This window comes from Pseudomonas sp. GW821-FHT02H09, from assembly GCF_059421425.1.
The window spans coordinates 57672-112553 of sequence record NZ_JBWKVA010000016.1; the positions used below are offsets into that span (position 1 = coordinate 57672).

Annotated in this window: 53 protein-coding genes, 1 tRNA gene and 9 pseudogenes (1 of these 63 cut by a window edge); 34 read left to right on the forward strand and 29 right to left on the reverse strand. The window is 58.8% G+C overall.

The annotated features are described in order from the left end of the window. The first annotated feature begins 197 nt into the window (after positions 1-197). Positions 198-470, forward strand: coding sequence for a DUF2790 domain-containing protein (locus AC07VR_RS20740; RefSeq protein ID WP_495012395.1), 273 nt, complete (start codon positions 198-200; stop codon positions 468-470). A gap of 63 nt (positions 471-533) precedes the next feature. On the opposite strand, the gene AC07VR_RS20745 is transcribed toward AC07VR_RS20740, so the two are convergent. The 5 genes from AC07VR_RS20745 to AC07VR_RS20765 all read right to left on the reverse strand — a co-directional run bounded on the left by AC07VR_RS20745 (position 534) and on the right by AC07VR_RS20765 (position 6815). Continuing rightward, positions 534-1472 carry a LysR family transcriptional regulator gene (locus AC07VR_RS20745; protein WP_495012396.1) on the reverse strand — a complete coding sequence of 313 codons (939 nt, stop codon included), beginning with the start codon at positions 1470-1472 and terminating at the stop codon, positions 534-536. Positions 1473-1598: 126 nt separating this feature from the next. Further along, complete coding sequence (locus tag AC07VR_RS20750; RefSeq protein ID WP_495012397.1) at positions 1599-2549, reverse strand: aldo/keto reductase; 951 nt, start codon at positions 2547-2549, stop codon at positions 1599-1601. A 144-nt stretch (positions 2550-2693) separates the two neighbouring features. Continuing rightward, positions 2694-4160, reverse strand: a complete 1467-nt coding sequence (locus AC07VR_RS20755; RefSeq protein WP_495012398.1) for an efflux transporter outer membrane subunit — start codon at positions 4158-4160, stop codon at positions 2694-2696. A 19-nt stretch (positions 4161-4179) separates the two neighbouring features. Beyond that, on the reverse strand, positions 4180-5679 hold the full coding sequence (locus AC07VR_RS20760; RefSeq protein WP_495012399.1) for a DHA2 family efflux MFS transporter permease subunit: 1500 nt from the start codon (positions 5677-5679) through the stop codon (positions 4180-4182). After that, a complete protein-coding gene (locus AC07VR_RS20765) occupies positions 5679-6815 on the reverse strand; it encodes an HlyD family secretion protein (RefSeq protein ID WP_495012400.1) in 1137 nt (378 codons plus the stop codon). The genes AC07VR_RS20760 and AC07VR_RS20765 overlap by 1 nt, the downstream gene beginning before the upstream one ends. Positions 6816-7068: 253 nt before the next feature. Here AC07VR_RS20765 and AC07VR_RS20770 point away from each other — a divergent pair, with 253 nt between their 5' ends. Then, complete coding sequence (locus AC07VR_RS20770) at positions 7069-7692, forward strand: TetR/AcrR family transcriptional regulator (protein ID WP_495012401.1); 624 nt, start codon at positions 7069-7071, stop codon at positions 7690-7692. A 12-nt stretch (positions 7693-7704) separates the two neighbouring features. Then, on the forward strand, positions 7705-8232 hold the full coding sequence (mug, locus tag AC07VR_RS20775; protein ID WP_495012462.1) for a G/U mismatch-specific DNA glycosylase: 528 nt from the start codon (positions 7705-7707) through the stop codon (positions 8230-8232). Between the two features lie 144 nt (positions 8233-8376). Here the strand turns inward: mug and AC07VR_RS20780 are convergent. Together AC07VR_RS20780 and AC07VR_RS20785 are read right to left on the reverse strand one after the other, a co-directional pair. Next, positions 8377-8451: transfer RNA gene (locus AC07VR_RS20780), tRNA-Gln, on the reverse strand. Next, a pseudogene (locus AC07VR_RS20785) lies at positions 8431-8613 on the reverse strand (hypothetical protein); the annotation flags it as partial. The gene AC07VR_RS20780 and the pseudogene AC07VR_RS20785, both read right to left, overlap by 21 nt. 444 nt (positions 8614-9057) lie before the next feature. Here AC07VR_RS20785 and AC07VR_RS20790 point away from each other — a divergent pair. Continuing rightward, positions 9058-9492: a DUF1801 domain-containing protein gene (locus tag AC07VR_RS20790; RefSeq protein ID WP_494993097.1), complete on the forward strand. Its 435-nt coding sequence runs from the start codon at positions 9058-9060 to the stop codon at positions 9490-9492. Positions 9493-9631: 139 nt separating this feature from the next. On the opposite strand, the gene AC07VR_RS20795 is transcribed toward AC07VR_RS20790, so the two are convergent. Together AC07VR_RS20795 and AC07VR_RS20800 are read right to left on the reverse strand one after the other, a co-directional pair. Then, positions 9632-10987, reverse strand: coding sequence for a dicarboxylate/amino acid:cation symporter (locus AC07VR_RS20795; protein WP_495012402.1), 1356 nt, complete (start codon positions 10985-10987; stop codon positions 9632-9634). 106 nt (positions 10988-11093) lie between these two features. Continuing rightward, the gene (locus AC07VR_RS20800) at positions 11094-12149 is read right to left on the reverse strand and encodes a tartrate dehydrogenase (protein WP_494993029.1); all 1056 of its coding nucleotides are present in this window, start codon (positions 12147-12149) and stop codon (positions 11094-11096) included. A gap of 138 nt (positions 12150-12287) precedes the next feature. Between AC07VR_RS20800 and AC07VR_RS20805 the strand changes: the two genes are divergently transcribed. After that, complete coding sequence (locus AC07VR_RS20805; RefSeq protein WP_495012403.1) at positions 12288-13211, forward strand: LysR family transcriptional regulator; 924 nt, start codon at positions 12288-12290, stop codon at positions 13209-13211. Between the two features lie 101 nt (positions 13212-13312). Here AC07VR_RS20805 and AC07VR_RS20810 read toward each other — a convergent pair whose 3' ends face one another. Next, positions 13313-14194, reverse strand: a complete 882-nt coding sequence (locus AC07VR_RS20810; RefSeq protein ID WP_494993027.1) for a LysR family transcriptional regulator — start codon at positions 14192-14194, stop codon at positions 13313-13315. Between the two features lie 102 nt (positions 14195-14296). Between AC07VR_RS20810 and AC07VR_RS20815 the strand changes: the two genes are divergently transcribed. From AC07VR_RS20815 to AC07VR_RS20825, 3 genes are all read left to right on the forward strand, one after another. Further along, the gene (locus tag AC07VR_RS20815; protein ID WP_495012404.1) at positions 14297-15367 is read left to right on the forward strand and encodes an alkene reductase; all 1071 of its coding nucleotides are present in this window, start codon (positions 14297-14299) and stop codon (positions 15365-15367) included. A gap of 10 nt (positions 15368-15377) precedes the next feature. Next, positions 15378-16214, forward strand: a complete 837-nt coding sequence (locus AC07VR_RS20820) for a pirin family protein (RefSeq protein WP_495012405.1) — start codon at positions 15378-15380, stop codon at positions 16212-16214. Between the two features lie 63 nt (positions 16215-16277). After that, complete coding sequence (locus AC07VR_RS20825) at positions 16278-16862, forward strand: isochorismatase family protein (protein ID WP_494993024.1); 585 nt, start codon at positions 16278-16280, stop codon at positions 16860-16862. A gap of 14 nt (positions 16863-16876) precedes the next feature. Here AC07VR_RS20825 and AC07VR_RS20830 read toward each other — a convergent pair. Continuing rightward, positions 16877-16972: pseudogene (locus tag AC07VR_RS20830) on the reverse strand (LysR family transcriptional regulator); the annotation flags it as partial. On the opposite strand from AC07VR_RS20830, the pseudogene AC07VR_RS20835 reads away from it, so the two are divergent. Beyond that, a pseudogene (locus tag AC07VR_RS20835) lies at positions 16962-17126 on the forward strand (tautomerase family protein); the annotation flags it as partial. The pseudogenes AC07VR_RS20830 and AC07VR_RS20835 overlap by 11 nt on opposite strands. Before the next feature lie 30 nt (positions 17127-17156). Here the strand turns inward: AC07VR_RS20835 and AC07VR_RS20840 are convergent. Further along, the gene (locus AC07VR_RS20840) at positions 17157-18032 is read right to left on the reverse strand and encodes a LysR family transcriptional regulator (RefSeq protein WP_495012406.1); all 876 of its coding nucleotides are present in this window, start codon (positions 18030-18032) and stop codon (positions 17157-17159) included. Positions 18033-18219: 187 nt separating this feature from the next. Between AC07VR_RS20840 and AC07VR_RS20845 the strand changes: the two genes are divergently transcribed. Next, positions 18220-18645, forward strand: coding sequence for a VOC family protein (locus tag AC07VR_RS20845; RefSeq protein ID WP_494993022.1), 426 nt, complete (start codon positions 18220-18222; stop codon positions 18643-18645). A gap of 113 nt (positions 18646-18758) precedes the next feature. Then, positions 18759-20018, forward strand: coding sequence for a cation:dicarboxylate symporter family transporter (locus tag AC07VR_RS20850; protein WP_495012407.1), 1260 nt, complete (start codon positions 18759-18761; stop codon positions 20016-20018). A gap of 178 nt (positions 20019-20196) precedes the next feature. Here the strand turns inward: AC07VR_RS20850 and AC07VR_RS20855 are convergent, their stop codons facing one another. The 4 genes from AC07VR_RS20855 to AC07VR_RS20870 form a co-directional block, all read right to left on the reverse strand. Then, the gene (locus AC07VR_RS20855) at positions 20197-20598 is read right to left on the reverse strand and encodes a DUF488 domain-containing protein (protein WP_495012408.1); all 402 of its coding nucleotides are present in this window, start codon (positions 20596-20598) and stop codon (positions 20197-20199) included. 10 nt (positions 20599-20608) lie between these two features. Continuing rightward, positions 20609-21328 carry a phosphatidylcholine synthase gene (gene pcsA, locus AC07VR_RS20860; protein ID WP_494993019.1) on the reverse strand — a complete coding sequence of 240 codons (720 nt, stop codon included), beginning with the start codon at positions 21326-21328 and terminating at the stop codon, positions 20609-20611. A 443-nt stretch (positions 21329-21771) separates the two neighbouring features. After that, entirely contained in the window at positions 21772-22053 is a 282-nt protein-coding gene (locus AC07VR_RS20865) for a DUF3303 domain-containing protein (RefSeq protein ID WP_494993018.1), read from the reverse strand. A 259-nt stretch (positions 22054-22312) separates the two neighbouring features. Continuing rightward, positions 22313-23140 carry an MBL fold metallo-hydrolase gene (locus AC07VR_RS20870; protein WP_495012409.1) on the reverse strand — a complete coding sequence of 276 codons (828 nt, stop codon included), beginning with the start codon at positions 23138-23140 and terminating at the stop codon, positions 22313-22315. 53 nt (positions 23141-23193) lie between these two features. On the opposite strand from AC07VR_RS20870, the gene AC07VR_RS20875 reads away from it, so the two are divergent. From AC07VR_RS20875 to AC07VR_RS20885, 3 genes are all read left to right on the forward strand, one after another. Continuing rightward, a complete protein-coding gene (locus tag AC07VR_RS20875) occupies positions 23194-24198 on the forward strand; it encodes a GlxA family transcriptional regulator (protein ID WP_495012410.1) in 1005 nt (334 codons plus the stop codon). Positions 24199-24349: 151 nt separating this feature from the next. After that, entirely contained in the window at positions 24350-24883 is a 534-nt protein-coding gene (locus AC07VR_RS20880; RefSeq protein WP_495012411.1) for a DUF3087 domain-containing protein, read from the forward strand. A gap of 250 nt (positions 24884-25133) precedes the next feature. Further along, positions 25134-25919 (forward strand): sulfite exporter TauE/SafE family protein, encoded by a 786-nt coding sequence (locus tag AC07VR_RS20885; RefSeq protein ID WP_494993014.1) that lies wholly within the window; start codon positions 25134-25136, stop codon positions 25917-25919. A gap of 307 nt (positions 25920-26226) precedes the next feature. Here the strand turns inward: AC07VR_RS20885 and AC07VR_RS20890 are convergent, their stop codons facing one another. Next, positions 26227-26508, reverse strand: a complete 282-nt coding sequence (locus AC07VR_RS20890) for a DUF3761 domain-containing protein (RefSeq protein ID WP_495012412.1) — start codon at positions 26506-26508, stop codon at positions 26227-26229. 153 nt (positions 26509-26661) lie between these two features. On the opposite strand from AC07VR_RS20890, the pseudogene AC07VR_RS20895 reads away from it, so the two are divergent. Further along, positions 26662-26964: pseudogene (locus AC07VR_RS20895) on the forward strand (PhzF family phenazine biosynthesis protein); the annotation flags it as partial. A gap of 31 nt (positions 26965-26995) precedes the next feature. Here the strand turns inward: AC07VR_RS20895 and AC07VR_RS20900 are convergent. The 4 genes from AC07VR_RS20900 to AC07VR_RS20915 all read right to left on the reverse strand — a co-directional run bounded on the left by AC07VR_RS20900 (position 26996) and on the right by AC07VR_RS20915 (position 30052). After that, the gene (locus AC07VR_RS20900; RefSeq protein WP_495012413.1) at positions 26996-27379 is read right to left on the reverse strand and encodes a VOC family protein; all 384 of its coding nucleotides are present in this window, start codon (positions 27377-27379) and stop codon (positions 26996-26998) included. Between the two features lie 135 nt (positions 27380-27514). Beyond that, entirely contained in the window at positions 27515-28420 is a 906-nt protein-coding gene (locus AC07VR_RS20905; RefSeq protein WP_495012414.1) for an NmrA/HSCARG family protein, read from the reverse strand. A 41-nt stretch (positions 28421-28461) separates the two neighbouring features. Beyond that, entirely contained in the window at positions 28462-29316 is an 855-nt protein-coding gene (locus tag AC07VR_RS20910) for an SDR family oxidoreductase (protein ID WP_495012415.1), read from the reverse strand. A gap of 121 nt (positions 29317-29437) precedes the next feature. Continuing rightward, positions 29438-30052, reverse strand: coding sequence for an NADPH-dependent FMN reductase (locus AC07VR_RS20915; RefSeq protein WP_495012416.1), 615 nt, complete (start codon positions 30050-30052; stop codon positions 29438-29440). A gap of 143 nt (positions 30053-30195) precedes the next feature. Between AC07VR_RS20915 and AC07VR_RS20920 the strand changes: the two genes are divergently transcribed. Then, entirely contained in the window at positions 30196-31122 is a 927-nt protein-coding gene (locus tag AC07VR_RS20920) for a LysR family transcriptional regulator (RefSeq protein WP_495012417.1), read from the forward strand. Between the two features lie 115 nt (positions 31123-31237). Here the strand turns inward: AC07VR_RS20920 and AC07VR_RS20925 are convergent. Together AC07VR_RS20925 and AC07VR_RS20930 are read right to left on the reverse strand one after the other, a co-directional pair. Next, a pseudogene (locus tag AC07VR_RS20925) lies at positions 31238-31387 on the reverse strand (transposase); the annotation flags it as partial. Positions 31388-31478: 91 nt separating this feature from the next. After that, complete coding sequence (locus AC07VR_RS20930; protein WP_495012418.1) at positions 31479-31640, reverse strand: DUF2986 domain-containing protein; 162 nt, start codon at positions 31638-31640, stop codon at positions 31479-31481. Positions 31641-31949: 309 nt separating this feature from the next. On the opposite strand from AC07VR_RS20930, the gene AC07VR_RS20935 reads away from it, so the two are divergent. The 3 genes from AC07VR_RS20935 to AC07VR_RS20945 are packed head-to-tail and all read left to right on the forward strand — an operon-like array spanning position 31950 to position 35352. Next, positions 31950-33044: an alpha/beta hydrolase gene (locus tag AC07VR_RS20935; protein ID WP_495012419.1), complete on the forward strand. Its 1095-nt coding sequence runs from the start codon at positions 31950-31952 to the stop codon at positions 33042-33044. A 60-nt stretch (positions 33045-33104) separates the two neighbouring features. Next, the gene (locus AC07VR_RS20940) at positions 33105-34160 is read left to right on the forward strand and encodes an alpha/beta hydrolase (protein ID WP_494993012.1); all 1056 of its coding nucleotides are present in this window, start codon (positions 33105-33107) and stop codon (positions 34158-34160) included. 19 nt (positions 34161-34179) lie between these two features. Then, complete coding sequence (locus tag AC07VR_RS20945) at positions 34180-35352, forward strand: (R)-mandelonitrile lyase (RefSeq protein WP_495012420.1); 1173 nt, start codon at positions 34180-34182, stop codon at positions 35350-35352. On the opposite strand, the gene AC07VR_RS20950 is transcribed toward AC07VR_RS20945, so the two are convergent. Beyond that, positions 35340-36233 carry a LysR family transcriptional regulator gene (locus tag AC07VR_RS20950; RefSeq protein WP_494993010.1) on the reverse strand — a complete coding sequence of 298 codons (894 nt, stop codon included), beginning with the start codon at positions 36231-36233 and terminating at the stop codon, positions 35340-35342. The two genes, AC07VR_RS20945 and AC07VR_RS20950, sit on opposite strands and share 13 nt — an antisense overlap. Before the next feature lie 174 nt (positions 36234-36407). Between AC07VR_RS20950 and AC07VR_RS20955 the strand changes: the two are divergent. Beyond that, a pseudogene (locus AC07VR_RS20955) lies at positions 36408-36661 on the forward strand (IS30 family transposase); the annotation flags it as partial. A 1-nt stretch (position 36662) separates the two neighbouring features. Further along, positions 36663-36794 (forward strand): annotated as a pseudogene (locus AC07VR_RS20960) (3-methyl-2-oxobutanoate hydroxymethyltransferase); the annotation flags it as partial. A 52-nt stretch (positions 36795-36846) separates the two neighbouring features. Here the strand turns inward: AC07VR_RS20960 and amrS are convergent. The 3 genes and pseudogenes from amrS to AC07VR_RS20975 all read right to left on the reverse strand — a co-directional run bounded on the left by amrS (position 36847) and on the right by AC07VR_RS20975 (position 39096). Beyond that, positions 36847-37935, reverse strand: coding sequence for an AmmeMemoRadiSam system radical SAM enzyme (gene amrS / locus AC07VR_RS20965; RefSeq protein ID WP_495012421.1), 1089 nt, complete (start codon positions 37933-37935; stop codon positions 36847-36849). A 211-nt stretch (positions 37936-38146) separates the two neighbouring features. Next, a complete protein-coding gene (locus AC07VR_RS20970; RefSeq protein WP_494993008.1) occupies positions 38147-38437 on the reverse strand; it encodes a hypothetical protein in 291 nt (96 codons plus the stop codon). A gap of 185 nt (positions 38438-38622) precedes the next feature. Then, positions 38623-39096: pseudogene (locus AC07VR_RS20975) on the reverse strand (MaoC family dehydratase). Positions 39097-39481: 385 nt separating this feature from the next. Here AC07VR_RS20975 and sorA point away from each other — a divergent pair. From sorA to AC07VR_RS20990, 3 genes and pseudogenes are all read left to right on the forward strand, one after another. Continuing rightward, positions 39482-40723 carry a SorA family sulfite dehydrogenase catalytic subunit gene (sorA, locus tag AC07VR_RS20980; protein ID WP_495012422.1) on the forward strand — a complete coding sequence of 414 codons (1242 nt, stop codon included), beginning with the start codon at positions 39482-39484 and terminating at the stop codon, positions 40721-40723. Positions 40724-40734: 11 nt separating this feature from the next. Further along, positions 40735-41373 carry a SorB family sulfite dehydrogenase c-type cytochrome subunit gene (gene sorB, locus AC07VR_RS20985; RefSeq protein WP_495012423.1) on the forward strand — a complete coding sequence of 213 codons (639 nt, stop codon included), beginning with the start codon at positions 40735-40737 and terminating at the stop codon, positions 41371-41373. A gap of 76 nt (positions 41374-41449) precedes the next feature. Beyond that, positions 41450-41581: pseudogene (locus AC07VR_RS20990) on the forward strand (AMP-binding enzyme); the annotation flags it as partial. 24 nt (positions 41582-41605) lie between these two features. Here AC07VR_RS20990 and AC07VR_RS20995 read toward each other — a convergent pair. Beyond that, complete coding sequence (locus AC07VR_RS20995) at positions 41606-42319, reverse strand: cupin domain-containing protein (RefSeq protein WP_495012424.1); 714 nt, start codon at positions 42317-42319, stop codon at positions 41606-41608. A 69-nt stretch (positions 42320-42388) separates the two neighbouring features. Beyond that, positions 42389-43246: a GNAT family N-acetyltransferase gene (locus AC07VR_RS21000; RefSeq protein ID WP_495012425.1), complete on the reverse strand. Its 858-nt coding sequence runs from the start codon at positions 43244-43246 to the stop codon at positions 42389-42391. Between the two features lie 240 nt (positions 43247-43486). On the opposite strand from AC07VR_RS21000, the gene AC07VR_RS21005 reads away from it, so the two are divergent. From AC07VR_RS21005 to AC07VR_RS21050, 10 genes are all read left to right on the forward strand, one after another. Then, positions 43487-44959 carry an aldehyde dehydrogenase family protein gene (locus AC07VR_RS21005; protein WP_495012426.1) on the forward strand — a complete coding sequence of 491 codons (1473 nt, stop codon included), beginning with the start codon at positions 43487-43489 and terminating at the stop codon, positions 44957-44959. Positions 44960-45495: 536 nt separating this feature from the next. Continuing rightward, positions 45496-46164: a haloacid dehalogenase type II gene (locus AC07VR_RS21010; RefSeq protein WP_494993002.1), complete on the forward strand. Its 669-nt coding sequence runs from the start codon at positions 45496-45498 to the stop codon at positions 46162-46164. 56 nt (positions 46165-46220) lie between these two features. After that, on the forward strand, positions 46221-47495 hold the full coding sequence (locus AC07VR_RS21015; RefSeq protein WP_495012427.1) for an NAD(P)/FAD-dependent oxidoreductase: 1275 nt from the start codon (positions 46221-46223) through the stop codon (positions 47493-47495). A gap of 94 nt (positions 47496-47589) precedes the next feature. Further along, positions 47590-49227, forward strand: a complete 1638-nt coding sequence (locus AC07VR_RS21020) for an ABC transporter substrate-binding protein (protein ID WP_494993000.1) — start codon at positions 47590-47592, stop codon at positions 49225-49227. Positions 49228-49260: 33 nt separating this feature from the next. Continuing rightward, complete coding sequence (locus AC07VR_RS21025) at positions 49261-50217, forward strand: ABC transporter permease (protein WP_494992999.1); 957 nt, start codon at positions 49261-49263, stop codon at positions 50215-50217. Beyond that, on the forward strand, positions 50214-51089 hold the full coding sequence (locus AC07VR_RS21030) for an ABC transporter permease (RefSeq protein WP_495012428.1): 876 nt from the start codon (positions 50214-50216) through the stop codon (positions 51087-51089). Before AC07VR_RS21025 ends, AC07VR_RS21030 begins: the two co-directional genes overlap by 4 nt. A gap of 1 nt (position 51090) precedes the next feature. Further along, positions 51091-52932: an ABC transporter ATP-binding protein gene (locus tag AC07VR_RS21035; protein WP_495012429.1), complete on the forward strand. Its 1842-nt coding sequence runs from the start codon at positions 51091-51093 to the stop codon at positions 52930-52932. After that, on the forward strand, positions 52929-53237 hold the full coding sequence (locus AC07VR_RS21040) for a (2Fe-2S)-binding protein (RefSeq protein ID WP_494992996.1): 309 nt from the start codon (positions 52929-52931) through the stop codon (positions 53235-53237). Before AC07VR_RS21035 ends, AC07VR_RS21040 begins: the two co-directional genes overlap by 4 nt. Then, complete coding sequence (locus tag AC07VR_RS21045; RefSeq protein ID WP_495012430.1) at positions 53219-54610, forward strand: FAD/NAD(P)-dependent oxidoreductase; 1392 nt, start codon at positions 53219-53221, stop codon at positions 54608-54610. Before AC07VR_RS21040 ends, AC07VR_RS21045 begins: the two co-directional genes overlap by 19 nt. Then, positions 54607-54882: the beginning of an NAD(P)/FAD-dependent oxidoreductase gene (locus tag AC07VR_RS21050; RefSeq protein ID WP_495012431.1), read on the forward strand. 879 nt of this gene lie beyond the right edge of the window; the window shows 276 of its 1155 coding nt (coding positions 1-276); it begins with the start codon at positions 54607-54609; its stop codon lies beyond the right edge, outside the window. The genes AC07VR_RS21045 and AC07VR_RS21050 overlap by 4 nt, the downstream gene beginning before the upstream one ends.

Sequence of the window (54882 nt, forward strand, 5' to 3'; positions counted from 1 at the left end):
ATTCATGCGGAATCTGTCAACAGTGTTTGTCCAGTGGGCCGCTATATGGGGAAGGGATAAACACTTAGCATCGTCTCTACCCAGTGAGCAAATGGAGTAAGTATTAACCCGCTCGCGAGGTGAAAACCAGGAAGTTCAATGTGAGCTTTACGATCATCTCGGTCGCAAAGTAACCCTGAGACGATACGGTGAATATAATGAAATTTTCAAAAGTTGCGATTTTTCTTGCTCTTGGCTTTGTAGGAGTAAACGCATTTGCAGACGAGAGCCATTCAACTACCGCGGCCAGCAAGGCACCTGTTGAAATTTACACTTACGCAACAAAACTTGACATAAAAAAAGTCATTACACTTACAGATATTCCGGACCAGTGCGGGGCGGTCCCGGCGCAAATGACGTATGAAGACTCTCACGGTCAACAACATGTCCTTCAGTATCTAGTAATGGGAACTGGCTGTTCAAACGGTTGAATACTGTGCGGACGATGGAGGGTCGACACTCCATGCCTGCAGCACTAGCGAATTCAAAAGCTGTTATCGTTTTTTTGATGAGCCTACGATTTTTTCATCGGCTGCCAACAAGCCCGGAATGTAAACCTTAAGAAACTCTACCCATGTCCTTATTTTTGCATCCACGAACTTTCGTGATGGGTATATTGCAAATAAATTAAACTCTTCAAAATGATAGTCTGGCAGTACGCGCACTAACGTGCCCGCCCTGAGGCCGGCGACTGCAGAAGCAATAGGCTGAACACCGATACCCATCCCATTTGTTATAGCGACGGTCATGCCATCGGCGGTGTTGATGTGCAAGGGAGACAATGGGATGTTGACTGTCTCTACGCCTTCGGGCCCCTCAAATGCCCAGTTTTCAACCGGCATTATCGTATTAACAATTCTCAAACAATCATGTGAGCAAAGGGAGCCCGGAGAATCGGGGATCCCGCGTTTCTTCAGGTATGCTGGCGAGGCGCAGAGAATACTGTAAGTGATGCCGAGCCGCTGAGCTACAAACCCTGAATCGGGTAGATCCCGCGCCAAAACAATCGATATGTCATATCCTTCCTCCAGCAAGTCAGGTAGCCGATTAGTCAGTGTCAAATCAAACATTACCGAGGGATGAGTCTCTCTATACTTGGCAATGGCGTCGATTACATAATGATTACCAATGGCTCCCATAGCGTGAATCTTGAGCCTGCCAACCGGCATGACGTGAGCGGTACCCGCTTCCTCATCGGCTTCACGTACCTCGTCAAGAATTTTCTCGCATCGTTGCAAATAGCGCGCACCTGCTTCGGTCAACGCCAGGCGTCGGGTCGTGCGGTTGATCAGGCGTGTTTGAAGCCTGGCCTCCAGACTGGAGACAGCTTTGGAAACGTTGGTTGTGGTGGTGTCCAATACCTCAGCCGCCGCCGTAAAGCTGCCGCTCTGAGCGACAGCAATGAAACAACGCATGGTTTGGAGAATATCCATCGTTTCCACCTCAGGTGGGTCAGTAAAAAAATATCAGCATGCTCTCTGAGCATGTCTCGCATGAAGACTTATTCGCATTGGATAAAAAAGGGCGGCCCTGCAGCAGACCGCCCCTCTTGTCGAGCGTTACTTTTTCCGTGGAATAAATCCAGGCACACCGGTTTCCACTACCGAGTTAAACCGTACCCTGGTCGTAATATCTTCCTGAATTTCACGCATGGCTCTATGAGGCAGGGTAGAAATATCAAAGTTTTCCTTGATATGGCTCGGGTTTGCAGAAGTGGTCAGGAAAGCGACTCCGCGCTGTACAGACCAGGCCAATGCAACTTGAGCCGGGGTCTTCTGCAAGCGCCGAGCGATCCCTGTAATCACGGAATCTTCCAGTACGTTCGGTTCCATGCCATGTCCGAGTGGCGCAAAGGCAAGGACGATGATTCCATGCTGCTGACAAAATTCAAGGAGCTCCCACTCAGGCAGATAAGGATGGGATTCGACCTGCACGACGGCGGGCATTATCCGGGCCACTGCGACAATCTCTTGTAAAGCCTCCAACGTGATATCAGACAGGCCGATGGACTTGCACCGGCCTTCATCCATGAGGCGCTCAAGTGCTCTCCAGGTCTCTATCAACGTCACGCCTGAGTCGTAGATGACTTGACCCTGTTCGTCTCTTGGGTCCTGGTTCTCACCGGGTTGAAAGGCAAAGGGCGTGTGGATGAGATAGCAATCGATATAGTCAACTTGAAGTCGTCGGCAGCTTGCTTCAAAAGCCGGTAAAACCCGCTCGGGGCGATGGTTGGTGTTCCACAGTTTCGTGGTAATAAACACGTCCTCTCGCCGGACCTTACCCGCCCCCAGAACTTCCTGTATAGCAACGCCGACCATCTCCTCGTTTCGATAGCGTTCTGCACAATCGAAATGACGAAATCCTGTTTCCAGCGCGTGCTTGACTGCTTGGGTTGTAACGGTCAGATCCCGGAATAGCGTGCCAAATCCAACGGCCGGCATCTCACCCGATCCGTGTCTAAGAGGAAATCTTGTATCGCGAAGTGCATCGTGAAACGCTTCGTATGACATGTCTTTACTCCGATGTCTGGGGCCACAGCCGCAATGGCGGTAGTGGCCTCTCGTAAAACGCAGGTGGACAGATAAAAAACCAGTGAACGGCGCTAGACAGGTTTTGAAAAAACGCCGCCGTTATTGATAGGAGGTTTTGCGCTCTCAGCGACTGGCAACTCGTTGCTCAAAAACACCGACGCTATTACCGCCGAGCGCCACAAACAGCCGCACCGTGTCGAGATACTGCGCGGTCTTCACTTTGATTCGACCCAGTAACGCCTGCTCATAGGCACGTTCGGCCTCCAGCACCTGGAGAATGCTGTTCTCGCCTTGCGCGTAGGCTTGTTGGTTCAACCGAAAACTCGTTTCGGCCGCTCGTAACGCGTCCTCCTGCGCCTGGTTTTCCTCGGCGTCATGGTTTATTGCCTGCAGTGTGTCTGCGACCTGACCGAACGATGTAATGACGGTCTGTTGGTAGCCGGCAAGAGTCGCCTTGTAGCCGTCGACTGCAGCCTGACGTTCAGCTTTGAGTGTTCCACCATCGAAGATCGGACCCGCCAGCCCCGCAGCCAAGCCCCAGAGTGCGGCGCCGCCATTGCCTGAAGCGGCCTGGACAAGCGACGCGGACAGCGTTACATGGGGATAGAGGTTCGCTGTCGCGACGCCAACTGCAGCGCTGGCCATGTGCAGCTCAGCCTCTGCTTGCAGTACATCGGGCCGGTCGTGGGCCATTTCCGAGGGCAAGCTGACTGGCACGTTTGACGGCAAGGCAAACTCGGCAAGATTGAAGTCAGGCGCGATCCAGTCCCCAGGGCCCTTTCCCGTCAGAATCGACAGAGCGTGTCGGGCCGAATCACGTTGCTGGGCGAGGGGCGGCAACAGCGTGCGGTCCTGAGCGAGCCGCGTCTCGGCCAGCGAAACATCGATCTGCGTGGTGGTGCCATTGATGTGCGCCATGCGCACGAGTTCGAGGTTCTTTGTGTCATTGGCGAGCAGCTTCTCGACGGCTTCCATCTGCGCGTTTGCAGAGGCAACCAACAACGCCTGGCTCGCGACATCGCCAGTCAGGGTCAGGTACGCCGCTTCGTATCGATGCTTCTGCAGATCGGTAAACGCTTCCTGCTGCTCGACCCGCCGCTTGTTACCGCCGAACGCGTCAAGGTCAAAGCCGACCCGGGGCCCAATCGCATAGAAATTGGAGATGGAAGGCTCTTTCGCGTTGTGTACCCGTTGCCGGCCAGCCTGAGCGCCAAAATCGACCTGCGGATAAAGTGCACCTTCCGCCGCGGCGACGGAGGAGGCCGCTTGCCGGATCGTCGCGTCTGCAGCCACGAGCTCAAGATTGCCGTCGATTGCCCGACGTACAATCTTGTCCAGCTTCTGCGAATGAAAGGCAGACCACCAGTCACCGCTGACCTTTTTCCCAAGCTCAATGTGCTGTTCAGCGGGCTTGTTGCCGCTCTGGCCAAGACGCTGCTCGGCCTGTTGATCATAGTGCTGCGACAGGCTCTGCGCAGGCGTTTTATAGTCAGGGCCGACGGTACAGGCGGACAGCAACATAAGAGCTAACACCGCACCGACCTTCGTTTGGAACAGATGTCTGTTGATTACCAGCGCATTAGATTTCATTTGGTAGACTCCACGAAAACTAGTTGGTCGGAACGGGTTTGCGAAGAAAGATAACCAGCGGGCTCACCACCAGCATCGCCAACATCAAAATCTTGAACTGGTCGTTAATGGCGATAAAAGCCGCCTGGCCGGTAATCATTTCGTTGAGCCCCGCCAGCGCCGGCAAGTGCGTCGAGGCTGTCACGGAATGTGCAGCGGCGCGATAGGGCGTCAGATTGCTTGCAAGCGCCATGTGCATCGCTTGCGTATTGTTGAAGAAGAGCGTTTGCACGACCGCAACGCCGATGGTGCTTCCGTAAACACGGGCCAGGTTGAAAAAACCGGTACCTTCCGGGCGGAACTTGGGATCGAGCGTGCTGAACGCCACCTTGCTGATCGCCGGCATCAAGACACCGAGGCCGACACCCTGGAGTGCACCCGCCACCGCCACGGGCCACCAGTCCATCAACGGCGAATAGCCGACCATCAGCCAGTTGGCATAAGCCACCACCGCTACGCCCGCCGCAACGAAGAGTCGCGAGTCGACACGAGCGGGAACACGGCCCATCAGGATGAATGCACCTACGAGCCCCACACCTCGCGGTATCGTCATGCAGCCTGTGGTGACAGGCGGGTACCCGAGCAGTTCATCCAGCATCGGGGAAGTCAGTGCCATAGTCGGCAACAGCACGAAACCGAGTGCGAAAAAGATGACCGTCGACAGTACGAAGTTACGGTCTTTGAACAAACGCTTGTTGAGGAAATGCACCTTCGCGGTCAGCACATGTACAAGGAACAGGTAGAGCCCCAGCGCACATGCCAGCGCTTCGATCCAGATCTCGGGCGATGCAAACCAGTCCAGGCGCTCACCGCGGTCGAGCAGCATTTGCAGGCCGATCATGCCCAGCGTGAAGGTGCCGACGCCGAAGAAGTCAAAAGGCGGACTTTTCTCGGCCTTTTTCTCGGCAAGCAAAAACGCCACCACGAGGAAGATAAACGCCGACAGCGGAAGGCTGATGTAGAAGATCGAGCGCCATCCGTAATACTCGCTGACCCAACCACCGATACTCGGGGCGCTGGCGATGCCCAAGAGCACGATGGCCGTGAACACCGCGCCAAATTTCGCACGCCGCGCAGGTGGCAATGTCTCCATTGCGATCGCCATCGAGAGCGGTGCCAGCACGCCACTCGCGGCGCCTTGAATAATACGCGCGCCGACAAATTCCAGTGGGGTCGTTGCAACCGTAGCGAGCAGCAAGCCAAGGACGAAGATGGCTATCGCGGCTTGATACACAACCTTCAAGCCAAAGCGTGCGGTGAGCCACTGCGCAATCGGCATGGTGATGGCGCTCGCAGCGAGGTATGACGTGAATACCCAGCCAGCCTCGTCGTCGGTCATTGACAAGGTGCCCTGAATAAACCTGAGTGCCGCATTCGGCACAGGCAGGTTCGCAGACTGCATATAGGTCGCGAGCAGAACGGCGAACCGCAGCGTGCGCGCACCATCTCCCCCCGGGGTCCCGATAGCGTTGGCGTTCATCAGAAGTTACCTGCGGTTAACAGCGCTTTGAGCGGGTGCCACCAGGGCGTGCGATACCCGGTATCGACCTTGACCGTGGCGCTGATGCCAGAGAAAAGGGGCAGGGCAGGATCCACCTCATCGAGTTCCAGTCGAACCGGTACCCGCTGGACAACCTTGACCCAGTTTCCGGTCGCATTTTCGGCCGGCAGCAGTGCGAAGTCCGATCCGGCACCCGGGCTCATGCTGGTAACGTGGGCTTTGAATACGTGATCAGGATAAGTATCGATACTGATAGTTGCTTCCTGGCCTGGACGCATATGGGTCACCTCCGTTTCGCGGAAGTTGGCCTCAACCCAAATCTGGCGATCAGAGAGCAGAGCAAAGGCTGGCGCACCGCTGTTTACATAGTTGCCAACCTGTAAATCGTCGACCTTGGCGACGATGCCATCATCCGGCGCATACACCGTCGCATAAGAGAGGTAAAGCTGGGCCTCGTCGAGCTGAGCCTTGGCCTCACGAACCGTCGGGTGGCTATCGGCTTCGATGTCTGGATTGCCGTTCAGTGCAACGACGGTACTTGCGATCTGCTGTTCGATAGACGCTATTCGTTGCCGTGCAACTTTAAGGTCTGTGTCTGCGCGCTCGTAAATGGCGCGCGAGACGAACTCGGTAGCGACCAGCGCCTTCTTGCGGGCGAACTCCCTTTGGTCGAAATCGGCCGACTCTTTGGCCGATTGCAGTTCGGCCTGCTGCTGCCGGTAGCTGGCCTTGAGCCCATCGATGCGAAGCCGCGCGACGCTCAGCTGTGCTTGTGCACGGTTAACCGCGATCTGGAACGGCTCCTGGTTAATCCGAAACAGAACCTGGCCCTTGCGAACAGGCTGATTGTCCTCGACGGCGATTTCGACGACTTGTCCGGAAATGCGAGCGTTGATCGATGCCTTCGCCACCCGGGCGTAAGCGTTATCGGTCGAAACAAAGGGCTCACCCGCCACATAGTGTGCGTACCCAACCGCAGCGAAGAGGACAGGGAAACCCACCATAAGCAGTGGTCGTAATTTCTCTTTGAGCGGTTTCTTGATGAGCGTGTCAGTCGGGTTCGGCCCTGGGTGCTCAAAGGTCTGCGAAGCTGGGATGTCGAACTGTTTAGTCATGATCGAGTACACCTATAACCGGGAAGTCGTGCCTGCAGAAGTCGCCTGCGGCCCTGATGTCAATAATTGCTGTGAGAAAGCAAACCCGTGCGCGGTCAGGAGGATCGCCCCGCCGCACCTGTTTCGTCGCCGCAACACCCGGTTCGAGCTCCGCTACAACAAACCTGAAATTTAGGAACTTCTGGTTCCTTGATTTTGTGCGATTATGTAAGAATATCGACTGGCTAACCTTCATTCAAGGATTTTGTACAACATGGCACAAAAAAAGATTGCAGAGGGGAAAGGCCGAGGCCGCCCCCGCGCGTATGACCCGCAGACAGCGCTGCAGCAAGCGCTGGGTGTGTTCTGGAGCACCGGATATTCCGGCGCTTCTCTGGATAGCATCGCCACTGCGGCCGGAATGAATCGCCCAAGCCTCTATGCGGCATTCGGTGACAAGCACGCGCTCTATATCAAGGCGCTGGAGCAGTATTGGGAATTTGCCGCTGCTGCCATGCATGAGGCGCTGACGGACAGCGATCTGACATTGCGCCAGGCGTTGATGCGTTTCTATGAGGGGCAGTTGTCGATCTACTTTTCAGGTGACGGCCAAGCGCGTGGCTGCTTTGCGATCGGCACGGCGACGACCGAGGCTGTCGAGGATTCTGAAATACGAGAGGTTCTTTCGGATCGGCTCAGCAGGCTCGATGCCGATCTCGAAACGCGTCTACGAGCAGCAATCGATGCCGGCGAGTTGAAAGGCGATGTCGACCCTGCGGCCCTTGCCATACTCGCGTCATCCCTGCTGCACAGCATTTCGATACGTGCACGGGCGGGCAAATCTCGCGCAGAACTGACGGAGCTTGCACGCAATGCGGTCGGCGTGATCTGCGGATGAGAGGCTTTTATGGTGGGTGAAAGACTCGAAGATATTCTTGACGAGCATCTTGCAGTGATTTTTTGTGGCATTAATCCCGGAGTGGCTGCCGCAGCCCTTGGGCATCATTTTGCGGGCAGAGGCAATCGCTTCTGGCGCACACTCCATCTCGCCGGCTTTACGCCGCAGGAAATACGCCCGGAAAACGATCGGACGATCTTGCAGTATCAGTGTGGATTAACGGCAGTGGTTGAACGGCCTACGGCGCGAGCGGATCAGCTGTCTTTACATGAATTTATCGCTGCCGCTGCCGATTTTGAACAAAAGATCGCGCGCTATGCGCCACGCTTTGTGGCTTTTCTCGGTAAAGCTGCGTATTGCGCGTTATCCGGCCAACGAGAAATTACCTGGGGGCTGCAGTCAAAGACCTTTGGTAATGCCTCGGTATGGGTCCTGCCCAATCCTAGTGGACGAAATCGTGCGTTCACGCTTGATCAACTGGTTGGCGCGTACCGCCAACTCTGTTTAGCAGCAGGCGAGAGTCGCTTTCCCCGGCTCTGAGAGGTGGGGGGGGGCGGCTAGATGATTCTAAGATGACATAAGAACGCCGGGCCGGATCGGCTTTGGCGTTCCCTGTAAAGACGATCATCCTGGACTCGCGCAATACCTGCCGGCTGAGTTACACCTGGATGACTATAAGGAAAATGGCAGGGGCGGCTGGATTCGAACCAACGCATGGCAGGATCAAAACCTGCTGCCTTACCGCTTGGCGACGCCCCTGTATCTGTTGCTACGAGTGGCCAGCACTCTCTTCCTGACTTTGCGGCTCGCGAGCAACATCGAGATGTTGCTTCCTTTCGCGACAAGCCCTGTAAGGGCCTCTGCAGGAGTGCGCGGAAATTTATCAACTTTCGCTTCGTCTGGGAAGACCCAAAACACACAAATTGGTTTGAAAACAGCCACTTATTGTTGATCGAGGTCAGGCGCGATCCTCTCGGGGGCTTTTGAGCTTTCCAGTGGGAGCTGGAACGTCATCAGGAATCACGAAGGTTTCAAGGCGCTCTTGCCTGCATGAGAGTCCTGCTGATCAGGCTCAACGCTATGCTGCACGATGGAACAGAATGGAAAACACCGTGAGCCGATCAAGACCGCTGCGATGGATAGTCAGAAGTAATCCCCTGTGCTGCCAGCCATGGCGCTATGCGTCGGGGCAGTCTGCGAGGAGTTTCACGTGTTCGGTTTCACACGGATGTTCTTGCAGATATTTAACGTCTAGATAGAAATGTGCCTGGCTCCTGGACTGAATCGCTCCTGGTTTCATAGGCACTTCGGACTGTCCGCAAAGGGTCGAGGACGACAACCATCATGAAGAAGGCGGCAACCACCATGAAGACGCAGAAGATCGGCTCAAAGGAAGGAGAGGGGGAAGGCTCTGCCTCTCAGCTGATAGATGCGAGAATCGAGGAGCTGCGTGATTGGCGGGGCGAGACGCTTGCCCGGGTCCGAACGCTCATCCGGCAGGCCGACCCCGATGTGGTCGAGGAATGGAAGTGGAGGGGGGTTCCGGTGTGGTCGCACGGTGGAATCATCTGCACCGGTGAGACCTACAAGAATGTCGTGAAGATGACCTTCGCCAAGGGCGCCTCGCTGGAGGATCCTTCAGGTCTCTTCAACTCCAGCCTCGAAGGCAACACCCGACGTGCCATTGATGTCCATGAGGGCGACAGGATTGATGAAGACGCGTTGAAGGCGCTCATTCGCGCCGCCGTGGCGCTCAACACGTCGGTGCGAGCGGCCGCTCGCACCAGACCGGCTGAATGAGCTGCCCAGCGAAACCCTGATTCGGTCTCGCCGACATACTATTCCTTTAGAAGTGAGCTCAGGGACTGGTCCTCTTGAGTATCAACAAAAATCGAATATCCCGGGTGGTGATCGCTACAACTACACACCACCCGACGTCTTATGCCTGAGAGGCGCTTTTAAGGCCAGGCAACAAGGCGCTGGCTGCCGTCGATGAAGGCGCGGCGATGATGTCTGCCTGTACCGTCTCGGGCTTGTCCTCTTCTACCTCCCGATTCAGCGCCTTGTTCATCTTCACCGTGTCCAGCGCTCCGACCCATTTGGCGATGGCCATGGTGCCGACGCCATTGCCGATGGTGTTGGTGATTGCTCGCGCTTCCGACATGAACCGGTCGACGCCCAACAGTAGCACCATACCCGCCACCGGAATGGTACCGAGCGACGCTAACGTGGCTGCAAGAATGATGAACCCCGAACCGGTTACACCCGCAGAGCCTTTGGAGGTGAACATCAGCACAGCCAGTACGATCAATTGATCAGTGAGAGTGAGCGGTGTATTCGTCGCCTGGGCAATGAAGATTGCTGCGATGGTGTAGTAGATCGCCTGACCGTCCGGGTTGAAGGTCAAGCCGGAGGGAATGATCATCCCGGCCACAGGCTTGGAAACACCGGCCTTTTCCATCTTGGAAATCATCTGCGGCAGCACCGACTCCGAGGAGCTGGTGCCCAGTACGGTGAGCAGCTCTTCCTTGATGAATCGCAGAAACTTCCACAGGCTGAAACCGCTGTAGCGGCAGATCGGGCCCAGCACGAAGATCACGAACACCGCGCAGGTCAGGTACACGCAGGCCATCAGCTTGCCGAGGGAGAACAGCGAGCCGAAGCCGTATTTGCCAATGGTGAAGGCAATCGCTCCGAATGCGCCGATAGGTGCCAGGCGCATGACCATGTTGACGATGCGGAACATGCCCTGCATCAGGCTATCCAGCGCATCAACGAAAACCTTTCCGCGTGGCCCCACCTGTGCCAGGGCAATGCCGAGCAGGATGGAAAACAGCAAAATTTGCAGCACATTGCCTTTGGCGAACGCGTCCACGATGGTGTCGGGGACGATGTTCATCACAAAGTCCATGAACGAGGTGTGTTTCGCTGCCGTGGTGTAGGTCGCCAGACTTGAGGTGTCCAGCGTGGCGGCATCGATGTTCATGCCTGCGCCGGGCTTGAACACATCGACGACGACAAGACCGACGACCAGTGCCAGTGTGGATACCACTTCGAAGTAGAGCAGCGCGCGAATACCGACACGGCCCAGTTCCTTCATGCTTTCCATGCGTGCAATGCCCGTGACCACGGTCAGGAAAATCACCGGAGCGAGGAGCATCTTGATCAATTTGATGAACGCGTCGCCGAGGGGTTTGAGCGCTGTCCCGGTTTCGGGAACGAGCACCCCGACGATTGCGCCGAGGATGACGGCGATGAGGACTTGTACGTACAGTTTGCCAAAAATTCTTTTCATGACAGGGCCCTGATTTTTTATTGTTGTCAGGAAATGCCAAGGGGTCGGATCGGTGATCGGCCCCCTGGCGTTGTGCCGCAGTACTACTTTGAATCCGCGAACAACATCAGCGGTCGATCAACTCGATCACCGCATCGGTGATCTGCCGGGTAGTGGCTTTGCCGCCCAGATCAGGGGTATGCAGACCGCTTTCGGTCACGGCCTCGATGGCAGACATCAATTGTTTCGCCGCTGCCGCTTCGCCGAGGTGTTCGAGCATCATTGCCGCCGTCCAGAACGTTGCGATCGGGTTGGCGACGCCTTTGCCGGTGATGTCGAAGGCCGAGCCATGGATCGGTTCGAACATCGAGGGGAATTTGCGCGATGGGTTCAGGTTGGCGGTCGGCGCGATGCCCAGGCTGCCGGACAGGGCTGCGGCCAGATCGGACAGGATGTCGGCGTGCAGATTGGTGGCGACGATGACGTCCAGCGTCGACGGTTTGAGTACCATGCGCGTGGTAACGGCGTCGACCAGCTCCTTATCGATCTTCACGTCCGGAAAATCCTTGGCGACTTCGTAGAAGATCTCGTCCCACAACACCATGCCGTGACGCTGGGCGTTGGACTTGGTGACCATGGTCAGGTGCTTGCGTGGACGGCTTTGCGCCAGTTCGAAGGCAAAACGGTGAATGCGCTCAACCCCGGCACGGGTGAACACGGACACCTCGGTGGCGACTTCTTCGGGCAGGCCTCTGTGGACGCGACCGCCGTTGCCGGAGTATTCGCCCTCGGAGTTTTCACGCACCACCACCCAGTCGATCTGGTCACCGTTGTGCAGCGGGCTTTTTACCCCAGGCAGCACCCGAGCCGGGCGCACGTTGGCGTACTGGTCGAAGCCCTGGCAGATTGGCAGGCGCAGGCCCCAGAGCGAAATGTGATCCGGTACGTTGAGGGCGCCGACCGCGCCGAAGAAGATGGCGTCGAAGGTTTTCAGTTCTTCCAGGCCACCTTCGGGGATGTAGTAACCGTTTTTCAGGTAGTTATCGGAGTTCCAGTCGAAGTGTTTGAAGTCCAGTTCGAAACCGGATTTTTTCGACAGGGCTTGCAGCACCTCAACGCCTGCGGCGATCACTTCCACACCAATGCCATCACCGGGAACCGCAGCAATTTTGTATACGCTCATCAATCAACTCCACTCTCGTTACGTTCTTGTTGTGCCTGTCGAACCGGTCTGTCCAAGCAGGGTGTGAAGGGAGTATATGTAGTGAGCAAAGAGGTGTGAGTTACTCAAAATCACTACATACATAACTTTGAGTTACGAATGAATCAGTCATTGGATTTGTCTTTTTTCTACCTGCTGGCCAACCAGGGCAGCCTGGCTGCGACCGCTCGAGAGCTGGGTGTTACGCCGCCGGCGGTGAGCAAACGCCTGACGGCGCTGGAAGCCCGGCTGGGGATACGCTTGGTCAACCGCACCACACGTTCGATGAGCCTGACCTCGGAAGGTGAGCTGTATTTCTCACATGCCGCTCGCATCCTGACGCAGATCGATGAGGTCGAGCAGCTGATCAGCAGCAGTCGGGCAACCCCCAAGGGCCTGATTCGCGTCAACGCATCGCTAGGGTTTGGTCGTCGCTACATCGGCCCGGCATTGGCCGCGTTCTTCGCGCTCTACCCCGAGGTGGAAATACAGCTGGAAATCAGCGATCACCCGCTGGACCTGGCGACTCACGGGTTTGATCTGGGCATTCGTTTCGGCACGCTGCCGGATGCCGCCTTCCACGCCCGAAAGATCGCGTCCAATCGCCGTTTGTTATGCGCCTCGCCGCTGTACCTGGAAAAGCACGGCGTACCTCAACGCCTGGCGGATTTGCAGCAACACAACTGCATATTCCTGCGGCAAAACGAAACACCGTACGGTGTGTGGAGTTTTACCAACGGTGGGCGCACGCAAAACATCAAGGTGCGTGGCGCCTTAGGCTGCAACGACGGTGAAGTGGCATTGAATTGGGCGCTGGAAGGCTACGGCATTCTGCTTCGGGCCGAATGGGACATTGCTCGTTATGTGCGTAGTGGTCGCCTGCGTCTGGTGCTGGAGGATCAGACACCGACCCGCGCGGATGTCTATGCGGTTTATCCGCAACAGTTGCACCTGTCCGCGCGGGTGCGCTGCCTGATTGATTTCCTGGTCGAACGCTTCAAGCACATCGACCACCTGGATGAGTCGGAATCGACACTCGACTGAAATACAAAACGCCCGATGCAGTGCATCGGGCGTTTGAGTGAAACAGGCAAACCTGTTTCAGGACTAGACATAGCGGCCTCGTTCTTTGCAAAAGGTTAGCGCTATGCATTGTCGAGTCGTTCGCGCAGAAACTCGATAAATCGCTGGGTTTTCGCCGGCAACAGCCGCGTCTCGGTGAGGGCATAAACCGAGATAGGTGTGGCTTGCCACTGCGGCAAGACTTTGCGCAGTGTTCCATTGGCAAGGTCTTGCGCAGCGATACCTTCCGCTAGTAACGCGATACCCAGATCAAGCGTCGCCAAACGTCGAATCATTCCCACACTGTTGAGTTCGAATCGCCCACCAATCTCAACTTCCACAGCCCCTTCATTGTTTGACAGCGTCCAGCGGTCAGCATGCGTCCCGCGCAACCGCAGGCATTCGTGGTTGGTCAGATCCGAGGGATGAGCAGGCTCACCGGACAGTTCCAGATAGTGGGGCGAGGCGTAAAGACAGCGCCGAAAACTGGCGAGCTTACGGGCGATCAGGTTCGAACTCGCAGGCTCTCCCATGCGAATGACCACATCGACCGGCTCACTCACCAGATCGACCTGACGCGGGGTCAGATCGAACTCGAAGCTGATACCGGGATAAAGCCGGGCAAACTCGGCAATCAGCGGCGCCAGGTAGATATTGGCGAAATCCACCGGGAGCGAGGCACGCAGTACGCCACTGGGTCGGGCAAGCATTTCCCCCAGCTGTTCATGGGCCAGCCTGGCTTCGTCGACGATGCGTTTGCATCGATCAAAGTACAGCTGACCCGCCTCGGTCAGTTCGATCTTGCGCGTTGTGCGGTGCAGTAGCCGTAATCCAATGGCCTTTTCCAGGCCACTTATTCGACGAGACAGCGTCGAGTTCGGCATCCCCATCGCCTCCGCGGCTCGGCGGAAGCTGCGAGCTTTCACGACCTCGACGAACAGAGCCATATCGTTCAGAAATTCCAATGCTATTGCTCCATCAGTGGATCAGTCATTTCAATTTTACCCGGTTTATCCCGGATTCAGATTGATCAATGATAGCCACATCGTTTACAGAGGAGCACCGCAATGAATTCGCTTTTTTCTCAAGTCCGTGTGGGTCGCTATAGCTTGTCCAATCGTATGGTCATGGCCCCGATGACGCGCTCGCGTGCCGACGATGCCGGCGTACCAGGCGAACTGGTTGCGACTTATTACGCACAACGCGCCAGCGCCGGCCTGATCATCAGTGAAGGCGTGTTCCCCGTTGCGCTTGGCCAGGGCTATGTCCGTACCCCAGGCATCGAAACCGCCGAGCAGGTCGCCGCGTGGAAGCAGATCACCGAGGCCGTGCATGCTCGCGATGGCCGGATCTTCATGCAACTGATGCACTGCGGACGCATTTCGCACCCTTCGCTGTTACCTGATGGCGCCCAGCCACAGGCACCCTCCGCGATCAAACCCGCCGGCCAGACCTGGACCGCGACCGGCCTTCAGGACTTCGTCATCCCCCATGCGCTGAGCGTGGTGGAGATTGCCGCGGTCATCGAGGGCTACCGGCAGGCGGCGCGCCTGGCCATCGAGGCCGGTTTTGACGGTGTCGAGTTGCATGCCGCTTCCGGGTATCTGCCTGAACAGTTTCTCTCGACTGGCAGCAATCAGCGCACGGATGAGTACGGCGGATCGGTTGAAAACCGTGTTCGCTTTGTACTGGACGTGCTGGCCGCGGTATCGACGGAGATTGGTAGTGATCGGGTGGGCCTCAAGATCTCGCCTGAAATGAACTTCAACGACATCCTTGATGCCAAGCCGCAAGAAACCTACACCCATCTGGTCGAGCAACTTCGTGGGCTCAATCTCGCCTATCTGCACGTCGCATTGTTCGGGGCCAGCGTCGACTACCACGCGTTGTTGCGCCCACTGTTCGACGGCAGCTACCTGATCGGTGGCGGACTTGACCACCGCTCCGCCGAATCCCTGATCGTTGAGGGACGGGCCGATGCGACAGTTTTTGGCAGCGCATTCCTCGCCAACCCCGATCTGCCCGAGCGCTTTCGTGCAGGCGCCGAGCTTAATGTTCCGGACAAAGACACGTTCTACGCACCGGGCGCGCAGGGGTATATCGATTACCCGGCCATGAGCCCGGCACAAAGCGCCTGAGGAAACAGCCATGACGACCGTCGCACGACTACAGCGTATGAATCACGGCAACCACTTCCGTGCTTTCACGCTGCGGGGAGGTCAGTCCGCCGAGCCCATCGACCCCTTCCTCGCGGTCGACCATGGCTGGATCAGCGGGCCAACTTTTCCACCACACCCGCATGCGGGGTTTTCAGCAGTGTCGTATCTGTTTCTCGATTCCGAGACCGGGATTGATAACCGGGACTCTCTGGGCAATCGCAACCTGATTCAGCCTGGAGGGCTGCATTGGACGGCGGCGGGTAAAGGTGTGGTGCATGAGGAAGTGCCCGCCGAGCCGGGCAAGACGGTACACATGCTGCAAATCTTCATCAACTTGCCGCAGGAGCGCCAAGCGGACGCACCGTTTGCGCTCAGTCTCGAAGCCCAGGATGTGCCCGTGGTGCGGTTGCCAGGGGTCAAGGTGCGCGTGCCACTGGGCAGCTTCGCCCAAGTGTCATCGCCCATGTCGGTGCCCACCGAAGTGAGCGTGCTGGACATCTCTCTCGAGAACGGCGCTGAAGTCAGCGTGCCGATCCCCGAAGGCCATGTGGCGTTCGTGATGCCGATTGACGGCGAAGTGTGGGTCGATGGCGACCCCTTCAGCCTCATCGAACCCGCGCTGCCGGTGAAACTCCCGCAGCGTGACGATCGCGTGGTCAGGTTGAGCGCACCCAAGGGCAACGCCAAGGCCGTGCTGTTTTCCGGTGTCCCGCTGAATCAACCAGTGTATTGGCAAGGGCCGCTGGCGCTTGCCTCTTCAGAGGCGCTGGCCGAAGCCATTGACGGCTACCAGCGTGGCGCGTTCGGAAAGCTGCAACCTCGTTGAATGATCGAAACAGTCCCAAACCCGGGGCGCTAGAGCCCCAACCTTACTGCCAGGAGAATCATCATGCCGTACGAAAAATTCAGTGCCGACAATGCCGCCCTGCTGTTGATCGACCACCAGGTGGGGACCATGGGCTGGGTGAAATCCATTCCCTTCGAAGAGCTCAAACGCAACGCGCTGATGCTCGCCAAGGCGGCCAGCATTCTGAAACTTCCGGTGGTCCTGACCTCCAGCATGGAGGAGTACGCTCAGGGACCGCTGCTCAGTGAACTGGAGCAGATCCTGCCCGCCGAGTTCGCTTCCCGCGTCAAACGCCTGGGTATCGTCAACGCCATGGACGATGAAAACTTCGCCGCCGCCGTCAAGGCTACGGGTCGTAAAAAACTCATCATTGCCGGTGTCACCAATGACGTCTGCACGGTCTATCCGGCCCTGAGCCTGGTGCGCGACGGCTATGAAGTTCAGGTGGTGGCCGATGGTGGTGGCTCACCGACCGTAATGGCCGATGACATCGCCCTGCGTCGGATGGATAAAGGCGGCGTGACGCTGACCACGACCAACCAGCTGATTGCGGAACTCGCCGGAAGCTGGGCGACGCCAGAAGGCGGACAATTGGTGCAGGTACTGATGGAGGCGCTTCAAGGCTAAAAACGTGCCTGGATGTGTCCGGTTTCCCAGGCCAGGTCCAGGCCGCCACCATCAATCATTGCAAGCAATTTGGTATTGCGCGTGATCCTTACCTCAAGACTTACCGCCGGCCGCCCCCGCGATAACACGACGAAACAGCGCTTCTTTCATCATCTGGTCGAGAAGTTGAACCAGGCGCCAGGCCTTGATCCAGAGGCCGTTGTGGTGGTTATTAGCACGACCGCGGCGGATGAATGGTCCTTCGCCGGTGGGCGGGGCAATTAGTCCTGGGGACGGATATCGGGCAGGTTTGGCTCAGGGCCTGTTCTGAACCTGCTCACCAATAAGCTGGGCCAGTATCCTGACTGGCTCGGTGAAGCTTTGCCGAGACCGATGCACGAGACCGATATCACGATGGAAGGTGTGCTGACCCAGATCAAGGGCGCGCACCCCGGTGGGCCAGTCTTGATGAGTCGCGGTCTGAGGCACCAGGGCTACGCCGACACCATTGGCGACCAGTTTGACGATGGCCTCCAGTTCATCCAGCTCGCATACCTCACGCAAGGTGAAATGCGTTTGTCGCAGGAAGCGGTCGACTTGCCGGCCGCCGAATGATGATCGGTCATAGCGAATGAACGGCTGGCTGGAAAGCAGTTCCGACCAATCCTCTCCAGGAACATCGCACGGAACGATCAGCCGATAGGGTTCGAGTGTCAACGTCGTCCAGCGCAGATCGCTTTGAAGCGAGAAAGGGGGGCGAATGATCGCCGCCATGTCGATTTCGCCCGCATCCACCAGGTTGACCAATTCCATTGATAGACCCGGGATCACACGGGTTCGGCATTGGGGGCATTGTTGGTGAAATTTGGCCAGCGCGTCCGGTAAAAAAGAGCGCTGCACGGAAGCGATTGCGCCGATGTTCACCAGGACACTGGCGGGGAGCCCGACCGTGGTGGAGCCCAGGCTGTCATAAAGTCGAAGCAACTCCTGCGCCTGCAGGAGTATTTGATGGCCCATCCGGTTGAGGTGGGCGGAGCGTCCCTTGCGGTCGAAAATCTCGAAGCCGAGCTCGGCTTCCAGGCGTTGCATCTGGGCGCTCACTGCGGCCTGGGTAAGACCAATCTTGTTCCCGGCAGCGGCAAAGGTGCCTTCCCGCGCGACGGCTATAAGTGTTTTCAGTTCTTTGATCATTCACAAATATTAATTGTGTTTCTAAGAAAAATATATTGATTTTTTTGCTTGGTCTGTACCTCTAGGATGACCCCATCCACTCCGTTCAAAACCCCGAAGTTTTTGGACGGTGCTCAAAACCGTCGGACGGCCTTAATTCGCTGTTCCGATTTTATAAACCTATAAAAACACCGCAATTGGAGTTCTGATGAGCCTCTCTCCCTTTCACCTGGCAATTCCTGTTTATGACCTCGCGGCAACCCGCACCTTTTACGGTGAGGTGTTCGGACTGGAGGAGGGTCGTTCCAGCACGCAATGGGTCGACTTCAACTTCTATGGCCACCAACTGGTCATTCACGAACACCCCAAGACGGCTTCCCAAGAGAGCGTCCATAGCAATCCGGTAGACGGGCATGACGTTCCTGTTCCGCACTTCGGCATTATTCTGGGCTGGGAACAATGGGAAGCGTTGGCCGAGCGCCTGAAGTCCTTTGGTACCGAATTTGTGATCGAACCCTACATTCGTTTCAAAGGGCAGGTTGGCGAGCAAGCCACCATGTTTTTGTTCGACCCGTGCGGTAATGCCCTGGAATTCAAGGCCTTCAAGGATATGAGCCAGCTCTTCGCCAAATAACAAAAGTAATGGCACAACAGCGTTGTGCCATTTGATCTCAAGTGAGCTGGAAGCTCATGAATCTAGCTACTGCCTCGTAACGCAGAACGTTCATTCCAACAAGAAGGCTAGACATGAAACGTATCCCTTTGGTTTGGCAAATAATTGCCGGGCTTTTGCTTGGCGTGCTCGTCGGTTGGTACTTCAATACACATCCGCAGTATCAATTGTGGGTCAGTACTGAAATCCTCAAACCGCTTGGCGATATCTTCATCAAAATGATGAAGATGGTCGTTGTTCCAATCGTGTTCTGTTGCATGATTCTGGGCATCGCAGGAGGCGGTGATAACAAGTCCTTTGGTCGTATGGGCCTGAAATCGCTGGGTTACTTCTTTGCGGTTACCGGTCTGGCCATTGTAATGGGCTTGTGCTTCGCGAATATTTTCGAGCCTGGAACAGGCACTGACATTTCGGGAATCTCGCACAGCAGCGCCTCGATGAACCTGGAGCCTTCCAAGGGCGCCCTTGTTATCTTGCAGAACATCGTCCCCGATAACGTTTTTGTAGCGATGTCGGAAGCGAAGCTGTTGTCGGTGCTGTTCTTCGCGGTGCTGTTTGGCCTGGCATTGAACTCGCTCCCCAGAGAGAAAAGTGCGCCGGTGGTTGCGGTGATTCAAGGTATCTCTGATGCAATGTTCAAGGTCGTCTCAATCGTCATGGCTTATGCGCCGATCGGTGTATTTGGAATGATCGGTGCTACCGTTGCGACCTTTGGCTTTGCCTCGCTGTTGCCTTTGCTCAAGTTGATCGGTGTGGTTTACCTGGCACTGATTCTCTTTGCTCTGGTGGTGCTCGGCGGTGTCTGCTACCTGATTGGCGAGAATATTTTCAAGCTGATCAAGTACTTCAGGAATGAGCTGATTCTGGCTTTTTCGAGTGCAGCATCGGCGGCCGTAATGCCGCAGTTAATGAGCAAGCTGGAGAACTATGGCGTTCCACGTCGCATCGTCAGTTTTGTGGTGCCTGTAGGGTATGCATTCAACCTGGATGGCGCGTCTATCTTCCTCGGCGTGGCGACCATTTTTGTCGCACAACTCTATGGTGTCGACCTGTCGCTGTCTCAGCAGATTCTGCTGGTGGTCACGATGGTGCTGACGTCCAAAGGTGCTGCCGGGGTGCCGGGGTTTGCCATCATCATCCTTTCCGCCACATTGGCGTCTGCCGGTCTTCCATTGGAGGGGGTAGCACTTATCGCGGGTATCTTCAGGATTATCGATAGCGGCACCACCACGCTGAACGTGCTGGGCAATGCGATTGCACCCTTGGTCATTGCCAAATGGGAAAGAGCAACGCTTGAGCCTTCAAGAGTCGAGCGAGTAGCGCAGAAAGCATAGCTGCCCGTGAAGAGCCATCGGCCATCAAACGCCCATGGCTCTTCTTGTATTCGTAGGCCGACAATAAATCTTTATGCCTTTTCTCTTTGCCGGGCTCTGAGCTATGCAGTCGGATTTTCAGAAGCTGATTTCGTGCTTCAAATACCCGAAGGACTTGACCCGGCGGGTGCCGCTCCGACTACGAGGCTTCAGGCGGCACAACCTGTGCTCCACGAGCGCTCAGCAGTTCGCGTAGCACCGAGCGATGGCAGTGGCGCTCATCCTCGCAGTAGCAGCCGATGGCCAGCGATGTCTGATGGGACAAGGCGCTCAACAGATCAAGCAGTTGGCTGGGGGCCGAGTGGTTCATCTCGGCCTTGAACTTGCGCCGAAAGGTTTCCCAGGCTTTTTCGTCTGCTGCGGCTTTAGCTTGCGCTATCAGTTCTGCGCTGGGGGACAGGAGGGGGAGCCAGGTGTCGTAAAAGTCGCGGCTGGCGAATTCGCCCTTCGGTACGCCACGCGGTGGCCGGCGTACTGTACCCAGGCGCAGACCTTCATGAGGTGTTCGGGGTGAACCGAGTCGCACGATATGGATAGGCATGAACGCTCCTTTACTCACGGGATCCGTCGAACCCGTCCAGGGCCGTGCGCCAGATGCAGACCCCCAGAAAGTAAGCCGACATTGCGAGCCACAGCCCCATCACCAACGGGTTGATGGCGGGATGGTTGAGCACCAGTGACAGGCTGCACAGCATCCAGATGGACGTCACGGCAATGTTGATCGGCATGAACCGGCGCACGCGGAACGGGTGAAGGAACTTCATTCGGGTCACCGTCAACAGCGCCAGGCCGATGATGGTGAGCAGCGTCAGCCAGGAAGGTGGGGCAACGATGTAGAGGCACAGGGCGACGACGTTCCATGTGGCGGGGAACCCCTGGAAGTAATTGTCGTTGCTCTTCATGTTGACGTTGCAGAAGCAAAAGAGCGACGAGACCAGGATCACTGAAGTGCTCGGCAACGGGGTGTAGGCGGGCAAGTCGATGTAACGGTAGATGAACAGGGCCGGGATGAACACGTAGGTCAGGTAGTCGATGACCAGATCCAGCACGGATCCGTCGAAATGCGGCAGTACCGTCTGGACATTGACCTTGCGCGCCAGCCAGCCGTCCACACCATCGACGATCAGGGCTACGCCCAGCCACAGCAGGCAGGCTGTGGGCTGATTATCGAACAAGGCGAGAGTCGCCAGGAAAGCGATCACCACTCCGGTGGCGGTAAAGCCGTGGGCACCCCAGGCTTTGAGCCTGGCCACACGTCGCGTCGATATCAAGGGGCGTTCTCCAGCGAATGAAACAGGCCGGTTACCACCACCGACGGGGTCACCGGCAAATCTGGATGGGGTGCGGCTATCGACCGGGTATCCGGCGACAAGGTTTACCTGCGCTCAAACGACCCGAAGTCGACACTCAGTAAACATAGCCTACCTTTTGCCACCCTCTGATCCATCGGGCATCACATTAATCGCTCGCCCACTGCACGCCTGGGATTCGGCATGGCGGGTCCTTCTCGCCTGCATCAAATCCTGCGCTGGAATACGCCCAGCGCCAATGGCAGCGACCTACGGTGCAGGAGTGGGTCAAACTGCAACGTCCTGCGATGTAGTCGGGATACGCGTCGTTTGAAGCTACCTTCAATGGGAAACGGGTGCGCCCATTAGCCGGTCTCAAGTGCTAATGGGTGCCCCTTTTTGGTCAGCGCCTTTTCAGCCGCAGATTATTGCTTGCCGATTGCTGCTGCCAGTAGCGGAGCTGCCTGCTCATCGGTCAGTGCCGGGAGAATCTCCATACTGATGAGGTCACTCCACTCCAGTACCCATTTCTGTATCAGCGCAACATCACTGGCCTCTGCGACGCCAAAACCAGTCATGCGTCCTACGGCATGCCAGCGTCCCAGCATGGTTACGCCTGCGGGTGGAGCTCCACCTGTTTTGAGAAAACGCTCGATTGCGCTATTGCGACGTTCGGGACTGATCGACCAACTGACGATGTATAGCATCTGCCACCTCCGGATAGGGATTGGCACCTGTTCTTCTTTTCGCGTACCGGGCGGGCGCCGCGACCACGGCCACGCGTCTGTTCCCGGCCCGCACCCTGGCCAGCCTGAAATGACTTCTCCCATGGGAAGGAATAGCAGCCTCCGCAACCCCGCGTATGACCGCTGATCCTCTTTCCTTTCATCTGAAACAAATCCCGAGCGCACCCATCACGCTTCAGTGCTCCATAGCCGTTCGCTGTACTGTGCCCATCGGTAGGGGCTACGAAGCCCGCAGCGATTCAGGATGAGGCCGCTGCGTCTCACGGTCGGGAAGGGTGACGTTCAATCTCTCGCCATCTGCCGGAATGCGTAAGCGTGATTCAACCCCCGCGTGTCGTGCCGCATCGGCTAACGTCTTGCGGGTCACGGGGCAATGGCTGAGTGCTTCCAGATGGTTGGCGATGACGAGGCCCGGCACCAGTCTGGTGAATTCGAGAGCTTCATCGAGGCCCATGATGATGTCGCCTCCCAGATCGAATCGGGCACCGCCGGCGGGAATGACGCTAATGTGCGGCTGATGCCGCGCCACGAACTCCCTGACAGTAGCGGTCAATAATGTATCTCCACTGAGGTAGAGACTGGGTTCGTCCGGTACTTCGATCAAATACCCGACACCATGCTCCATCAGTTTGCCGACCAGCCCACTTCCATGGGTGCAACGGACGGTTCGGATCTGGCCGCCGAGAAATGGATTCGGTTGCTCATGATCTTTCGGCAAGGATTGGACGTTCAATCCGCGATCGCTCAGATAACCGGCATCGTGCGGCGTACAGATCACCGGGATTCGTTTCTCTCGTAACCACTTTTCCGCTGCTCGATCGAGATGGTCGAAGTGGCCTTTCTGGCAGTGGGTAATCAAGCAATGGGTCACCGATTCAAGCGCTGGCGCTGCCGATTCCGGCAACTCGACCATGGGGTTGCGTTGCCTCGCGCCGAATAGACGCAAGGGTGGCAGTCCATTTTTGGGGGCGAGCATCGGATCGATCAGAATTCGATGGGGGCCCAATTCCACAATGATTGTCGCGTTGCGAAGTTGATGGATATGCATGGCGTGGCCTCTTGGAAGAGGCTTGATTGTGTCTATACGTTTAACGGCGGAGAATGGCGCGCCAAGACATAATCAGTTCATTTTATGCCATGACCAAAATATATCGAATCGGCTTGCTGCTTTTCCCGCGCTGCATGCCAGCAGGGTTGTTTGCATTTTCAGACTTGCTTAACGCCGCCAATCGCCTGGTAGGTCACACGCTTTTTGAAACTCGCTTTGTCGCGTTGCAGACAGGGTTGGTCGAGTGCGCTCAAGGCGTCTCGTTGCAGGTGAACGAAACGCTCGGGCAGGCTGATCTGGACGCGATTCTGGTGCCCGGTTTCTGGGCTGAATCGGCATCGCAGGTAGACGCGATGATCGGCGAAAGCGGGGCCCTGATATCGGCATTGGCGACTCGCGCGAACACCTTGATGCTCTGGAGTTATTGCAGTGGCGTAAGCCTCTTGGCGGCGAGCGGTGGGCTCAACGGGCAGTCTGCAACTGTGACGTGGTGGCTGGCAGAGTCGATGGCCCAGCGTTATAAAAAGGTGAAGTGGCAGACTGAGCAGAACTGCATTGTGAACGACCGTACCGCCACGGCATCTGGCGTGAATGGCTACCAGCCAATCGCACAGGCATTGGTAGAGCGCTATGTCAGTCCGGACGCGTTGCATCATCTGATCAAGTTAATGGTGCTCCCACGCCCCGTGCAGACCCATGGCATCTTTCAAGCCATGAGCATGATCGAGCAGTCCTCGGTGTTGTTGCGCAAGTTGCATGGTCTGGTCGAGCAGTTGCCCGCGCAAGAGATTACGGTGCAGCGGCTGGCTGAGCGACTCGGTATGGCTCAACGCACCCTCGCGCGCAAGGTGATGGGCAAAACCGGGGTTCCGATTGCAACCTATGCGCGCCGTATCAAATTGAATCAAGCCAGCGAACGTCTCATTCTCACCTCATCGTCGGTCAGCGCTATCTGCGCCGAGCTGGGATTCAGCAGCGATTCGAACCTGCGGCGCATGTTCAAGGAGCTTACGAAGCTGACGCCCCTGGAGTACAGGCAGCGGTTCGGGCGCTTATGACCCGGGTTGTGGCAACTGGTTTTTGACCACGTTGACCCCAAGGCAACGTCCAGGAAAGGTGGGCCGATTCATTAAACGTGTCAGTGCCCATCGCTACAGGCAATAATGCCGCGCAATTTTAAATTCAACTCAACGGAGTCCTGCAGCAGTGATGTTCGAGATCAAGCAGATGAGTCCTGAGACCTATCGACGGCAAACGCGCCGCAGCACACTGATCATTGCCCTGATCTTCGTGCTGCTGGCGATGGTGCTGTCCAGCGTTGCCGTGATGCTGGCAGGCGAACCCGGTGGCGATAATTTCCGTTTGAATCTGGGCGGGGTTGTTGCCGCGCTGGTGCTGAGCGTGGCGCTGATTCGGATCAAGTTCTGGTCGCAGCCATGGATGGCACCGGCCGTTTACGGCTGGCAGCTCAAGCGTAGTCTGATGAGCATTACCAACGCCATGCATCAGGTCACCGACGGCGTGCTGGCCGGTGATCCGACGGCGATGAAACTGCTTCGCTTTTATCATCTGGGGTTAACGCAGATGCACCAGCTGGATGGCAACTCCAGCGCCCTCAGCCAGATGGTGCGAGAGATCGACCAACACAAGGTGTGCATGGAGGCTCTGGCAATCGATACCGAACAGTACCAATTGAACCCCGCCTGGCTCGCGGCGGTGAGGAAGGCCGGTGCGGTGAAGTAAACGCCGCGATCAGCGCCTGCACGCCTGCAAGGCCGATGCGACCCGAAGCGGGCGCGTGGATGTGGGCTGCAGCTATGGCGATGCAATTGTCTTGAGCGTATCGAGGTCTGGCGCAGAGCTTGGCGGAGTATCGGGTGCGATAGAGAAAAGGTTATAAAGTAAGATCGTATCGGTATAAATGATTATAAGAAAAATCGCTATGCTGCTGGCTAGATTTTTTGTAGTCGCGCTTGATTTGTAGGTCGTGATAATGGAATTCAGTAATATTGGTTTTGTGGTTGCAGGCTTGGTTGTCGGGTTTGTTGTCGGCATGACCGGTGTGGGTGGCGGCTCTTTAATGACGCCCATTCTTTTATGGTTTGGCATTAACCCGGCAACCGCAGTCGGGACGGATTTGCTTTACGCTGCAATCACTAAATCCGGTGGCGTACTGGTTCATAAAAAGAACAAAAATATTGACTGGACTATTACCGGCTGGCTGACGCTTGGCAGTGTGCCGGCGGTAATGCTTACCCTGTGGTTTTTGAAGAATTTACATACTGACCCCCAAGCGATGAATGCAATCATCAAGCAGGCATTGGGCTTTGTCTTGTTGCTGACCGCGCTGGCCATTTTCTTCAAGAAGCAGTTACTGGCATTGGCCCATAAGCATGCCGGCGATCGCTATCACCTCAGCGGCTCGAGCTTGAACGTGCTGACCGTGGTCACTGGCATGATACTCGGCACAATGGTGGCATTGACCTCCATCGGTGCCGGCGCCTTGGGCACTGTGGCGCTCTTTATCCTGTACCCTTTTCTGGCCACCAAGCGTTTGGTCGGAACAGAAATCGCACACGCGGTGCCCCTGACGCTGGTCGCCGGTCTGGGCCATGCGAGCATGGGTAATATGGATTGGCATCTATTAGGCTATCTACTGATGGGGTCACTGCCAGGGATTTACATTGGCAGTCATTTATCCGGCCGCATTTCTGACGAAGTATTGCGTCCTTGCCTGGCCGTCATGCTGATTTTTATTGGTTCCAAGCTGGTGTTTTGATCCCGCTGCCATACTCACCCCGAACATCGCCCGCATCGGACTGACCTGAAACACATCGCGCTGATTTTCATCGACCAATTGCTGACACTCGGGATCGATATCCTGCCAACGAAGGGTCAATCGATACACATCAAGTGCGTATGCGACTCAAGCGCCCAAGTTTCAGCTCAGAGCCAACTCAAAAGATCGAAATTGATCAAAGGTAGGGCGGCTCAGTCAGCAGAGTTGGCTGAGGGCTGTGGTGGTCAGAGATTCCTGTTGTCACCTGAAACGAAAAAGCCCGGTTTTAGTGCTGGGTTTTTTGTATCTACAGCCAAGCCATCACGCCGCCATGCCGTGAGCACGTGCCGCGTCGGTGCTGGCTAAAACTGTAGGAGTTGTCGCGGCACTTGGCGGTTGCGCCCTCTGGTGCACGATCTGACTTCGTGTGGGCAGGGCTGTGTACGGCTCTTCCGTCGCTATTTATGTACGAGCCATGCTCGATCAGCTGCGATTCGTCAGGGTTTACTGCGCGACGATCAATATCAGACCTTGCGAAGGCAGGCTGGAAGATCAAGCAGGCAGTAAGAGCCAAGAAGGCTAGTTTCATTTGGTGACCGATCCTTGGTGTGTAGGGTGGTGGAGTCCGGCCTTGTGCTGGGCTTTGTCATTTTGGGGATTCGTACGGGCGTGATTACCGTTCATTCCTTCCCGCTGGATGATGGCAATTTGGGGCTAGACTACCTTTTTTTCCCTCAAAGGAGTTGACCTGTGTGGCCACGCCACCCTCGCGGCGGCCTGGGTACTCTTTGAACAGCTCGGTGAAAGCCGTGACCTGCTGTGCTTCTCCACCCGCAGCGGTGAATTGCGGGTGCGCCGCGAAGGCGGGCGCCTGGCCATGGACTTCCCGGCCAAGCAGCCCGAAGCTGTAGCGATTCCACCGGGCGTGCTGCAAGCCCTCGGCTTACAACACGCCGAGGCGCTGTATCGCACCGACGACTACCTGGTGGTGGTCGAGGATGAAGCCATCATCGCTGCCGGCCGCATCACCAAGAAGCCGACATTCAATATCACGTCCACCTTACCCTGCGCCCCATCTACCCGCCGCTCCCATACGGTCGAGTAATGACCTCAAGGAGATGACCGTCAGGGTCCTCAAAATACACCCCACGGCCACCGTCGTTCCGGTTGATTTCTCCAGTCCGGTGCTTGCCAGGGTCTGCCCAATACTGCAGCCCTCGATCGTGGATGCGGGCGAAGATTTGATCGAAGTCGTCTTCGCTTATCAAGAAGGCATAATGCTGGGAGGAAGTCTTGCCATCGTTCTCGTAGAAATCGAGTGAAACGTTGTTGTTGAGTTGAACGACCAGCATGGGTCCGAATCGGGTGGCGGATTGCAGGCCCAGAACTTCCGTGAAGAATGTTGCTGATTTCTGCTTGTCGCGGCACCAGACGATAGTATGGTTTAGCTGCACGCTCACGCTGCGCCTCCTTTTTCCTCGACCAGGTTTTCGAAATAGGCTGCGAGCCTAATATTCCCTGACGCCCGGTTGTCTCTTGAAAGGCCACCATCGGCTCTGCAACCGCTTCGGGATCTTCTTCGCAGAGTCGTGTTTTCAGGCGGGTGCCGGGATCGCGAAGTTCGCCCGAGCCCACGTGGCAAACGTCGTCGGCTGTCGGCCGGCGACTCTGTTGGCCAGCGCAATTGCGTCGCGCGAATCCGCACCGAGGTAGGTGTGGGCCTCGAAGTAGGCGAGCATCTGTGCGACTTCCCTGGCGCCTGGGAACCAGCCGGCAAAGAGTTCTTGCGGGACTTGCTTGAACGAGAACTTGTGTCCCTGTCGATTCAGCGTGGCGATGACCTCGTTGAAGCTCAGGAAGTCGCCGACCAGCGGCAAATATTCGCCGTGCCCCGCGAGTTCCGGCTGCGTGAATGCGCCAACCACGATGTAGCCGAGTTCGGTGATGTCGCCCATATGAATGACGCGCTTGTGCGGATCGAGCGGTATCGCCCAACCCATGGCTCCATCCGCTTGCTTCTGCGCAGCCATTACGCCGAGCAGATTTTGGTAGAAGAACGGCGCGATCACGAATGTGTGGTGCGCGAATCCAGCCTCCCTCACGATGCGGTCGATTTTTGCTTTGTCAGTGAAATGCGGGACATCGAGCTTGCCGCGGCTGATCGTCTCCACGTTCGGAAGCGTCGACCAGATGAAGTGCTGAACGCCGGCATCTTTCGCCGCGTGAACGGCTGCGAGTGCCTGCTTGCGCTCGTCCGTGCCCGGTTCCCGGGAATTGGTTACCAGAAAAGCCCCGTGTGCTCCAGCAAACGCGGCTTTCAGTGTTTGCGGACGATCCAGATCCGCCAGCACGACTTCGTCAGCCAACTGCGGATGCTTGTCCGGATTGCGCGTCAACGCGCGTACCTTGAATTGACCGCTCGCCTGCAGCGCGCGCACAACGGCGCCGCCCTGATGACCGGTCGCGCCGACGACTGCGATGAGCTTTTTGGTGTTTGACATGGCAGTTCTCCAATGAGTAGTTTCGGTTTGGGTGCAAATCTTCAGGCCGAAGGAGATTTCAGCGCCCCGGCAAGTACGTCGCGCAGAGGCTTGGGTGGCCGGCCGCCAAGGCGCTCGACGTCGCCGGTCACAATGTCGAACGCACCTGCCGCGAAGCTCGCCTGGATGCTGATGGCGATGTTGACGACCTCCACCGGCAGACCCGCCTGTGTCAGTCCGGCGCGCAGTTGCTCTGGCGTGACGACACGGAACGCCAGCGGCCGGCCAGTGATTTCGGCGATAAGGGCCGCGCGTTCCGCACCCGACAGGCGCTCGGGGCCGGTAGCGTTGTAGATCGCTCCTGCATGGCCGTCGCCGATCAGGATTCCGGCTGCGGCGGCTGCCACGTCACCGCGTGCAACGAAAGCAACCCGGTTCTCGGCCAGCCCGGTCAGCACGCCCTGGTTCAGCGACGCCTGCGCCTGCTGCACGAGACCTTCGGCATAGTAGTTCATACGCAGGATGGTCCAGGCCGGCGCCGTGGCGATAAGATGCTGCTCGCCCCGCCAATAGGAGGCGCTGAGCGCCGGCTCCTCCTCCTGCCGCGCGCCCGCGGTCGACATGAAGACGATATGCTCGACGCCCGCCCTCACGGCCGCATCGATGGCTGCGACGTTCTGCGCCGCGCGCTTTCCGGGCTCCAGGGCCGGGATGATGAGCAGACGGTCGAGACCCGCATAGGCCTGCGCAAGGCTTTCGGGTCGGTTGTAGTCCCCGAATCGTCCCTGAGTCGGTCCAGAGACGGTTTCGGGCGTGCGCGTAATAGCCACTACCTCGTGCCCGTCGGGACGCTGCAGCAGTTCCGAAACGACGGCTCTGCCCAAATGGCCGCTGGCGCCACTCACACCGATTTTCATGTCAACCTCCGTCTTGGTCATTTTTTCGCAAGTGCATGCGCAGTTGCGCGTCCGATCCCCTTGTTGCCGCCCGTGACCAACGCTGTGGGCATGGCGCGCGCTTCGGTGGCGAGGGTGATGCTCATGCGGCGTCCCTCGCGCTCTTGAGCGCCTTGGTCCACCACGCGATGTCGTCGAGCAACTCGTTGGCGGCCCGCGCCAGGTGCGGAAAGTCATCGAAGCTCTTGCCCTGTTGCCAAATGCCCAGGAACTCCACCATGCCGATGTGAACGGCATGGCGCACTGGCGCCATCTGCAATTCGATGGTGGTCAGCCGAAGCTGCTCGACCGCGCGTGCCGCGCCGACCCCGCCGTAGCCGACGAATCCGATCGGCTTGCGGATGAATTCCTTGTACGCATAGTCGAACGCGTTCTTCAGCACCGCGCTCGGTCCATGGTTGTACTCGGGCGTGACCACGATCAGGCCATCCAGGGTCGCGAGCTTGTCGGCCCAACGTTGCGCGGCCTCGTTCTTCACCGCCCCCCAGGCCGGCGACATCGGCTCGTTGAAGAAGGGCAATGGGTGATCGCGCAAGTCGATCAGTTCGAAGGCGAGGTCGTCGCGTTGCTTGGCGATCTCGTGGATCCAGAGCGCAGGCTTTTTGCCGAAGCGGCCTTCGCGTGTCGAGCCGATGACGATGCCGATCCGAGGTTGTTGCTGCTGGGTCATGGTGGTTATGGAGGAAGAGTTGGTCATGGCAAATCGATCTCCTTGCAAAACTCGCTGTGCGGAGTTGGGAGCCTCGCGGCTCGATAGCTGAACGGTAGGGCTGGGCCGATTGATTGACTAGCCGGTACAATTGGATTGAACTCGTCCACCCACGCTAGGAATGGCCGGCCATGCTCGACCTCAATGACATCGCCATGTTTGTGCAGGTGGTGCGCAGCGGCAGCTTTGCAGAGGCGGCGCGGCGGCTGGGCTTGCCGCCCAATACCGTGAGTCGCCGCGTCCAGCAACTCGAAGCTCATCTCGGCACGCGACTGCTGCAACGTTCCACCCGCAAGCTCACGCTCACAAGTGCTGGCCAAGGCTTTCATGAGCGTTGCGCGGGAGCGGTCGACGGCCTGCTCGAAGCGGGGCAGGAGTTGATTACGGGCAGCAGTGCACCCAGTGGCCTGGTGCGGGTGGCGGCGCCGGCTGACTTCTTCGACTTCTTCCCGATGGAGTGGGTGGCCGAGTTTCTGGCCGCGCATCCGCGCGTGCGACTCGACTTCGTGCTCAGCGATGCGAAAGCCGACTTGATCGCAGAGCAGATCGACATCGCCTTTCGCGGCGGGCCCTTGCGCGATTCAGGCTATGTCGGCCGTCAAATCTTCGACCCCCGCAGCGACGGAATGGTGGCAAGCCCCGCTTACATTGCTGCGCGCGGCTCACCCCACACACTGCAGGATCTGGTGAGCCACGACTGTGTGATCCCCGCGCATCCCAGCGGCCACGCCACATGGCGTTTGGTAGGCCCGAATGGCGAGGAAGAAGTGCAAGTCGCCGGTCGCTTCAGCGGCAATACCGCGCAGGCACTACGCAAGGCCACCGTGGCCGGACTTGGCATCGCTCTGCTGCCGCCCGCGATGGCCAAGCTCGACGTTCAGGCCGGCGTGCTCGTCCCGGTGCTGCCTCAATACCAGCGCGCCGGCTACAGCATGAGCGTGCTGTATCCGAGCCGCCGGCACCTGCCGCTCGCGGTATCGGCGTTCATCGAGTTGGTGATCCAAAAGATGAATGTGGCAGACGCACCGCAGGTGCATCGACCTGTGCGGCGTCGATAGCGAGTGGCGGCTGGGCCTCTACGCCTGCGTCACCACTACTCGCGGACGACCTGCCCGCCTTCGTGCCCACACAAGTAAGGGCGAACGAAGAACGTCGCTCCTGGACCGTCGTTCGGGTGACGCCTTGGCGCTCCTGCTGAACCTGATCAACCCAACGGCGCAGGGCCGATTCGCCGACGCCGAGTGAACGGCTGGCTTCGATGTAGCTGTAGTTTTGCTTGAGCACGAGGCCGCAGGCCTGGTGCTCGATCAAGGCTATAGCCATATTGAAGCGAGCCGCATCCTCGCGGTACGTGCCATCGGAATGCCTGGCCCAACCAGATTTGTAAATTCCGGTGGTTCTCAGGATGCATAGATCAGCTTTCAGAGGAAATGATTGAGTCGTGACTGGATTCAGCCGCCAGCTTCAATCGGTCAGCTTTACTAATGTATTTAGACTTGTTTGGCGGTGCCAATTTGGCACTGGCCTTTTTTGCGTGAGCCTTTAATAACTGCTTTATTTTTTTACGACGATTCATAAGTTTCTACTCGGCTTGTAAATTCTTGAATGATATCAGCTTAAAATATTGAAACAGATCCCTGTAGCACGCTCTTAGTGAATCGCCCCTGGTTTCCTGGACGCCTCCGAATGACCTTTTGGGCCGATAGCTGCCTGTCGTAAAGGGCATCTATTGACCCAAAATTGTCATTTCCGCATGTGGCGAGCTTTTCGGTTTACTAATCGAATTTATGTGAATATGGTATTAGTGCTATGTGATTGGCGCGCTTTATCGATTAATCGTTGAAAGGTAATTTGCATCTCGGCGATATCAAATCGAGAGCAAGCCATGATTCAGAGTTTCATCCGCAAAAGCATGCCCGCCACTGCAAAGGCCGGCAGTCTTTGTTTCGCGCTAGGTGCCAGTGCGTTTGTCAGCGCTGACGGTCACCCCCCGCTGATCATCAAGGATCAGGGCAGCCTCATTGCCGGCGGTGGGTTGATCACCCAGCCGGGAACCTTCGACCCCTACAAACCGTTGATGCCCGATGGCCAGACCTTTCACGGCGACCATGTGTATGCGTTCTATCAGGTTCCCGTCGACGCTCGTCCGCTGCCGATTCTCATGCTGCATGGCGCGGGGCAGTCCGCGAAGTCCTGGGAGACAACGGCCGACGGCCGTGAAGGGTTCCAGAACATTTTCCTGCGGCGAGGATTCTCCACGTACCTGATCGACCAGCCGCGCCGTGGCGATGCGGGACGCAGCCTGGTTGAAATGACGATCAAACCAGTGCCGGATGAGCAGCTGTGGTTCAATCAATTCCGCATCGGCCTGTGGCCCGAGAGCTTCGAAGGCAGCCAGTTTCCACGTGGGCAGGCGGCGCTGGAGCAGTTCTTTCGGTCGATGACGCCCAACACCGGGCCTTACGACATTGACGTGGTATCCAATGGCGTTTCCGCTCTGCTGGAAAAGACGGGGCCGGCCATTTTGTTTACCCATTCTCAGGGCGGCGGCCCCGGTTGGCTGGCGGCGATCAAAAGCCCTAACGTGCGGGCCATCGTAGCGTTCGAACCGGGCAGCAGTTTCGTGTTTCCAGAGGGGGAGGTGCCCGCGCCGATTGCCAGCGCGTTCGACACGCTCTCGGCTCAGGCCGTATCGGCGGAACAGTTCAAAGCACTGACCCAAATCCCCATCGTTATTTTCTACGGCGACAACATCCCCGACCAACCGGTTCGGTTGCCGGCCCAGGACAGTTGGCGTGCGCGGCTCGAGATGGCGCGCCTGTGGCGCGATACGGTGAATCGCCATGGCGGTGACGTCACGCTCGTTCACCTGCCGGAGATCGGTATCAAGGGCAATAGCCACTTTCCTTTTTCGGATATGAACAACGTCGAGATCGCTGATCTGGTTTCGCAGTTTCTCGCTGAAAAAAATCTGGATTGACCAAGCGCGTGGCGATATCGGCCACCCCTCTCACAAACTTGAAATGTCAGGAGTATTCCTATGATGCGAACCACGCTGAAGGCCACATTGATGGCTGCCATGATCGGGATGTCGGGCGTCGAAGCCGAGGCTGCGGACTACAAGCAGAATCCATTCACTTTGACCTACGGTGGAGCGCTGACCAGGAACGAACCGGGTAAGGTCAATATCCATCCGGTCACCTACAAACTGGATGGCCTGGACATTGCCGCCAACGTTTACACCCCGGCGAACTATGATGCGGCGAAAAAATACCCGGTCGTCGTTGTGGCGCACCCCAATGGTGGGGTGAAGGAGCAGGTCGCGGGCCTGTATGCCCAGCGTCTGGCGGATCAGGGCTACATCACGATCACGGCGGATGCGGCGTATCAAGGGGCCAGTGGTGGTGAGCCGCGCAATGTGGACAAACCGGCGCATCGCATCGAAGACATCCATGGCATGGCTGACTTCATTGCCGGTTATCCCGGCGTCGACAGCAAGCGTCTGGGCTTGCTGGGTATCTGCGGTGGTGGCGGTTATTCATTGGCGGCGGCGCAAACCGACAAGCGCTTCCAGTCGATTGCGACCTTGAGCATGTTCAACTCCGGGCTGGTTCGCCGTAATGGCTACCAGGATTCGCAGCTGTCGACGATTCAGGAACGCTTGCAGCAGGCGTCGGCGGCCCGCGCCCAGGAAGCGGCGGGTGGGGAAGTTCTCTACGTCGGTGATGTCAAACTGACCGATGAACAGATCGCCAAGCTGCCGTTTGATCTGTATCGACAGGGCTTCGAGTATTACGGCAAGACCCACGCTCACCCCAACTCGACTTTCCGTTACACCCAGAGCAGCCTGATGGACCTGATGAGCTTCGATGCCACGGATCAGATCGAGCTGATCGACAAGCCGTTGCTGATGATCGCGGGCAGCAAGGCCGACAGCCTGTACATGTCGCAACAAGCCTTTGCCAAGGCCACCGGTACCCAGGACAAAAAACTTTTCATCATCGATGGCGCGACGCATATCGACACCTACTGGGTGCCTGCGTATGTGGACGTCGCAATGGGCCAGTTGACCGCGTTTTACGCCAGAACGCTCTGACTTGAAGGGGTACGTCCTCATGAAGAACACCTTGATAGGCATCGCGGTGTGCGCCGCGGCCCCCTTTGCCGACGCCGCCGGTGCAGACAATGCCAGTGAGTCCCGGACCGCGCAGCAGATCAGCCGGGCGGGCACTCAGGCGGCGGTTGCGGGACCTACGGATTATTTCACCGGGCGGGTACGTGTCGATCCTTTGTTTCCCGCCACGGACGAGATCAATGCTTCCGGCGCTTATGTTAGCTTCGAACCAGGCGCGCGCTCGGCCTGGCATACCCACCCCGCAGGACAGCGACTGGTGGTGACTTCCGGCGTGGGACTGGTCCAGGAATGGGGCAAGCCGATGCAGCAAATCCGCCCGGGTGACGTGATCGTCTGCCCTCCGGGCGTCAAGCACTGGCATGGCGCTGCTGCGACGAGCGCCATGACGCACCTGGCCGTGACTGGCTCGGTGGATGGCAAGAGTGTGCAATGGCTGGAGAAAGTGACTGACGAGCAATACAACGCCCAAGGTTCGCAGGCACCGAAAGCCGTGCCGGCGACCCAACCGGTGTCCGAGACGCTGTCCGCCAGGCAACAGGCCATCCCGTTGATGGCCGCCGCCATGGCCACGAGCAACATGTCCGGGCTCAATACCGCGTTGAATCAGGGGCTGGATGCGGGCCTGACGGTCAGCGAGGCGAAGGAAATTCTGGTGCAACTCTACGCCTACAGCGGTTTTCCACGCAGTCTCAATGCACTCGGCGAGCTGATGAGTGTGGTCCAGGTACGCAAGCAACGCGGCGTTCAGGACGATCCGGGGCGCGAGCCCGGTCGGGTCATTCCCGTCGGCGATGAACTCCTGGCAGCAGGCAAAGCCAATCAGACGCGAATCGCCGGTGCGCCTGTTCAGGGCCCGCTGTTCGACTTCGTTCCGGTCATCAACCAGTACTTGCAGGTGCATCTGTTCGGCGACATCTTCGAGCGTGACAACCTGGACTGGCAAAGTCGTGAGCTGGCGACGGTTGCAGCGCTGGCGGTCACACCTGGCGTGGAGGCACAACTCCGTTCGCACATGGCTGCCAGTCTACGGGTCGGTTTGACAGCTTCACAGTTGCGTCAACTGATCCAACTGCTGGCCGACCAAGGTGATGCTGCTGCGGCCAAGCGTGCCGGCGAAGCATTGGACACCCTCCAGGCCAATCAACCCAAGTAGCGCAAGGCTTCGCGCAGCAACGTGAAAGCCGGTGAACTCTGGCGCCGGCTCGGATAGTAGAGGTGGTAGCCAGAGAACGGTTCGCACCAATTTTCGAGTACGCGAATCAATCGACCCTGCGCAACATGTGCCTGCACCAGGTCCTCCGGCATATAGGCCAAACCCAACCCTTGGAGGGCGGCCTCCAGGCGCATGGCGATGTTGTTGAACACCAGCTGGCCTTCGACCCGAACGTTCAGTTCTTGCCCGTCTTTCTCGAACTCCCAGAGAAAGAGACCGCCGTAAGTCGGCATGCGCAGGGTGATGCAGTTGTGCACCATGAGGTCACTCGGGGTGACCGGCTTGGGATATCGGGTGAAATACGCCGGGGAGCCAACCACCGCCATCCGCATGTCAGGGCCGATGCGCATCGCGATCATGTCCTTGGCTACTTGCTGACCTAACCGTACGCCGGCGTCGAACCCCTCCGCCACGATGTCGGTCAGGCCGTAGTCGACGATGATTTCGATATTGAGATCGGGATTGTCGGGCAGCAGTTTCGCTAGCACCGGATGCAACAGCGTGATCGCCGAGTGCTCACCCGCCGTGATGCGCAATTTGCCGGCCGGTTTGTCGCGGAATTCGCTGAGCAAGGCCAGTTCACTGTCGATTTCTTCAAACCGGGGGGCGATCACCCGCAGCAAATGCTCGCCAGCTTCGGTGGGGGAGACGCTGCGAGTGGTGCGGGCAAGCAACCTGACCCCCAGTTGCTCCTCCAATTGACGCATTGCCCGGCTCAAGGCCGGTTGAGACATGCCGAGCCTGGCGGCGGCGCGGGTGAAACTGCGGTCTTGGGCCACGGCCGAGAAGATTGCGAGTTGATCATAGCTTGCGACGGTCATTTATATGCCCCTGTTATAAACAGTCTGCGATTATGCCATCTGGGCGATTGATCGCCCGGTAGCCAAGCGAGCGAAGAATAAAATATACCGACCGTGACTATCCGCTTTTGGCTGTGGATTCAACCGGTCGATGCAACACTACTAAATTCTGCGTAAGCGGAAGGAATGTTGCAGATGAAGCAGAGACCTCGGATCTATTACACCGAAAGCCAGAAAAAACTGATGTGGGATCACTGGCGCAAAGGCGACTCTCCCCAGCAGATCGCCCAACTATTTGAACGAAACCACTCATCGATACAACGCATCTTGGCGGAGACAGGGGGATCAGGCCCGCTGTACGCCGCAGGTCCGGATTGGCGCTGACGTTGGCTGAACGCGAAGAGATTCCGCGTGCAGTGGTGGCAGGTAACTCGATCCGCTCCATAGCCGCGCCAACTGGTTGAGGCCGCCCGAACTCTGGAGGAGGCCGGGGCCGCGATGCTGTTGGTGGAATGCCTGCCCAGTCCTTTGGCCGAACAGATCAGCCAGGCGGTGCGCATCCCGGTCATAGGTATCGGCGCACCCATGTGATCGGCGCGCTCGTTGCTTGCTATTGATGGGACGCTGCCCCTGCTCAGAGGTCAGGGTTCAGCCGCAACGGAATTCTGCGCTGGCCGAACGCGCCGGCATATTGCTCGAAGCGCCCGGCGATGGGGGAGTCGCACTGCGGACAGCGACCGCCTGCCGTTACCTGGTAGTGCAGGATGCGGTGCCAGTCACGCACGATCAATGGCTCGCCGCAGCCCGGACAAGCAGTCGTGCCGCCTTCAGCATCATGTACATTGCCCGTGTAGACAAAGCGTAGCCCCTGTGCACAGGCTATCTGTCGGGCGCGGGTGAGCGTCGCCGCCGGAGTCGGCGGCGTGTCGAGCATCTTGAAATCGGGGTGGAAGGCGGTGAAGTGGATGGGCACATCCGGGCCCAGCTCCGTGAACACCCAGGCGCACAGTGCCTCGATTTCACCATTCGAATCGTTGTAGCCCGGAATCAGCAAGGTGGTAATTTCCGTCCAGACGTCGGTTTCATGCTGCAGATAGACCAGGGTATCCAGCACTGGCTGCAGATGCGCGCCGGTGAGCTTGAAATAGAAGTCGTCGGTAAAAGCCTTCAGGTCGACATTCGCCGCGTCCATCACCGCGAAGAATTCGCGCCGGGGCTCGTCGTGCACATAGCCTGAGGTCACGGCCACCGTCTTGATGCCGAGCGTATGGCAAGCGTTTGCTGTATCGATGGCGTATTCGGCAAAGATCACCGGATCGTTGTAGGTGAAGGCCACGCTGCTACAGCCCGACCTTTGCGCAGCCAGGGCTATCTGCTGCGGGCTGGCCTGATCCATCAGACGGTCCATGTCCCGCGATTTGCTGATATCCCAGTTCTGGCAAAACTTGCAGGCGAGATTGCAGCCCGCCGTGCCGAAGGAGAACACCGCCGAGCCGGGGAGGAAGTGGTTGAGCGGTTTCTTCTCGATAGGGTCGATACAAAAGCCGGATGAGCGGCCGTAGGTGGTCAGCACCATCTGCCCGCCTTCGCGCATGCGCACGAAGCAGGCGCCGCGCTGTCCGTCCCGCAGCTTGCAGTCACGAGGACACAGGTCGCACTGAATTCGGCCATCGGGCAGGTTGTGCCACCAGCGGCCGGAGTAATGTCCAGACAGGTCATTCATAGCCAGGTTCCTGCCGCTTGCTGACTGTGTCGCACGCCAGACGGATATCTACATGCCAGAATCGGCGGGCGCGTTTCAGCCGTGTGCGCTCCTCACTTGTGGGCAAACGTACAAAACTTCAGATCGGTGGCAGCCTGGCTGCAGAGTGCCCAGGATCGGCAAAAGCAATGCCTGCGACAGCGATATCGTCGTGAGGGATCGCAAGGGCGCGCTAATTGATCTGCACAATGACCGGACCTTCCGTTACGACCGGCGGGTTCGCGTGGATATGCGAGGCATTTTTCTGTATCCAGTCGCGCGCGACTTTCAAGCTCTCATCGGTGCCGGCCTTGTCCGTGCAAACAGTCACCGATATACCGCCATCACCCGTATTGAGCAGTGTGTAGCTAACCAGGCCAGGCACTTTGCGCAGGGTAGATTCGACGTCGGCCTTGCGCTCTTCCAGAAAATCGAAAAGCTGCTTTGCTCCAGCACCCAAGTAGGTTCTTACAACCGTATACATATGAATCTCCTTTGTGAGTTACCGTCAGAATGCCAATCCAGTTTCGCTGATGGCCGCAATCACTTGGGTTTCAGTTCGTCCCTATTTATTCAGCTTAGCCAAACGCCGGCGACAAGCGAAATGCAACGACCATCGGCTGCTGCTGGCCGATTCCCGCCTTTCACGACTGACCGGAGTCGACCCGGTCATTCACCAGGGGGCCCCACAGCATTTGTGGGATCACCTTCAGCAAGCATCTGCGTCAGGATTTCTCGCTCCTTCACGCCAGGCACGACGCCGCTGGTTTCTGCTTCCAGTACGGTGAAGCCTTCTTCGTTGGTCATCGTGATAGTCGCTGAGGCTCGGCCCTGTTCATCCATTTCCTTGATGAGCCAGTGGCAGCGGATGGTGTCGCCGGCATAGACCGGCTTCTTGAAGTGGAAAGTCATGCCGGACGCCAGCCAGCCGATCTCGGTGACCAGACTTGCCGTCAGCAGGCGATGGGAAATCGGCGTCCTGAAGCGGCGGGCCTCGGCGTAGCGCGTATCGAAATGCACCGGGTTGTAGTCCCGGGAAATCCTCGCGAAGAGCTAAATGTCTTCCTCGGAAAAGAGTCGGGAAACCGTGAAACTATCACCCACGTGCAGCCCTTTTGCGGCGCGCTGTCTGATGCTGATCACTGAATAATCCTTCGTCGTGGTTTTTATGGATTGGCCACTCATCGCACGGGTAGCGGCAAGGGAGTGTTCAATAAATAAGAAATGAATTAACCGCCCAGGCCACTAGCTATCCGGTCAGTACTCCGTTGAACTTTCTGAATCGACGCTTTGAAGGCATTGTTTTGATGACGGGCTCGCTATACTTCACGTGTCGGCATCATCTGTCATCAAATGTTAAGTCACTGACGCTCAATGAAAAGCAGGCGCTTTGTGCGTGACGATACTGGCTTGGTCACCGAAGTCGGTCAGTTAATCGAAACCCGCTTATACATTACGTCGGATGCCTCTCCGCCTTGACGGGGGGCTGTCAGTTGCATCTCAGTAAAACAATCCTGGAGAGAGCAGCATGAAGTTCAGTCTTGTTGATAACGGCAACCCCAGCCGCCGGCGCGTACTACGCGATGCCTTCGCCTTGGCTCTGGCAGCTTCTCCATTGGCAAACCTCGCCAGGGCAGCCGACGAAACACCGGAAGAAGTGACCTTTGCTGCCGGCCCACGACCGCTGGTGCAATACCCGCAAAAACGACCGTTGACCCTGGTGACCAGCCGCCCACCGCACCTTGAGACGCCATTCCCCGTCTTCAACGAAGGGCCCATCACGCCGAATGACGCCTTTTTTGTGCGTTACCATCTGGCCAATATCCCTACCAGCATTGATCCGGACAGCTATCGTCTGACGATCAAGGGCTCGGTCAACACGCCGCTGTCACTTTCCCTTACAGAACTCAAGGCCCTCGCCGAACCGGTAGAAGTGGTGGCCGTCAATCAGTGTTCGGGTAACAGCCGTGGCTTCTCGATGCCGCGCGTGTTCGGCGCTCAGCTGGGCAATGGTTCAATGGGTAATGCCCGCTGGGTGGGGGTACCGCTCAAGGCGGTATTGGAAAAGGCAGGGGTGAAAGCCGACGCCAGGCAAGTGACATTCCGTGGGCTCGATAAGCCAGTGTTGCCGAGCACGCCGGAGTACATCAAGGCCCTGGACATCAGCCATGCCATGGACGGCGAGCCCATGATCGCCTGGTCTATGAATGGTACCGACCTGCCATTCCTCAACGGTTACCCGATACGTCTGGTGGTGCCAGGCTATTTCGGCACGTACTGGGTCAAGCACCTGAGTGAAATCGAAGTCGTCGACCACACCTACGACGGTTTCTTTATGGCTAAAGGCTACCGCGTTCCGGACAACGATTGTTTCTGCGTCGCCCCCGGCACCACTGCGGCGCAAACGCGGCCGATATCCAAGATGCCGGTACGCAGTTTCATCACCAGCGTCAAACACGGCGATGTGTTGCCGCTGAAAAAAAGCGTGGTGCTCAAGGGCATTGCGTTCGACGGCGGCATTGGAGTCAACAAGGTGGAAGTGTCGATCGACGGCGGAAAAAGTTGGCGCGAAGCCAGGCTCGGGCAAGATCTTGGCCGTTTCTCCTTCCGTGAGTGGACGTTGCCGATCACCTTTACCAGCAAGGGCGCCACACAGTTGATGGTGCGAGCCAGTAACAGTGCGGGCGAAACGCAGCCGCTGCGAGCCGACTGGAACCCCGGTGGCTACCGCCGCCACGTCGTAGAAACCAGCCACGTGACCGTCGCCTGAGGGGGCCCCGCATGAAACGCATGACCACCTTGCTGTGCGCGGCTCAGGTTTGTTTGGCTGCCATGGCTAGCGCAGCGCCACTATCGATCACGTTGCCGCCCGAAACGGCTGTGCTCAAGCCCAATGCGCTGCCTGGCTACCAGTTGGCCCAGCAGAAATGCTCCACCTGCCATTCTGCCGACTACATCAACTTCCAGCCTCCCGGCATGAGCCTGGCGCAGTGGACTGGGGAAGCGAGCAAGATGCAGCACGTGTATGGTGCTCCGATCAGCGATCAGGATGTGAGCATCATCGGCGCCTACCTTGCGGTGACCTACGGCAGTGCCCATGCCAGCGATGCCGATGTGCAGGCTGCCTCGAATCCATCGGCAGGCCAGATCACGGCGGCGCCGGTAGCCAAAGTCGACGCCATGGCCTTGCTGCAGAGCAACTCCTGTCTGTCCTGCCACGCGATCGATCATAAGGTCGTAGGCCCGGCCTATCACGATGTGGCTGCCAAGTATGCCAATGACCCGCAGGCACTGGCCAAGGTAACGTCCAGCATTCAGCACGGCAGTACCGGCAAATGGGGGGATATCCCGATGCCGCCTTTCGCGCAGTTAAGCCCGGACGACCTGCAAACCCTGGCGACTTTCGTACTGCACCAGTAAGCCCGGTCCCGGCTCGGCCAGATACCTGATGGTGTAATGCAGCCGAACTCAAAACGCTGTGGACGCCGAGTACTGTCTGGAACTGGAGAGCCTGATCAGCAAACACTCCGCGGTGATGTGGGTCGCGGTCGTGGGCATTGCCGATAAGCAATGGGGTGAACGCCCCATGGCCCTGGTGGTGTGCGAGTCGGGGGCATACCTTGACCGAGCACATTGGCTTCCCACACCGGGTTTATTTAACGGCATAAACCTTTCGTACATACCGAGTGCTTTTCCACGCGCACGGCGTACCTTGCGCTACGAACACGGTGTCACCGGTGTTGACCGTCAGGCTCGTTCCGTCGGGAGCCAGCAGGGTGACGCTGCCTTCGATCAGGTGCATCAGCTCATTGAGTTTGTGCGCTCGAGTATGGCGTTCGTAAGGTGTCGAGTCCCAGACACCCACTCGCAGGTCTGTTGTGTCGTCTTCGAAGGCATTGCGTGACCGGCACTGCGGAGCGGGCCCGATCAGTATGTGTGGTTCCGGTGCCGCCGAGGGAGACAGCATCGCCTGCGGGTCGAGCGCTGTCAGTCCTGGTGTCGGGGCAGCGGTGGGGCGGGTTACCGCGCAGAATGCCCACTGAGTGTCGATTTGCGCCTCGATCCGCAACGCGGTCCCGCGACCGATCACTGCGCTGGCTCCGATCCCCAGTTCCAGCGTCTGCCCCGGGGATTGCAGTACGACGTGGCCGGCGTGGACCACGATCACTTCGGTATGTGGAAAATCATCAATACTGAGCGCGCCGGACGCATGCACGGTCCCCGCAGAAACCCCATCGGGTCCGGTGTAGGCGATCTGACGACTGTCCATAAACGGATCGATGGAGCTCAAAGGCGCTGCATTGAAGGAGGTAGAAACACTGCTGCCGTCGGCGCGGGCCAGCAGCATAAGGGTAGGTTGGGACATACGGGTGACGCTCCATGGAAACAGGGTGTAGAGGGTGTTGGGTGCAAGTGGCTGTATTGCGCACCGTTGTCAGCCAATGGCTTGGGTCACGAGTGCGAACTGCCGGACGCCGTTGAGCGCTTGCGGCGGTGTGCCCCGTGACATTTGCGCCACGGTGTCGACCTGTTTGAGCCCGGCCAGCTCCAGCCAATCGCCCAGGCCGCAGTCCGCCGGAATGTCGATGCGCACGAAGGCATCCGGCACTTGGGCCAGCAACACCGCGATCAGGTGTTTGGCCTGTTCGAGGTTTTCTGCGACGACCGGGCCGATGCAGCGACCGCGGCCGAAGGGACGCAGCAGGGCGAAGGCGCGCAATTGGCCGTCGCGCTCGATACCCACCGAGTGCTCGACGATATCGAACAGATCCGTGAGCACGGTTTGCCGCTCCAGTCCGCTGCCGGCGTTGGCCAGGAAAATTTGCTGAGCCCGATCAGACTCACGTAGTGGGCGGCACTGTTCACCGTCTGCCAGCGGTTCGGGTGCGGGTGCTTGCGCCTGGCCTTGATGCTGCTGAACCCGGCCGAATTCGATAAAGCCCTGGCTGGCGTAAAGCGGCGCACCGGCAAGGGTGGCGTTCAGCATCGGGGTACGTGATGTGCAGGCTTCAAGTGCCTGTTCCATCAGCTTGCGACCGATGCCCTGGCCCTGATAGTCGTTGCTGACAATCACCAGGCCGATCGTCGCGAACTCACCCTGAGGGCAGGCGAAAGCCGTGCCGATCAGACGCTCGCCGTCCAGGACCACAAAGCCTTCGCTGACCCGCTGCAACATGGCCCAGTCTTCCAGGCGATGGGGCCACTTCAACTGCACGGACAAGGCATGGGCCGAGGGCAGGTCGGCGGCCGTCATCGGGCGATAGACATAAGCAGATTGTTGCGAGGCGGACATGGCGAGTCTCCGTTGGACAGTGTGCGCGATCAACCGCTTTGCGGCGCGATGGAGCCTGTATCCCATCTGTGTGAAGGCCTGACAAGGGGGGCTGGAACATTCGGCAGATTCCGCACGCCCGAGGCCGGAAGACCACACTTACTACTTAATTGCACACTAAGGTCGGCAGCAAATGCTTGGGCTTTTTTTCTACGATGGAGGCCTGAGTTCACGACTCGCCGTCCCTTTTTGGAGTGCTCCATGGATAGCTTCGATCCTCGTCTTATCGCTGTGCGCAGCGCTCATTTCATCGCCGGAAAATACCGCGATGCTCAACCGGGGCTGGAGGTCGTGCGACCGTCGGACGGCCAGGTCTATGCCCAACTGCCGATCGCCGATGCCGACCTGGTGGATGAAGCCGTCAACAATGCCTGGCAGGCTTTCAACCGCAGCGATTGGGCAAGCCGCCCACCCCGGGAGCGGGCGCGGGTCATGCGCCGCTGGGCCGACCTGATCGAAGCCGATGCAGCCGTCCTGGCACCGCTCGAAGCGGTGGGCTCGACCCGTCCCCATAAAGACGTGATCGCCTGGGACATTCCCTACGTGGCGGAAGGCATTCGCTTCTTTGCCGAACTGGCGGACAAGCACGGCGGCCACGTCGCGGCGACCCAGACGGATCGGCTGGGCATGCAGATCGCCGAACCTTACGGCGTCATCGCCGCCATCGCGCCGTGGAATTTCCCCCTGAGCATGGCCTCCTGGAAAGTTGCCCCGGCATTGGCGGCAGGTAATGCCGTGGTGCTCAAACCGTCGGAATTGACGCCGTTCTCCAGTCTGCGCTTTGCCGAGCTGGCGTTGCAGGCGGGTATTCCGGCCGGGATCTTCAACGTGGTCCAGGGCGATGGTCGCGTCACCGGCGATGCCTTATGTCGCCACCCGCGTGTGGCCAAGGTGACCTTTACCGGGTCCACGGCGACCGGGTCGAGCATCATGTCCACCTGTGCACTGACAGGGCCGAAACCGGTGACACTGGAACTCGGCGGCAAGAGCCCGCAACTGGTTTTCGCCGATGTGCCGGATATCGCGAAAACCGCTCGCACCGTGGCGCTGGCCATTACCGGTAATGCCGGGCAGGTCTGCGTGTCCGGTTCGCGGCTGTTGATCCAGCGTTCGATCATGGAACCGTTTATCGCGCACTTGCAGGCGTATTTCGAGGAGCTGCGTCCAGGTCCGACCTGGTCGAGCGAGAGCACGCTGTCACCGATCATTTCCCGTTTACAGGCCAGCCGCATCGACGGTATCGTCCAGCGCTCGCGTCAGGCCGGGGCCGAGGTACTGACCGGCGGCGGATTGTTCGAGGGCCTGGGCGGTGCTTATTACCAGCCAACCTTGCTGGCCGGTCTGGATAATGAGAACCCGGCGGTGTGCGAAGAAATCTTCGGCCCGGTACTGACGATCCAGGCGTTCGATGATGAAGAGCAGGCACTGAGCCTGGCCGCGCATACCACCTACGGCCTGGCGGCGGGCGTGCACACCGCCGACATCAACCGCGCCCTGCGCCTGGTTCGGCGCCTGGAGGCGGGAACGGTGTGGGTCAATCGTTACGGGCGCAGCAATGACTACATCCTGCCGACCGGCGGCTACAAACGCTCCGGCATCGGCAAGGACCTGGGGCGAGAAGCGTTCGAAGCCAATTTGCGATTCAAGAGTGTGCTGATCGATATCGCTGGCTAACCCGCCGATCAATTAACGAACGACGTAATCCGTAGCAGCTGCCGAGCCTGCGAGGCTGCGTTCGGCTGCGAAGCAGTCGTAAACCTGGTGTGCGGGATCTGTCTGATGTACCGCGAGTTCTGATTTTGCGACTGCTGCGCAGCCGGACGCAGCCTCGCAGGCTCGGCAGCTGCTACAGGGATCGTAGGCAGGTTTCAAACCGCACCCAAACGGGCGCTTCCTCGCGGAAGCGCCCGTTTTCGTTCGGCCCGGCGCAGGTTCTGCGGCACACAAGTGTGTGCTTGAGCCCCGCGGGGTAACAAGGATCCATAAGAGCGCACAAATACGGGGTTTGCCCAAGGCTGGAGCGAGCCGCAAAGTCTGCTGAGGGCGGGCGCTAAAACGGTGGTTTGTATCAAGCAGAGGTCGCTTTTAACGCCATCTGCTGATTTCACGGTGTTGTAATGACGGTGTGCTGCAAGGTTGCATCACAGCTTCGGCAACGGAGCGAATGCTTGTCACGCCATGACCTCAACGAACTTTCAGGACCGCACTCAATGAGCTTTCTTCGCCCCAAATTCATTACGTTCGACTGCTACGGTACGCTGACCAATTTCCACATGGGAACGATGACTCGCGAACTATTCGCCGATCGTGTCGTGCCCGAGCAGATGGATCAGTTCGTCAAGGACTTCTCCGCCTATCGCCTGGACCAGGTCATGGGTGACTGGATGCCGTATGACGAGATTCTCAAGACCGCCCTGGCGCGGACCTGCAAGCGTTGGGGGATCGAATACCGTGACGAAGGTCAGCTGTATTACGACGCCGTGCCAACCTGGGGCCCGCACCCTGACGTACCGGCCGGCCTGTCGAAAATCGCCGACAAGATCCCTCTGGTGATTTTCTCCAACGCCAGCAACAGCCAGATCATGTCCAACGTCGACAAGCTTGGCGCACCGTTCCACAAGGTCTTCACCGCCGAACAGGCTCAGGCCTACAAGCCTCGTCTGGCGGCATTCGAGTACATGCTCGACAACCTCAACTGCGGCCCGGAAGACATCTTGCATGTCTCTTCCAGCTTCCGTTACGACCTGATGCCGGCCCACGACATGAAGATCAAGAACAAGGCCTTCGTCGCCCGTGGCCACGAAGTCCCGGCCAATGCGTTCTATGGCTATCAGCAGATCACCGACATCGGCGGGCTGGCCGCGCTGGTCGGTCTCTGAGTCGTAACGGTAACGGCACTCTTCAAGGCACTCTTTTTGGCATAGGCGGTTTAGACATGCGCAGCGAATCCTACTGGCTCGACACCGCTCCGGCATTCACCGGTGCCCAGCTCGGTGCACTGCCCGGGCAGGTCGACGTGGCCATTGTCGGTGGCGGTTTCACCGGTCTGGCGGCGGCTCGGGCGCTGGCCTTGAAGGGCGCCAGTGTGGTGGTGCTGGAAGCCGGCCGGGTGATTGGCGAGGCGTCAGGGCGCAACGGCGGCCAGTGCAATACCGGCGTTGCTCAGGACTATGCCGGCTTGAGCGCCAGCCTTGGCGCCGACAAGGCGCGGGCCTATTACCAGGCTTATGAAAGCGCTGTGCAGAGCGTCGTTTCGCTGGTGGAGCAGGAGCAGATCGCCTGCGACCTCAAGAGCAACGGCAAGCTCAAGCTGGCAGCCAAGCCGCTGCACTACGAAGGGCTGGCGCGGACCTGCGAATTGATTCGCCGGGAGGTCGATGCCGATGTCGAGTTGCTGTGCGCCGAACAAACCCGAGCCGAGGTCAACTCGGCCCAGTTCCACGGCGGCCTGTTGCAGCGCAATGGCGTGCAGATGCATGTCGGGCGCTTCGGTGTCGGTTTGGCGCAAGCCGCCGCACGCCACGGCGCACTGATCTATCAAGGCACGCCGGTGACGGACTGGAAAGCCAATGCCAACGGTTATCAGGTCAACACCACCAAGGGTTCGCTGCAAGCCGGGCAGGTTCTGCTGGCCACCGGCGCCTGTCAGCACGGTGGATTGAGCTGGTATCGGCGGCGGATCGTTCCGGTCGGCAGCTTTGTCATTGCCACCGAGGTTTTGTCCAAGGCCTTGATCGATCAACTGCTGCCGACCCGGCGCGCCTACGTCACCAGCCGCATGATCGGGAATTACTTTCGCCTGACGCCCGACAACCGTCTGCTGTTCGGCGGCCGGGCACGTTTCGCCATGTCCAACAGCGTTTCCGACGCCAAGAGCGGCAAGGTACTGCACGCCGCGATGGTGCAGATGTTCCCGCAGTTGGCCGACGTGAAGATCGACTATTGCTGGGGCGGTCTGGTGGACATGACCTCCGACCGGCTGCCGCGTGCCGGCCAGCATGGCGGGGTTTATCACTCCATGGGCTACAGCGGCCATGGGGTACAGATGTCGGTGCACATGGGCCAGGTCATGGCCGAGGTCATGGCCGGAAAGGTCGAGGCCAACCCCTGGCGCGAACTGGACTGGCCGGCGATTCCCGGGCATTTCGGCAAGCCCTGGTTCCTGCCGCTGGTGGGCGCTTATTACCGGTTCCAGGACTATTTGCACTGAGTTGATGTTGTGGTGTCACCGTCGTTTGCGTTTCCAGGACGTTCCGGTCAACCGGAACACTCGAGCCTTCTCTTTATCGACAGGTACAACTGATATGACTGACAACAAGACCGACCCAAAACTGATCTCGGGCCAAGAGAGCCTGCGGGTATTCGAAGGGCTCAATCGCGGCATGTCGCGCCGCAGTGCCTTGCAAATGCTGGGGGTGGCCGGGGTTGCCGCAGCGGGCGCCGGTAGCCTGTTCGGTGCCGCCGGCAAGCTGTTTGCCGACGAAGCCGCAAGCCCTGGCAAAGGCAAGCCGGGCGGGCGGATTCGCGTCGCCGGCATGTCCAGCTCCACCGCCGATACGCTGGATCCGGCCAAAGGGGCGCTGTCCACCGACTACGTGCGCCACTTCATGTTCTACAACGGCCTGACCCGTTTCGACGGCCATCTGGTGCCGCAGCTGGAACTGGCCGAGCGCATCGATAACACCGATGCCACGCTGTGGACCATCACCCTGCGCAAGGACGTAACGTTCCACAACGGCAAAACCCTGAGCGCCGCCGACGTGGTGTTCTCACTGTCGCGACACAAGGATCCGCTGACCGGTTCCAAGGTCATGCCTCTGATGGAGCAGTTCGTCGAGATCAAGGCCACTGGCGCCAACGAGGTACAGATCCGCCTGAGCGCACCGAACGCCGAACTGCCGTCGATCCTGGCGGTGTCGCACCTGCTGATCGTTCCCGAAGGCACCACCGACTTCAACCAGGGCATCGGCACTGGGCCGTTCAAGGTCAAGGAGTTCAAACCGGGCGTGCGCTCGATTGCTGCGCGCAATACCGGCTACTGGAAACCGGGCCTGCCTTATCTGGACGAGATCGAGTTCATTGCCATTGCCGACGAGCCATCGCGGGTCAACGCACTGCTGTCGGGCGACGTGCACATGATCAACGAGGTCAACCCGCGTTCGACCACGCGAATCAAGGCCAGCGCCGGTCACCGGGTCGTCGATGCGCCGTCGGGCAACTACACCGACTTGATCATCCGTCAGGATCAGATGCCCGGCAAAAGCCCGGAATTCACCCAGGCCCTCAAGCACCTGATGGACCGTGAGCAGATCAAGTCCGCGGTATTCCGTGGGTTTGCGGTGGTCGGCAATGACCATCCGATCGCTCCCGGTTCGCGCTACTACAACGCCGACCTGCCGCAGACGGTCTATGACCCCGAGAAGGCGCGTTTCCTGCTGAAAAAAGCCGGGATGGACAATGTCAGCATGGCGCTGGCCGCTTCGCCAGCCGCCACCGGCTCGGTGGACATCGCGGTGCTGTTGCAGCAGTCGGCGAAACAGGCCGGGCTCAAGCTCGATGTCAACCGCCTGCCCAGCGATGGTTACTGGTCCAACCACTGGATGAAGCATCCGTTGAGCTTCGGCAACATCAACCCACGACCTAACGCCGACGTGATGTTCTCGCAGTTCTTCCAGTCGAGCGCGCCGTGGAACGAATCGGGCTGGAAGAACGAGCAGTTCGACCAGTTGCTGATGCTCGCCCGGGGCGAAACCGACGACGCCAAGCGCAGCAAGATGTACGCGGACATGCAGACCCTGGCGCATGAACACTGCGGCATTGGCATTCCGGTGTTCATCAGTAACATCGATGGCGTCGACCAGCGCATCAAAGGCTATGGCAGCAACCCGCTGGGCGGTTTCATGGGTTACATGTTCGCCGAGCAGGTCTGGCTGGACGCTTGATGGGCTGGTGCAGGTTCTTGCGGGAGTAGTGCTATGAATTGCAACACACTGTGGCTGATCGGTCGGCGCCTGGGCGCTGCGATCGTGACCTTGTTGATCGTGTCGATGGTGGTGTTCGCCATCACGGCGGTGCTGCCGGGAGACGCGGCGCAACAGGCCCTTGGGCAGTTTGCGACGCCGGAACAAGTGGCGGCGCTACGCCTGAAACTGGGGCTGGATCAGTCCGGTGTGGTGCGTTACCTGCATTGGCTGATGAACCTGCTCAGCGGCGACATGGGCCTGTCCGTCTCCAATGCCATGCCGGTCGGCGAATTGATGGCCGGGCGGGTTCCCAACACCTTGATGCTGGCGGCCGCCACGGCGCTGGTGTCAGTGCCGGTGGCCTTGATTCTGGGTATCGGTTCGGCCATGGGCCGGGGCGGGCGCATCGACAGCTTCCTCAGTCTTGTCACCCTGGCAATGGTTGCAGTACCGGAGTTTCTGGTAGCGACCCTGGCGGTGCTGATTTTTGCGGTGAACCTGGGCTGGCTGTCGGCGTTGTCCTATGCCAGCGACATCACCTCACCGCTGCAATTCCTGCGTACTTACGCCTTGCCGGTGATGACGCTGTGCTGCGTGATCGTCGCGCAAATGGCGCGCATGACTCGGGCGGCGGTGATCGATCAACTCGATAGCCCTTATGTGGAAATGGCCCGGCTCAAAGGCGTGAGCCCGGTGCGGATCGTCTTGCGTCATGCCTTGCCCAATGCCATCGGACCGATTGCCAATGCCATCGCCCTGAGTCTGTCCTATCTGCTGGGCGGGGTGGTGATCGTCGAGACGATCTTCAACTATCCCGGCATCGCCAGCCTGATGGTCGATGCGGTGACCAACCGTGACATGGCGCTGGTCCAGGCCTGCACCATGCTGTTTTGTACGGCGTACCTGGGATTGGTGCTGATTGCCGACCTGTGCGCGATTCTTTCCAATCCAAGGCTGAGAAACCAATGAACAAGCTCATTGTGAAATCGATGCCTGCGACTCCCGACCTGTCGGTTGGCAAGGTGCCTCATGGACCGTCCTGGCTGGGTCTGGTCGGGGCTGCGATGTGTTTTATCTGGTTGCTGGTGGCGGTTTTCGGCCCGTGGCTGGCGCCGCATCCGGTAGGCGAAGTGGTCTCTGACAATGTCTTCGACAGCCTGAGTGCCGCGTACCCGTTCGGCACCGATTACCTGGGCCGCGACATGCTCAGCCGGATCCTTGTCGGCGCGCGCTTCACTGTCGGCCTGGCGTTGGTTGCCGCGGTGCTCGCCAGCGGTCTGGGCACCAGTTGCGCACTGCTGTCGGTGGTCTCGCCCAAGTGGCTGGATGAGGTGATCAGTCGCTTGATGGACGCCTTCATTTCAATCCCGAGCAAGATGCTGGCGCTGATCATGGTCTCGGCCTTCGGCTCCTCGGTGACGTTGCTGATTTGCACGGCGGTGCTGAGTTTCACCCCCGGCGCGTTCCGCATCGCCCGCAGCATGGCGGTGAACATCGAAGCGCTGGAGTACGTACAAGTGGCCCGAACCCGTGGCGAACGCCGGCTGTATATCGCGTGTGTGGAAATCCTGCCAAACATGCTCAACCCGGTGCTGACGGACCTGGGGCTGCGCTTCGGTTTCATCGTGTTGCTGCTCAGCGGCATGAGTTTCCTCGGCCTGGGTGTGCAGCCGCCGGATGCCGACCTCGGTTCACTGGTGCGCGAGAACATCGGCGGCCTCAATCAGGGCGCGCCAGCCATCGTGATTCCGGCCCTGGCCATTGGCACCCTGACCATCGGTGTGAATTTGTTCATCGACAGACTGTCGTCCCGACGTAGTCGACGTGCGGGAGGTCATTGAGATGAATGAATTGATTCGAGTCCAGGACCTGCGCGTGGTCGCCTGTGGTTTACGCGGCGAGGTGGAAATCGTCAAGGGCGTGAGCTTCTCCCTGGAAAAAGGTGAAGTACTGGCGCTGATCGGTGAGTCCGGCTCCGGCAAGACCACCATCGCCCTGGCGCTGCTCGGTTACGCCCGGCGCGGTTGTCGGTTGGCTGGCGGCGTGGTGCAAGTCGGCGAGCACGACATGCTGGCGTTGAGCGAAAACCAGCTGCAAGGCCTGCGCGGCAACCGTGTGTCTTATATCGCCCAAAGCGCCGCTGCGGCATTCAATCCGGCGAAAAAGCTCATCGACCAGGTGGTGGAGGGCGCATTGATTCATGGCCTGGGCAGCCGGGCCGTACTCGAAGCCAAGGCCATCGAGCTGTTCCGCGACCTGGCCCTGCCGGACCCCGATCACATTGGCCAGCGCTATCCCCATCAGGTCTCCGGCGGGCAACTGCAGCGGGTGATGGCGGCCATGGCGCTGATCAGCGATCCGTTGTTGGTGGTGCTCGACGAACCGACCACCGCCCTTGACGTGACCACACAAATCGACGTGCTGCGCGCGTTCAAGCGGGTAGTGCGCGAGCGTGGTGCGACGGCGGTCTACGTATCCCACGACCTGGCCGTGGTGGCGCAAATGGCCGACCAGATTGTGGTGCTCAATGGTGGCCAGATCTTCGAACTGAGCGCCACCGCGCCTTTGCTCAAAGGCCCCACCCATGAATACACCCGCAGCCTGCTGGCGGCGGCACGGCCGGATACAACGATTCGCCCGCCCTGCGGTGTGGCCGAAGACGAACCGCTGCTGACCATCAAAGGACTGACCGCCGGCTACGGCAACAAGAACCTGCAAGGCATGCCGTCGATCCGCGTGCTGGAAGACATCGACCTGACGGTGCGCAGGGGCCAGGCGATCGGCGTGATCGGTGAGTCGGGCTCCGGCAAGTCGACCCTGGCGCGGGTGGTGGCCGGGTTGCTGACGCCAGCGTTGGGTGGCCTGACCTTCGATGGTCAGCCACTGGGCGGCAGCCTCTCCGAGCGCACCGATGAACAGTTCCGACGCATTCAAATGGTCTTCCAGAATGCCGACACCGCGCTCAACCCGATGCACAGCGTCAGCACCATTCTGAGCCGGCCGTTGAAGATGTATTTCGGCCTCAAGGGCGTCGCGTTGCGCCAGCGTATCGATGAACTGCTGGACCTGGTGCGCTTGCCACGCAGCCTGGCCGAGCGTCGCCCGAATGAACTCTCCGGCGGGCAAAAGCAACGGGTCAACCTGGCCCGGGCCCTGGCCGCCAAGCCGGACCTGATTCTGTGCGACGAAGTGACCTCGGCGCTGGATACCGTGGTCGGCGCGGCGATTCTCGAACTGTTGCGCGACTTGCGCCAGGAACTGGGGGTGTCCTATCTGTTCATCAGCCATGACATCTCAACCGTGCGGGCGCTGTGCGATGACATCGTGGTGATGTACAGCGGCCACAAGGTCCAGGCCGGCAGTCGGCAGTCGTTCACCCAGGCACCGTTCCATCCCTACACCGACCTGTTGATCCACTCGGTGCCGGAACTGCGCCAGGGCTGGCTGGAGAACTGTGGCACCAGCTGCGGCACGCTGCCGCCGATCGGTGCGAAGGCCAACGTGCCGCAGCTGTGCACCTTTCTCAATCGCTGCCCGGTGCGCGTCGATGGCGTGTGCAATCGCACCGCGCCGAACCGACGGACGATTATTGGCGGCAGTGAAATCCTTTGCCATCACGACAGTGCCGAGTTGCTCAAGACTCAGCAGGATTTAAACACCATGACCTTGGGAGCCTATGCATGAAGGGGCGTTTTGTGAGGCTGGCCGAGCAGGGCCGACTGACCGTCAATTTGAAGGTGGACGGCGTACCCATCGAGGCGTTGCAGGGCGATACCCTGATGGTCGCGTTGCTGACCCAGGGCTCGGCCTTGCGCCAATCGGAGTTCGATTCGGGCCGACGCGCCGGTTTTTGTCTGATGGGCGCCTGTCAGGATTGCTGGGTCTGGACCCGCAACGGTGAACGTCTGCGCGCCTGTTCCAACGAAGTCCGTGAAGGGCTGGATATCGTCACCACACAACCGGAGGCGATATGGCCACTGCACGGCTGAGCACTCATCGAGTCGTTATCGTCGGCGCCGGGCCGGCCGGTATTCGCTGCGCCGAAACCTTGCTGGCGGCGGGCTGCAAGCCGATTCTGATTGATGAAAATCGCCGGGATGGCGGGCAGATCTACCGTCGCCAACCGGAAGGTTTTACCCGCGATTACGCCACGCTGTACGGCACCGAGGCCGCCAAGGCCAAAGACTTGCACCAAAGCTTCGACCGCTTGCGCGGGTTGATCGACTACCGCCCGGACACCCTGGTGTGGAACCTCACGCCGGGGCAACTGTGCTGCGTCAGCCAGGGCAAACACTCGACCGTCGACTACGACGCGCTGATCCTCTGCACCGGCGCCACCGACCGCTTGATGCCGATTGAAGGCTGGCAGTTGGCGGGCACCTACAGCCTGGGCGGCGCGCAGATCGCGCTCAAGTCGCAGGCGGTGTCCATTGGTCATAGCGTGGTGTTCATGGGCAGCGGACCGTTGCTGTATCTGGTCGCCAGTCAATACCTCAAGGCCGGTGCCAACGTGGCGGCGGTGCTCGACACTTCGCCGCTGAGCAAGCGCATCGGCGCGTTACCGAAATTGCTGGCGCGCCCCGGTTTGCTGTTCACCGGCATGAGACTGTTGGCGCAGCTGTATCGGGCCAGGATTGCTGTGCACTTGGGGATCAAACCGCTGCAAGTGATGGGTGACGCTGCGAGCGGCGTCAGCGGTGTGCGGGTGCTGACCGCCGCAGGCGAGACATTGGCGGTGGATTGCGATGCCGTGGCCCTGGGTTATCACCTGCGCCCGGAAACTCAACTGGCAGATCTGGCCGGTTGCCGTCTGCACTTCGATGAGGCGTCCAGCCAATGGTTGCTGGCCACCGATGAAGAAGGCCGGACCACGGTCAGTGGTGTGTATGCCGCTGGTGACGGCTCGAAGATTCGCGGAGCCGATGCGGCCGAACACGCCGGACGCCTGGTGGCGATGGCGCTGCTGGAAGATCTGCAGCAACCGGTGGACGCCGGGCTGCGGGCCGAACAGCGGCGTGCCCTGGCGGTGATGGACGAATTTCGTCTCGGTCTGGCCCAGGCATTTCCCTGGCCGGCGGCCCAGGCCAAGGCACTGCCGGACGAAGCCATCGTCTGTCGCTGTGAAATGATCAGCGCCGGTGAATTGCGTCGCACGGTCAGCGAAAAGGGCGCCTGCGAAGTCAATCGGGCCAAGGCGTTCAGCCGGGTCGGCATGGGCCGGTGCCAGGGCCGTTATTGCTCCCAGGCCGGAGCCGAGGTGATTGCCGCTGCGGCGGGGGTGAATGTGCAACAGGTCGGCCGCCAGCGTGGTCAGGCGCCGGTCAAACCGCTTTCGATGCTCACCGAGGAGGTGTCGCCATGACGGTACAGAAAGCCGATGTGGTGATTGTCGGCGGCGGCCTGATGGGCTCGGCGGCGGCGTTTTTTCTGCGCCGACGCGGGCAGTCGGTGATCCTGCTGGAGCGCGACCAGATCGGTCAGTACGCCAGCGGCGTGAACTTCGGCAACGTCCGGCGCCAGGGGCGTTTCCTTGGGCAGCTGGAATTGGCCAACCGTTCCTGGGCGCTGTGGAAGCGCTTACCGGAGCTGATCGACGACGACCTCGAGTTCATCGCCAGCGGGCACATGCGGGTG

What these genes read in the sequence shown, in the direction of transcription:
- AC07VR_RS20740 (WP_495012395.1), top strand. Translation starts at nt 198, where the DNA reads ATGAAATTTTCAAAAGTTGCGATTTTTCTTGCTCTTGGCTTTGTAGGA.
- AC07VR_RS20745 (WP_495012396.1), bottom strand. Translation starts at nt 1,472, where the DNA reads ATGGATATTCTCCAAACCATGCGTTGTTTCATTGCTGTCGCTCAGAGC.
- AC07VR_RS20750 (WP_495012397.1), bottom strand. Translation starts at nt 2,549, where the DNA reads ATGTCATACGAAGCGTTTCACGATGCACTTCGCGATACAAGATTTCCT.
- AC07VR_RS20755 (WP_495012398.1), bottom strand. Translation starts at nt 4,160, where the DNA reads ATGAAATCTAATGCGCTGGTAATCAACAGACATCTGTTCCAAACGAAG.
- AC07VR_RS20760 (WP_495012399.1), bottom strand. Translation starts at nt 5,679, where the DNA reads ATGAACGCCAACGCTATCGGGACCCCGGGGGGAGATGGTGCGCGCACG.
- AC07VR_RS20765 (WP_495012400.1), bottom strand. Translation starts at nt 6,815, where the DNA reads ATGACTAAACAGTTCGACATCCCAGCTTCGCAGACCTTTGAGCACCCA.
- AC07VR_RS20770 (WP_495012401.1), top strand. Translation starts at nt 7,069, where the DNA reads ATGGCACAAAAAAAGATTGCAGAGGGGAAAGGCCGAGGCCGCCCCCGC.
- AC07VR_RS20790 (WP_494993097.1), top strand. Translation starts at nt 9,058, where the DNA reads ATGAAGACGCAGAAGATCGGCTCAAAGGAAGGAGAGGGGGAAGGCTCT.
- AC07VR_RS20795 (WP_495012402.1), bottom strand. Translation starts at nt 10,987, where the DNA reads ATGAAAAGAATTTTTGGCAAACTGTACGTACAAGTCCTCATCGCCGTC.
- AC07VR_RS20800 (WP_494993029.1), bottom strand. Translation starts at nt 12,149, where the DNA reads ATGAGCGTATACAAAATTGCTGCGGTTCCCGGTGATGGCATTGGTGTG.
- AC07VR_RS20805 (WP_495012403.1), top strand. Translation starts at nt 12,288, where the DNA reads ATGAATCAGTCATTGGATTTGTCTTTTTTCTACCTGCTGGCCAACCAG.
- AC07VR_RS20815 (WP_495012404.1), top strand. Translation starts at nt 14,297, where the DNA reads ATGAATTCGCTTTTTTCTCAAGTCCGTGTGGGTCGCTATAGCTTGTCC.
- AC07VR_RS20820 (WP_495012405.1), top strand. Translation starts at nt 15,378, where the DNA reads ATGACGACCGTCGCACGACTACAGCGTATGAATCACGGCAACCACTTC.
- AC07VR_RS20825 (WP_494993024.1), top strand. Translation starts at nt 16,278, where the DNA reads ATGCCGTACGAAAAATTCAGTGCCGACAATGCCGCCCTGCTGTTGATC.
- AC07VR_RS20840 (WP_495012406.1), bottom strand. Translation starts at nt 18,032, where the DNA reads ATGATCAAAGAACTGAAAACACTTATAGCCGTCGCGCGGGAAGGCACC.
- AC07VR_RS20845 (WP_494993022.1), top strand. Translation starts at nt 18,220, where the DNA reads ATGAGCCTCTCTCCCTTTCACCTGGCAATTCCTGTTTATGACCTCGCG.
- AC07VR_RS20850 (WP_495012407.1), top strand. Translation starts at nt 18,759, where the DNA reads ATGAAACGTATCCCTTTGGTTTGGCAAATAATTGCCGGGCTTTTGCTT.
- AC07VR_RS20855 (WP_495012408.1), bottom strand. Translation starts at nt 20,598, where the DNA reads ATGCCTATCCATATCGTGCGACTCGGTTCACCCCGAACACCTCATGAA.
- AC07VR_RS20865 (WP_494993018.1), bottom strand. Translation starts at nt 22,053, where the DNA reads ATGCTATACATCGTCAGTTGGTCGATCAGTCCCGAACGTCGCAATAGC.
- AC07VR_RS20870 (WP_495012409.1), bottom strand. Translation starts at nt 23,140, where the DNA reads ATGCATATCCATCAACTTCGCAACGCGACAATCATTGTGGAATTGGGC.
- AC07VR_RS20875 (WP_495012410.1), top strand. Translation starts at nt 23,194, where the DNA reads ATGGCGCGCCAAGACATAATCAGTTCATTTTATGCCATGACCAAAATA.
- AC07VR_RS20880 (WP_495012411.1), top strand. Translation starts at nt 24,350, where the DNA reads ATGTTCGAGATCAAGCAGATGAGTCCTGAGACCTATCGACGGCAAACG.
- AC07VR_RS20885 (WP_494993014.1), top strand. Translation starts at nt 25,134, where the DNA reads ATGGAATTCAGTAATATTGGTTTTGTGGTTGCAGGCTTGGTTGTCGGG.
- AC07VR_RS20890 (WP_495012412.1), bottom strand. Translation starts at nt 26,508, where the DNA reads ATGAAACTAGCCTTCTTGGCTCTTACTGCCTGCTTGATCTTCCAGCCT.
- AC07VR_RS20905 (WP_495012414.1), bottom strand. Translation starts at nt 28,420, where the DNA reads ATGTCAAACACCAAAAAGCTCATCGCAGTCGTCGGCGCGACCGGTCAT.
- AC07VR_RS20910 (WP_495012415.1), bottom strand. Translation starts at nt 29,316, where the DNA reads ATGAAAATCGGTGTGAGTGGCGCCAGCGGCCATTTGGGCAGAGCCGTC.
- AC07VR_RS20915 (WP_495012416.1), bottom strand. Translation starts at nt 30,052, where the DNA reads ATGACCAACTCTTCCTCCATAACCACCATGACCCAGCAGCAACAACCT.
- AC07VR_RS20920 (WP_495012417.1), top strand. Translation starts at nt 30,196, where the DNA reads ATGCTCGACCTCAATGACATCGCCATGTTTGTGCAGGTGGTGCGCAGC.
- AC07VR_RS20930 (WP_495012418.1), bottom strand. Translation starts at nt 31,640, where the DNA reads ATGAATCGTCGTAAAAAAATAAAGCAGTTATTAAAGGCTCACGCAAAA.
- AC07VR_RS20935 (WP_495012419.1), top strand. Translation starts at nt 31,950, where the DNA reads ATGATTCAGAGTTTCATCCGCAAAAGCATGCCCGCCACTGCAAAGGCC.
- AC07VR_RS20940 (WP_494993012.1), top strand. Translation starts at nt 33,105, where the DNA reads ATGATGCGAACCACGCTGAAGGCCACATTGATGGCTGCCATGATCGGG.
- AC07VR_RS20945 (WP_495012420.1), top strand. Translation starts at nt 34,180, where the DNA reads ATGAAGAACACCTTGATAGGCATCGCGGTGTGCGCCGCGGCCCCCTTT.
- AC07VR_RS20950 (WP_494993010.1), bottom strand. Translation starts at nt 36,233, where the DNA reads ATGACCGTCGCAAGCTATGATCAACTCGCAATCTTCTCGGCCGTGGCC.
- amrS (WP_495012421.1), bottom strand. Translation starts at nt 37,935, where the DNA reads ATGAATGACCTGTCTGGACATTACTCCGGCCGCTGGTGGCACAACCTG.
- AC07VR_RS20970 (WP_494993008.1), bottom strand. Translation starts at nt 38,437, where the DNA reads ATGTATACGGTTGTAAGAACCTACTTGGGTGCTGGAGCAAAGCAGCTT.
- sorA (WP_495012422.1), top strand. Translation starts at nt 39,482, where the DNA reads ATGAAGTTCAGTCTTGTTGATAACGGCAACCCCAGCCGCCGGCGCGTA.
- sorB (WP_495012423.1), top strand. Translation starts at nt 40,735, where the DNA reads ATGAAACGCATGACCACCTTGCTGTGCGCGGCTCAGGTTTGTTTGGCT.
- AC07VR_RS20995 (WP_495012424.1), bottom strand. Translation starts at nt 42,319, where the DNA reads ATGTCCCAACCTACCCTTATGCTGCTGGCCCGCGCCGACGGCAGCAGT.
- AC07VR_RS21000 (WP_495012425.1), bottom strand. Translation starts at nt 43,246, where the DNA reads ATGTCCGCCTCGCAACAATCTGCTTATGTCTATCGCCCGATGACGGCC.
- AC07VR_RS21005 (WP_495012426.1), top strand. Translation starts at nt 43,487, where the DNA reads ATGGATAGCTTCGATCCTCGTCTTATCGCTGTGCGCAGCGCTCATTTC.
- AC07VR_RS21010 (WP_494993002.1), top strand. Translation starts at nt 45,496, where the DNA reads ATGAGCTTTCTTCGCCCCAAATTCATTACGTTCGACTGCTACGGTACG.
- AC07VR_RS21015 (WP_495012427.1), top strand. Translation starts at nt 46,221, where the DNA reads ATGCGCAGCGAATCCTACTGGCTCGACACCGCTCCGGCATTCACCGGT.
- AC07VR_RS21020 (WP_494993000.1), top strand. Translation starts at nt 47,590, where the DNA reads ATGACTGACAACAAGACCGACCCAAAACTGATCTCGGGCCAAGAGAGC.
- AC07VR_RS21025 (WP_494992999.1), top strand. Translation starts at nt 49,261, where the DNA reads ATGAATTGCAACACACTGTGGCTGATCGGTCGGCGCCTGGGCGCTGCG.
- AC07VR_RS21030 (WP_495012428.1), top strand. Translation starts at nt 50,214, where the DNA reads ATGAACAAGCTCATTGTGAAATCGATGCCTGCGACTCCCGACCTGTCG.
- AC07VR_RS21035 (WP_495012429.1), top strand. Translation starts at nt 51,091, where the DNA reads ATGAATGAATTGATTCGAGTCCAGGACCTGCGCGTGGTCGCCTGTGGT.
- AC07VR_RS21040 (WP_494992996.1), top strand. Translation starts at nt 52,929, where the DNA reads ATGAAGGGGCGTTTTGTGAGGCTGGCCGAGCAGGGCCGACTGACCGTC.
- AC07VR_RS21045 (WP_495012430.1), top strand. Translation starts at nt 53,219, where the DNA reads ATGGCCACTGCACGGCTGAGCACTCATCGAGTCGTTATCGTCGGCGCC.